Annotated in this window: 51 protein-coding genes, 1 tRNA gene and 2 pseudogenes (1 of these 54 only partly in view); 25 read left to right on the forward strand and 29 right to left on the reverse strand. The window is 69.9% G+C overall.

Translation table 11 applies throughout. From position 1 onward, the window contains the following. Positions 1–357: 357 nt before the first annotated feature. The 17 genes and pseudogenes from ACFW5B_RS04750 to ACFW5B_RS04830 all read right to left on the reverse strand — a co-directional run bounded on the left by ACFW5B_RS04750 (position 358) and on the right by ACFW5B_RS04830 (position 23,945). Complete coding sequence (locus ACFW5B_RS04750; RefSeq protein WP_386433275.1) at positions 358–1,209, reverse strand: immunity 49 family protein; 852 nt, start codon at positions 1,207–1,209, stop codon at positions 358–360. Between the two features lie 36 nt (positions 1,210–1,245). Next, the gene (locus ACFW5B_RS04755) at positions 1,246–2,118 is read right to left on the reverse strand and encodes an immunity 49 family protein (protein WP_386433278.1); all 873 of its coding nucleotides are present in this window, start codon (positions 2,116–2,118) and stop codon (positions 1,246–1,248) included. Further along, a complete protein-coding gene (locus ACFW5B_RS04760; protein WP_386433281.1) occupies positions 2,115–4,844 on the reverse strand; it encodes a hypothetical protein in 2,730 nt (909 codons plus the stop codon). The genes ACFW5B_RS04755 and ACFW5B_RS04760 overlap by 4 nt, the downstream gene beginning before the upstream one ends. 268 nt (positions 4,845–5,112) lie before the next feature. Next, the gene (locus ACFW5B_RS04765) at positions 5,113–6,087 is read right to left on the reverse strand and encodes a hypothetical protein (RefSeq protein WP_386433284.1); all 975 of its coding nucleotides are present in this window, start codon (positions 6,085–6,087) and stop codon (positions 5,113–5,115) included. After that, the gene (locus ACFW5B_RS04770; protein ID WP_386433287.1) at positions 6,084–8,687 is read right to left on the reverse strand and encodes a hypothetical protein; all 2,604 of its coding nucleotides are present in this window, start codon (positions 8,685–8,687) and stop codon (positions 6,084–6,086) included. The genes ACFW5B_RS04765 and ACFW5B_RS04770 overlap by 4 nt, the downstream gene beginning before the upstream one ends. Then, on the reverse strand, positions 8,684–9,139 hold the full coding sequence (locus ACFW5B_RS04775; RefSeq protein WP_386433290.1) for a DUF6507 family protein: 456 nt from the start codon (positions 9,137–9,139) through the stop codon (positions 8,684–8,686). The genes ACFW5B_RS04770 and ACFW5B_RS04775 overlap by 4 nt, the downstream gene beginning before the upstream one ends. 100 nt (positions 9,140–9,239) lie before the next feature. Continuing rightward, positions 9,240–9,551, reverse strand: coding sequence for a pore-forming ESAT-6 family protein (locus ACFW5B_RS04780; protein ID WP_386433293.1), 312 nt, complete (start codon positions 9,549–9,551; stop codon positions 9,240–9,242). A 50-nt stretch (positions 9,552–9,601) separates the two neighbouring features. Beyond that, a complete protein-coding gene (locus ACFW5B_RS04785) occupies positions 9,602–9,934 on the reverse strand; it encodes a hypothetical protein (protein WP_386433932.1) in 333 nt (110 codons plus the stop codon). Positions 9,935–10,091: 157 nt separating this feature from the next. Beyond that, positions 10,092–11,519 (reverse strand): DUF6177 family protein, encoded by a 1,428-nt coding sequence (locus tag ACFW5B_RS04790; RefSeq protein ID WP_386433934.1) that lies wholly within the window; start codon positions 11,517–11,519, stop codon positions 10,092–10,094. A gap of 82 nt (positions 11,520–11,601) precedes the next feature. After that, a complete protein-coding gene (gene eccCa, locus ACFW5B_RS04795) occupies positions 11,602–15,576 on the reverse strand; it encodes a type VII secretion protein EccCa (protein WP_386433296.1) in 3,975 nt (1,324 codons plus the stop codon). Positions 15,577–15,613: 37 nt separating this feature from the next. Further along, a complete protein-coding gene (locus ACFW5B_RS04800; protein WP_386433299.1) occupies positions 15,614–16,855 on the reverse strand; it encodes a MinD/ParA family protein in 1,242 nt (413 codons plus the stop codon). Positions 16,856–16,915: 60 nt separating this feature from the next. Next, positions 16,916–18,229 carry a type VII secretion integral membrane protein EccD gene (gene eccD, locus ACFW5B_RS04805; RefSeq protein ID WP_386433302.1) on the reverse strand — a complete coding sequence of 438 codons (1,314 nt, stop codon included), beginning with the start codon at positions 18,227–18,229 and terminating at the stop codon, positions 16,916–16,918. A gap of 234 nt (positions 18,230–18,463) precedes the next feature. Next, on the reverse strand, positions 18,464–18,730 hold the full coding sequence (locus ACFW5B_RS04810) for a hypothetical protein (RefSeq protein WP_274734547.1): 267 nt from the start codon (positions 18,728–18,730) through the stop codon (positions 18,464–18,466). A gap of 335 nt (positions 18,731–19,065) precedes the next feature. Next, positions 19,066–20,037: pseudogene (locus tag ACFW5B_RS04815) on the reverse strand (sensor histidine kinase); the annotation flags it as partial. 138 nt (positions 20,038–20,175) lie between these two features. Further along, a pseudogene (locus ACFW5B_RS04820) lies at positions 20,176–21,699 on the reverse strand (AAA family ATPase); the annotation flags it as partial. 301 nt (positions 21,700–22,000) lie between these two features. Continuing rightward, entirely contained in the window at positions 22,001–22,285 is a 285-nt protein-coding gene (locus ACFW5B_RS04825; protein WP_274734545.1) for a CU044_2847 family protein, read from the reverse strand. Positions 22,286–23,087: 802 nt separating this feature from the next. Further along, a complete protein-coding gene (locus ACFW5B_RS04830) occupies positions 23,088–23,945 on the reverse strand; it encodes a 3-hydroxybutyryl-CoA dehydrogenase (RefSeq protein WP_386433937.1) in 858 nt (285 codons plus the stop codon). Positions 23,946–24,103: 158 nt separating this feature from the next. Between ACFW5B_RS04830 and ACFW5B_RS04835 the strand changes: the two genes are divergently transcribed. Next, positions 24,104–25,333: a glycoside hydrolase family 10 protein gene (locus tag ACFW5B_RS04835; protein ID WP_386433305.1), complete on the forward strand. Its 1,230-nt coding sequence runs from the start codon at positions 24,104–24,106 to the stop codon at positions 25,331–25,333. A gap of 66 nt (positions 25,334–25,399) precedes the next feature. Here ACFW5B_RS04835 and ACFW5B_RS04840 read toward each other — a convergent pair whose 3' ends face one another. Both ACFW5B_RS04840 and ACFW5B_RS04845 read right to left on the reverse strand, forming a co-directional pair. Continuing rightward, a complete protein-coding gene (locus ACFW5B_RS04840; protein WP_386433308.1) occupies positions 25,400–25,609 on the reverse strand; it encodes a DUF1918 domain-containing protein in 210 nt (69 codons plus the stop codon). A gap of 198 nt (positions 25,610–25,807) precedes the next feature. Further along, entirely contained in the window at positions 25,808–26,818 is a 1,011-nt protein-coding gene (locus ACFW5B_RS04845) for a DMT family transporter (RefSeq protein WP_386433311.1), read from the reverse strand. Here ACFW5B_RS04845 and ACFW5B_RS04850 point away from each other — a divergent pair. From ACFW5B_RS04850 to ACFW5B_RS04870, 5 genes are all read left to right on the forward strand, one after another. Then, complete coding sequence (locus ACFW5B_RS04850; RefSeq protein WP_386433314.1) at positions 26,817–28,322, forward strand: PLP-dependent aminotransferase family protein; 1,506 nt, start codon at positions 26,817–26,819, stop codon at positions 28,320–28,322. The two genes, ACFW5B_RS04845 and ACFW5B_RS04850, sit on opposite strands and share 2 nt — an antisense overlap. A gap of 165 nt (positions 28,323–28,487) precedes the next feature. After that, a complete protein-coding gene (locus ACFW5B_RS04855; protein WP_386433317.1) occupies positions 28,488–28,940 on the forward strand; it encodes a GNAT family N-acetyltransferase in 453 nt (150 codons plus the stop codon). A 44-nt stretch (positions 28,941–28,984) separates the two neighbouring features. Continuing rightward, positions 28,985–29,554 (forward strand): histidine phosphatase family protein, encoded by a 570-nt coding sequence (locus ACFW5B_RS04860; protein ID WP_386433320.1) that lies wholly within the window; start codon positions 28,985–28,987, stop codon positions 29,552–29,554. Between the two features lie 177 nt (positions 29,555–29,731). Next, complete coding sequence (locus ACFW5B_RS04865; RefSeq protein ID WP_386433940.1) at positions 29,732–30,439, forward strand: hypothetical protein; 708 nt, start codon at positions 29,732–29,734, stop codon at positions 30,437–30,439. Positions 30,440–30,444: 5 nt separating this feature from the next. Then, the gene (locus tag ACFW5B_RS04870) at positions 30,445–30,810 is read left to right on the forward strand and encodes a DUF4333 domain-containing protein (RefSeq protein ID WP_386433323.1); all 366 of its coding nucleotides are present in this window, start codon (positions 30,445–30,447) and stop codon (positions 30,808–30,810) included. Between the two features lie 32 nt (positions 30,811–30,842). On the opposite strand, the gene ACFW5B_RS04875 is transcribed toward ACFW5B_RS04870, so the two are convergent. From ACFW5B_RS04875 to ACFW5B_RS04885, 3 genes are all read right to left on the reverse strand, one after another. Continuing rightward, positions 30,843–31,295 carry a YybH family protein gene (locus tag ACFW5B_RS04875; RefSeq protein WP_386433326.1) on the reverse strand — a complete coding sequence of 151 codons (453 nt, stop codon included), beginning with the start codon at positions 31,293–31,295 and terminating at the stop codon, positions 30,843–30,845. Positions 31,296–31,437: 142 nt separating this feature from the next. After that, entirely contained in the window at positions 31,438–32,190 is a 753-nt protein-coding gene (locus ACFW5B_RS04880) for a response regulator transcription factor (RefSeq protein WP_386433329.1), read from the reverse strand. 86 nt (positions 32,191–32,276) lie between these two features. Then, the gene (locus tag ACFW5B_RS04885) at positions 32,277–33,365 is read right to left on the reverse strand and encodes a class I SAM-dependent methyltransferase (RefSeq protein ID WP_386433331.1); all 1,089 of its coding nucleotides are present in this window, start codon (positions 33,363–33,365) and stop codon (positions 32,277–32,279) included. Positions 33,366–33,485: 120 nt separating this feature from the next. Between ACFW5B_RS04885 and ACFW5B_RS04890 the strand changes: the two genes are divergently transcribed. The 7 genes from ACFW5B_RS04890 to ACFW5B_RS04920 all read left to right on the forward strand — a co-directional run bounded on the left by ACFW5B_RS04890 (position 33,486) and on the right by ACFW5B_RS04920 (position 40,165). Then, positions 33,486–33,677, forward strand: coding sequence for a DUF1059 domain-containing protein (locus ACFW5B_RS04890; protein ID WP_386433334.1), 192 nt, complete (start codon positions 33,486–33,488; stop codon positions 33,675–33,677). A 136-nt stretch (positions 33,678–33,813) separates the two neighbouring features. Continuing rightward, the gene (gene argC, locus ACFW5B_RS04895; RefSeq protein WP_386433337.1) at positions 33,814–34,842 is read left to right on the forward strand and encodes an N-acetyl-gamma-glutamyl-phosphate reductase; all 1,029 of its coding nucleotides are present in this window, start codon (positions 33,814–33,816) and stop codon (positions 34,840–34,842) included. Positions 34,843–34,906: 64 nt separating this feature from the next. Continuing rightward, positions 34,907–36,085: a bifunctional glutamate N-acetyltransferase/amino-acid acetyltransferase ArgJ gene (gene argJ, locus ACFW5B_RS04900; RefSeq protein WP_386433340.1), complete on the forward strand. Its 1,179-nt coding sequence runs from the start codon at positions 34,907–34,909 to the stop codon at positions 36,083–36,085. After that, on the forward strand, positions 36,082–36,999 hold the full coding sequence (gene argB, locus ACFW5B_RS04905) for an acetylglutamate kinase (RefSeq protein WP_386433343.1): 918 nt from the start codon (positions 36,082–36,084) through the stop codon (positions 36,997–36,999). Before argJ ends, argB begins: the two co-directional genes overlap by 4 nt. Next, positions 36,996–38,231, forward strand: coding sequence for an acetylornithine transaminase (locus ACFW5B_RS04910; protein ID WP_386433346.1), 1,236 nt, complete (start codon positions 36,996–36,998; stop codon positions 38,229–38,231). The genes argB and ACFW5B_RS04910 overlap by 4 nt, the downstream gene beginning before the upstream one ends. A gap of 8 nt (positions 38,232–38,239) precedes the next feature. Next, complete coding sequence (locus tag ACFW5B_RS04915; protein WP_159747778.1) at positions 38,240–38,782, forward strand: arginine repressor; 543 nt, start codon at positions 38,240–38,242, stop codon at positions 38,780–38,782. A 261-nt stretch (positions 38,783–39,043) separates the two neighbouring features. Further along, entirely contained in the window at positions 39,044–40,165 is a 1,122-nt protein-coding gene (locus ACFW5B_RS04920; protein WP_386433349.1) for a mechanosensitive ion channel family protein, read from the forward strand. A 77-nt stretch (positions 40,166–40,242) separates the two neighbouring features. On the opposite strand, the gene ACFW5B_RS04925 is transcribed toward ACFW5B_RS04920, so the two are convergent. Next, the gene (locus ACFW5B_RS04925) at positions 40,243–40,434 is read right to left on the reverse strand and encodes a hypothetical protein (RefSeq protein ID WP_386433352.1); all 192 of its coding nucleotides are present in this window, start codon (positions 40,432–40,434) and stop codon (positions 40,243–40,245) included. Next, a complete protein-coding gene (locus tag ACFW5B_RS04930; RefSeq protein ID WP_386433354.1) occupies positions 40,431–40,847 on the reverse strand; it encodes an ATP-binding protein in 417 nt (138 codons plus the stop codon). Before ACFW5B_RS04930 ends, ACFW5B_RS04925 begins: the two co-directional genes overlap by 4 nt. 235 nt (positions 40,848–41,082) lie before the next feature. Here ACFW5B_RS04930 and ACFW5B_RS04935 point away from each other — a divergent pair, with 235 nt between their 5' ends. From ACFW5B_RS04935 to ACFW5B_RS04945, 3 genes are all read left to right on the forward strand, one after another. After that, positions 41,083–42,345 carry an XRE family transcriptional regulator gene (locus ACFW5B_RS04935; protein WP_386433357.1) on the forward strand — a complete coding sequence of 421 codons (1,263 nt, stop codon included), beginning with the start codon at positions 41,083–41,085 and terminating at the stop codon, positions 42,343–42,345. Further along, the gene (locus ACFW5B_RS04940) at positions 42,345–42,869 is read left to right on the forward strand and encodes a GNAT family N-acetyltransferase (protein ID WP_386433360.1); all 525 of its coding nucleotides are present in this window, start codon (positions 42,345–42,347) and stop codon (positions 42,867–42,869) included. The genes ACFW5B_RS04935 and ACFW5B_RS04940 overlap by 1 nt, the downstream gene beginning before the upstream one ends. 80 nt (positions 42,870–42,949) lie before the next feature. Then, complete coding sequence (locus tag ACFW5B_RS04945) at positions 42,950–43,432, forward strand: SAM-dependent methyltransferase (RefSeq protein ID WP_386433363.1); 483 nt, start codon at positions 42,950–42,952, stop codon at positions 43,430–43,432. Positions 43,433–43,521: 89 nt separating this feature from the next. Here ACFW5B_RS04945 and ACFW5B_RS04950 read toward each other — a convergent pair. Further along, positions 43,522–43,595: transfer RNA gene (locus ACFW5B_RS04950), tRNA-Pro, on the reverse strand. A gap of 144 nt (positions 43,596–43,739) precedes the next feature. On the opposite strand from ACFW5B_RS04950, the gene ACFW5B_RS04955 reads away from it, so the two are divergent. The 6 genes from ACFW5B_RS04955 to ACFW5B_RS04980 all read left to right on the forward strand — a co-directional run bounded on the left by ACFW5B_RS04955 (position 43,740) and on the right by ACFW5B_RS04980 (position 51,457). Next, positions 43,740–44,117 (forward strand): DUF488 domain-containing protein, encoded by a 378-nt coding sequence (locus ACFW5B_RS04955; RefSeq protein ID WP_386433366.1) that lies wholly within the window; start codon positions 43,740–43,742, stop codon positions 44,115–44,117. A 117-nt stretch (positions 44,118–44,234) separates the two neighbouring features. After that, positions 44,235–45,428, forward strand: a complete 1,194-nt coding sequence (locus tag ACFW5B_RS04960) for an argininosuccinate synthase (protein ID WP_386433369.1) — start codon at positions 44,235–44,237, stop codon at positions 45,426–45,428. 89 nt (positions 45,429–45,517) lie between these two features. Next, positions 45,518–46,960 carry an argininosuccinate lyase gene (argH, locus tag ACFW5B_RS04965; RefSeq protein WP_386433372.1) on the forward strand — a complete coding sequence of 481 codons (1,443 nt, stop codon included), beginning with the start codon at positions 45,518–45,520 and terminating at the stop codon, positions 46,958–46,960. Between the two features lie 117 nt (positions 46,961–47,077). Beyond that, positions 47,078–47,629, forward strand: a complete 552-nt coding sequence (locus ACFW5B_RS04970; protein ID WP_386433375.1) for a TetR/AcrR family transcriptional regulator — start codon at positions 47,078–47,080, stop codon at positions 47,627–47,629. After that, on the forward strand, positions 47,626–49,263 hold the full coding sequence (locus tag ACFW5B_RS04975) for an MFS transporter (RefSeq protein ID WP_386433378.1): 1,638 nt from the start codon (positions 47,626–47,628) through the stop codon (positions 49,261–49,263). Before ACFW5B_RS04970 ends, ACFW5B_RS04975 begins: the two co-directional genes overlap by 4 nt. 223 nt (positions 49,264–49,486) lie before the next feature. Beyond that, complete coding sequence (locus ACFW5B_RS04980) at positions 49,487–51,457, forward strand: bifunctional metallophosphatase/5'-nucleotidase (protein WP_386433381.1); 1,971 nt, start codon at positions 49,487–49,489, stop codon at positions 51,455–51,457. 77 nt (positions 51,458–51,534) lie between these two features. Here the strand turns inward: ACFW5B_RS04980 and ACFW5B_RS04985 are convergent, their stop codons facing one another. Further along, positions 51,535–52,203 carry a lysophospholipid acyltransferase family protein gene (locus tag ACFW5B_RS04985; RefSeq protein ID WP_386433384.1) on the reverse strand — a complete coding sequence of 223 codons (669 nt, stop codon included), beginning with the start codon at positions 52,201–52,203 and terminating at the stop codon, positions 51,535–51,537. A 315-nt stretch (positions 52,204–52,518) separates the two neighbouring features. Here ACFW5B_RS04985 and ACFW5B_RS04990 point away from each other — a divergent pair, with 315 nt between their 5' ends. Next, a complete protein-coding gene (locus ACFW5B_RS04990; RefSeq protein ID WP_386433387.1) occupies positions 52,519–53,655 on the forward strand; it encodes a glycerophosphodiester phosphodiesterase in 1,137 nt (378 codons plus the stop codon). A 188-nt stretch (positions 53,656–53,843) separates the two neighbouring features. Further along, entirely contained in the window at positions 53,844–54,485 is a 642-nt protein-coding gene (locus tag ACFW5B_RS04995) for a GNAT family N-acetyltransferase (protein ID WP_386433390.1), read from the forward strand. Positions 54,486–54,585: 100 nt separating this feature from the next. Here ACFW5B_RS04995 and ACFW5B_RS05000 read toward each other — a convergent pair whose 3' ends face one another. From ACFW5B_RS05000 to ACFW5B_RS05010, 3 genes are all read right to left on the reverse strand, one after another. Continuing rightward, a complete protein-coding gene (locus ACFW5B_RS05000; RefSeq protein WP_386433393.1) occupies positions 54,586–55,317 on the reverse strand; it encodes an IPT/TIG domain-containing protein in 732 nt (243 codons plus the stop codon). 131 nt (positions 55,318–55,448) lie between these two features. Further along, on the reverse strand, positions 55,449–55,913 hold the full coding sequence (locus ACFW5B_RS05005) for a hypothetical protein (protein WP_386433396.1): 465 nt from the start codon (positions 55,911–55,913) through the stop codon (positions 55,449–55,451). After that, positions 55,906–56,274 carry a hypothetical protein gene (locus ACFW5B_RS05010; protein ID WP_386433399.1) on the reverse strand — a complete coding sequence of 123 codons (369 nt, stop codon included), beginning with the start codon at positions 56,272–56,274 and terminating at the stop codon, positions 55,906–55,908. Before ACFW5B_RS05010 ends, ACFW5B_RS05005 begins: the two co-directional genes overlap by 8 nt. A 117-nt stretch (positions 56,275–56,391) precedes the next feature. On the opposite strand from ACFW5B_RS05010, the gene ACFW5B_RS05015 reads away from it, so the two are divergent. Beyond that, positions 56,392–57,006 carry the 5' portion of an HAD family hydrolase gene (locus ACFW5B_RS05015; protein ID WP_386433402.1) on the forward strand. Its footprint extends 30 nt past the window's final position, so only the first 615 of its 645 coding nucleotides appear in the window; it begins with the start codon at positions 56,392–56,394; its stop codon lies off the right edge, out of view.

A 57,006-nucleotide genomic window follows, 5' to 3' on the forward strand; every position in this document is an offset into this window, starting at 1 on the left:
GGCCGACTGACCCCCATCGAATTCGAGACCGTCATGACCACGCCGGCCCTCCAGGCCGCGTGACCGCACCTGTCACCCGAACCTGCATCAGCCCCTATCACGCCCTGGTGACCTCGCAGCTCGGCCAGGAAGGCGCCCGGTCACGCCAGGACCTGGTATTCATCAACGGTGCAGCAGTTGGCGCGGACAGGGCGAAACCCCACGGGCGGCGCGAGGTACGGCACCGCTCTCAGCAGATTGAGGTGTCGTCGGCCGCGCCCGAGCCAGGAGAGCTTGGTCCGCGCGCCCCTGGTGCCGGGGACGGTTGTCGATCGTGGAACGCCTCGGGAGATCGTTCCGCCGCTGACGGCTGCCTACTTACGTGGGGAACTCGCCGCACCAGTTGCGTTTGATGAGGACGGCGGGCAGGTACTCGGACTCGACCTCGATGGGGATGCCCGCGTCGTGGGCGATGCAGGCCATGGCGAGGGGGGCGAGCCCGACGAGGCCTGGGATCTGGAAGGCTCGCTCCTCCTCGCTCCAGTACTCCTTGTGCCACTGGAGGGCGTTGGCCAGCGCCCGGTTGAAGCCGTCCCGGTCCTTGCGGATGAAGCGGTGGAACATCTCCATCGGGGGGTACAGCAGCTTGCCCACCGTCTCAGGGTCGTCGACGGCTTCCGGGTCGGTGGCGTCGACCGCGGTCACCAGCTTCGGGACGAGGTCCTGGCCGCCGAGCCAATAGGTCTGGAGGGTATCGATCCAGGCGTAGTCGTACTCCCCGAAGCGTGAGCCGTTCTCCCGTAGCAGGCACAGGGGTACACGGCACAGGGATGTGATCCTGTCCTTCTCCCTGCACACCACCGCCAGGTAGAAGGCGCTGAGCCAGGATCCCGGGTGCACGTACCACTGCGCGCCGGTGGCCCGGAGCGTGCGGTCCTTGTGCGCAATGCGGCACTGAACTGATGCTTCGGTCGTGGTCGCGGCAGCGAACACCGCGGAGCCGACCTGCATCGCGTTCACCCAGGCATCCCACGTGGGGAAGATCGCCGCCCTCGGGTCCATCAGGCAGTGCGCCTTGGCCAGGGGGAGCGTGGTGCCCAGGGCATCGCCCAGTCTGGTGGAGCGCGCCTCCAGCCCGTCGATCAGCTTCTCTGAGCTGTTTTGGAGCACGGCGAGGCCCTCTTCCGCGTTGCCCGTGGGAAAGGGGTGGCGGGGGATGATCGAGGCCACGTGATTCTCCTGAGAATGCGCGTCGTCATGTGTGTCTCAGGTGGGGAACTTACCGAGCCAACCGCGCTGGAGCAGGTGCTTGGGCAGGTACTCCGACTCGACCTCGATCGGGAGTTCACCGTCGTAAGCGAGGCAGGCGATTGCAAGAGGGCCCAGCGCGATGCTGCCGTCAATGTCCGCTTCCCGGTCCTCGTTCAGAGTCCAGTACGTCTTGTGTAGCTTCAGCGCCTCCACCAAGGCCGGACTGAAGCCTTCCTCGTCCTTGCGTACGAAGCGGTAGAAGAGGTTAATCGGCGGATAGAGCAAGCCATCCAGCAGATCTCGCGGGGCGACCCGTGCCACTGCGGGATCCGACGACTGGAATGTGGCGGTGAGCTTCTCCACCAGCCCCGGCCGCCGCAGCCAGTACGTCTGCAGGGTGTCCACCCAGTGGTAGATGTACTCGTCGTACTGCCCCTCGGGCGCACGCAGCCGCTCCAGCGGGATCTCACAGAGCTGCGTCATCCGCCGCTGGTCACGGCAAATGACGGCCAGCCAGAACGCCGTCAGCCAATTCCCCGCATCGGCAGTTGACAGCGGGCCGACGGCCGGAAGCGATCGCACCTTCCGGTTGATGCGGCATTCGACAGACCCCTCGCTCGCCCCCGTCACGGCAAACAACGCCGAGCCCAGCTGCATCGCATTGACCGCGGCCTCCCATGTCTCCAGCGCCGCCGCTCGCGGATCGACGACACAGCGAGCGCGCAACAGCAGGAGCCCGGTGTCGAAATGGGAGTCGAGCAAGCTTGTGGCGCCGACGGAGTCCTCGAGACCGTCGATGCCCTCGGCCAAGTGTGCGCTCAGCCGCTCCGCGAACTGCTCGGCGTCAGGTCCCGCCGACAGGTGATGCCGGGAGATGTCTACGGTCACGGAGGAGTCCCCTTACTGATATCGAAGCGCCGATATTGGAGGCCAGTGTACCTTCCTGCGTTCCTCTCCCCCTTGACGACAACATATTCTAGCTTCCCGTCAGCCAGAGCCCTCTCCAGGTCTCTCGCAACTCCGAATTCGCCGCGCTTTTTCATCATGCGGATGATGTCGAAGAAATATTCCCTGCTTCCCTGGGAAACCTTTCTGCCGTCCGGGAGGGTGCGAGAACCGATATCTGTACGGGTATTACTCTTGGCCTCGATAACAACCACTCGACCGTCCTCGTGCTTCCACACCTGATCGAACTGGTCATTGCCGTTCTTTGGGCCGAGGAGGGTCTGCTTGTCGAAGTCCGGGTAGCGCTCAGCGATAAAGTGATGCTCGGCGGCCGTCTCGCCGAACTTCTCGGCTAGGTCCCCCATCTGAGTGTGGGATTCCTTATAGGCCCCCTTGGCCTCGCCCCAGAGCCCTCCCGTTTCGAGAGTGCCGTGGGCTTCGTGCGCCTTGCCGGTCTCCGCCTTCCAGCTCTCGACGAGCTTGTCCCACTGAATGGCGAAGTGGCGCTCCTGCGCAGCCTCGTGGAGAATCTTGAGTCTGGAAGCGCCCGTGACGGTATCCGCCCCTACAGGGATGTAATCGGCGTCGAGGAAATGGGGTTTGGGGGGCTCAGGAGCGTCCTTTGCACGGATCAACGGGCTGTCATCCGACAGCCTGGTCAGCTGAGGCGGAGTGAGCCCGCTCTCGTCCGTGAGTTCCAGGCTCTTCCGGTCGCCGAGGTGTTCGCCGCCTTTGTAGTAGTCCTTGAAGTACCCAGGTTCGTGGTTGGCACGATAGACCTGGATCTCCTCGATCTGCTCCTGCGTGAGCCGTCCACGCGGTCCGTAAGGGTTCGGGCCATCCAGCATGAACTCGGGACGCGGCATGGGCTGGTGCGGGGCCGGGGTGCCGCCCACCTGGTTCTCTCCGGCAGGCGTGGCCGCGTTGTCGCCAGCACGTGCCCCGTCGGCGCCTGCGTTGTCCCCGATGCTCTCCCGGGCGCGGGCAGCGTTGTCGAGGGCATCCAGGACCGAGGACTCCGGATGGCCGGAGCCGGGAATTCCGTTACTGGTGGTGGAACCACCCGCGAGGCCGTTCTCGGCCGTCGAATCGCCAGGGAGGTCGCGGCCGCCGGAGCTGGTGGACGGGTTGTCCGTGTGGCTGGTACCGCCCGCGGGATTGTTGTCGCCTGTGCGGCCGGTGCCGCCTGTCCCGTTGTCCAGGTTGTTGGTGGGCATGTGGTTGCCCGCGTTACCTCCCGGAGCGCCGTGGTTGCCGGCGTGGCCTGTGGGGGTGTTGTCGCCTGGCCTGGTGTGGCCGTGGCCTGCGTTGTCGCTGGTGCGGGCCGGGTCGGCTATGTCCGAGCCGACGCGTGTGAAGTCGTCGCCGCGTCCGCCGACGCCGGCCGGGACCCGCTGTTCCTGGTGGGCCGGGGTCTCGGTCCGTGGGTTGTCCGCGCCAGCCTTCGGGTCGGGGACACCTTCCTTCTTGGCCTGGTCGCCCTTCTGGAGGAGGCTCCCGTCCTCCCTGTAGAGGGAGCCATCGGTGCCCACGTACCTCCCCGGGCCATCTAGTGGGTTCTTCACCGTGCCCGGCGGGAGGGTGATGGTGTCTTCGGGCAGCTTGATTTTGCCGCCCGGGAGCCTGGTTGCCCCCTCCGGAACGGCGGCGTCCTTGGGGAGCTGGATCGTGCCGTCCGGCAGTTTTTGGGAGCCTTCGGGCAGGCTGTAGGCGCCGTCGGAGATATTCGGGGTCGCGAGGTGGCCGGCGTCCCTGAGGCCGGCCATTACGCCGCGGAGCTTGGACAGGCCGATGCCTGCGCCCTTGGCGACGTAGGTCATCGGGTCGAGGGCCTGGGCCACCTTGCTGCCGACGGAGATGGCTTTGGCCGCCGTGGCGGCCTTGCCCGCGCCCGCTACGGCGCTGCCGCCGCCCCGGGTGATGACGGCGCTCAGGATGTTGAAGGTGACAGCGCCTGCGGCCCGGGAGTTGTTCGATCCCCACTGGTCCCAGGCGACGAACGCTTTTCCGGTCTCAAGCATCGCGGTACGCGATTCCCGCAGCCAGGAGGGAAGCATGTGCCCGGGTGTCGCGAAATAAGGGGCGGCCAAGAAGGGCAAGCCGGTGGTGATCGTGATGCCGGTGGAGAGCTTGGCCAGACCGAGCCATGCCTCACCGGCGGCGTCTCCTCCGTGCCCGCCGAACAGGGTTTTCAGTGCCTCGACGCCGGCTCCTGCGCCGTCGACGACGAAGCCCTTGCCGAATTCCCAGGCGTGCTCCCACACCTGCCATCCGGGAATGGATTCCTCGACCGCCTCGCCCCAGGGCAGGCTCTTGGCCTGCTTGAGGTCTTCGGCGTTGTAGCCGTACCCCGTCTTGTGGGTGGCGTCGATGACGTGGAGCGCCTTGCCGTTGACGAGGCCGACGATCTTGGCGTGGCAGTTGCGTTCGGCTTCCTGGAACGCGGTCCAGACTTCGGCGATCTTGTTGCGGCGGGCCAGGTTCTCGTCGGTCAGGTCGCCGTCTTCGCTCCAGTCATCTTCGGCGGCCTCGTTGGATTGGAAGTCGGCGGCTTCCTTCTTGAGCTGCTTGAACTTCTCGATCAGAGGGGTGATCTCACGGGCGTAGGCGCCCAGCGCCTTGGCGATGACGCGCATGTCCTCGCCGAGGTCATGCGCCGTGTCCTCCACCGGTTTGGTGACGCCGAACAGCTGCTCCGCCTCGGGTGCCTTGTAGAAGGCGGCCAGCCCACCGAAGGACTTGTGAGAGCTGATTCCAGCCCCGGCGCCGTCACCCCTCGAGATCCCAGAACTATGAGCCGCATTCCCTCGGTGCGCGCATCAGAGTCGGCATGGAACTCTCCTTAAGGTTTAGCCGCGTTGGTCAGGAATGCGGCGAGGTAACCGTCTTGGGAGCGTTGCTCTGCCGGAGAGTCTCGCTGGCCGCATACCCGGCGTCTCAGTGCCGGCCGGAGTACTCCTGCAGCATGTCGAGCGAGTCGATGTCGTGCTGCTCGGACACCCCGTGGGACCCAGCCACTTCCCGGAGCGCGGCCAGAGGTGGCACCCCCGCCTGACGCGCCTTCGCGAAGTGCAGGAGCCATGGGATGCCCTCCTCAAAGGCGGCCTCGCCGGCCGCGGTCCGCGGCTCGTAGCCCGCCGCGTCTTCGGCCGTGCCGGCCCAGAGGTAGCCCATCACCCGGTCTCGGCTCAGCACCTTCACGTACCGGACGGGGCCGTCGGTCCAGCTCTCGTAGCCCTGCTCCGGATATCTGTCCGGCAGTAGCCTCATCAGCTTCTTCCAGCGCGCCGGGACTTCGAACGTCCCCCACGAGTCGTCATAGTCGGCCCCTTCTTCGGACAGGTCCTCAAAGCCCGTGGCCGTGGGGTGGGCATACCGGGTGGGATCACCGGGATCGGGCGCGCTTCCGAGAACCTTGGACATCCCCCGCAGGACCGCTTCAAGGCGTGGCGCATTCTCCGCGTGCACTGCGGGCTGCGCGCGCTCGCGTAGGTCGAGTGTCAGCCATGCGTCCGAGAACGTCGACAAGGTGACCAGGCCGCCGCCCTCACCCCACACATCCAAGCCCAACGAGAACAGCTTCTCAGCCCGGTGGCCAGCGCCGGACTCGAACCAAACCCCGGGAACATCGCTCTGTACAGACAGCAGGCGCCCTGCGACCAGCCCGACGCGGTCCACCGCAGCCGCCTGGCCAGCTAGGGAGGAGCCCTGCCAGGTGAGCAGCGGCTGCCCGACGGCATCGCGAGGAGCGAGGGAAAGCGTCGTCCGCCCCCATCCCGCGGCGATCTCCTGATGGACCATCTGTGCATGAACGGCAGTGAAAAGTTCCAGGGCGTTCGCGGCACCGCGCCGCTCGGAGACGTCCACCGTGACGTCCCAGAACCATTCGCCCACAGGCTCGGTAGTAATCACAGTATGTCCTTAGGGTCTGTCTTCGCTCCGGGAGGTATCACGAGCGAGCCGTCGTCGAGCCTGATGACGAATGTCGTCCCGGCGCCGAGGCCGTTGCCGTTGCGACCGACTCGGTGAACGTCTATGAGCGCCTGGAAGGAGCCGTTCTCCATCCACTGGGCGACGCTACCTTGGCCGTCCACAAGCATGATGCGGTGGTCGACGTCGGATTTGGCCAGCTGGCCTAGGTACTTCCCACGCATGATCTCACCCACCGGGTCGAGAGGTTCGTTCAGGCGCTTCATCTGGTACCCGTACACCTCGCCGTTCTCGGCACGTAGATGCACGTCGATATCTCCGCCAGTTGCGTTCTTCACCTCGAAGTTGATCGACTCGGCAGGCACCCCGCTCTTGCACAGGTCGTCGGCGAAGATGATCTGGTCGATGCCGGGCTCGACCATTCCGATCTTTTTTGACCCCAGACTCGATACCACCTGGGAGAAATCCCCACTGCGGTTGAACCGCCCGGAAGCAATGATGTCGGCCACCGCGTGGCCGCGCGGATTCTCGGCCAGGCGGGAGAGCGCCAGCTCGAGAACATTCGGCTTGGGACGCGTGGCACCTGGGAGTCCCTTGATCGCTTCGCGTAGACGCTGCTCCAGCTCGCCGCCGCGCTCCATAGGCAACATCGACTCGGAAGCCCCGCCGGGGGCGTGCTCAGCAGGTGTTTGCAAGCCTTCGTCGCCCAGGCCGGTCTGACCGGCTCCGCCGCCTCTCGAACCGCCGCCGTCACCGAATGAGGCGTCAGACGAGCTCGGCCCATCATGGCCGCCAGACTGTCCGTTGTGATCACTCTGGTGCGGGACCCCCTGCCTGTCGCCGGAGCTGTGTTCGGGCCCGGTTGGCGTAGTGTCCGAGGCGTGCGCCCCACCCGAGGGGGACGGTTCGGTGTGATTGTTGGTGGGCATGTGGTTGCCCGCGTTGCCGCCCGGAGCGCCGTGGTTGCCGGCGTGGCCTGTGGGGGTGTTGTCGCCTGGCCTGGTGTGGCCGTGGCCTGCGTTGTCGCTGGTGCGGGCCGGGTCGGCTATGTCCGAGCCGACGCGTGTGAAGTCGTCGCCGCGTCCGCCGACGCCGGCCGGGACCCGCTGTTCCTGGTGGGCCGGGGTCTCGGTCCGTGGGTTGTCCGCGCCAGCCTTCGGGTCGGGGACACCTTCCTTCTTGGCCTGGTCGCCCTTCTGGAGGAGGCTCCCGTCCTCCCTGTAGAGGGAGCCATCGGTGCCCACGTACCTCCCCGGGCCATCTAGTGGGTTCTTCACCGTGCCCGGCGGGAGGGTGATGGTGTCTTCGGGCAGCTTGATTTTGCCGCCCGGGAGCCTGGTTGCCCCCTCCGGAACGGCGGCGTCCTTGGGGAGCTGGATCGTGCCGTCCGGCAGTTTTTGGGAGCCTTCGGGCAGGCTGTAGGCGCCGTCGGAGATATTCGGGGTCGCGAGGTGGCCGGCGTCCCTGAGGCCGGCCATTACGCCGCGGAGCTTGGACAGGCCGATGCCTGCGCCCTTGGCGACGTAGGTCATCGGGTCGAGGGCCTGGGCCACCTTGCTGCCGACGGAGATGGCTTTGGCCGCCGTGGCGGCCTTGCCCGCGCCCGCTACGGCGCTGCCGCCGCCCCGGGTGATGACGGCGCTCAGGATGTTGAAGGTGACAGCGCCTGCGGCCCGGGAGTTGTTCGATCCCCACTGGTCCCAGGCGACGAACGCTTTTCCGGTCTCAAGCATCGCGGTACGCGATTCCCGCAGCCAGGAGGGAAGCATGTGCCCGGGTGTCGCGAAATAAGGGGCGGCCAAGAAGGGCAAGCCGGTGGTGATCGTGATGCCGGTGGAGAGCTTGGCCAGACCGAGCCATGCCTCACCGGCGGCGTCTCCTCCGTGCCCGCCGAACAGGGTTTTCAGTGCCTCGACGCCGGCTCCTGCGCCGTCGACGACGAAGCCCTTGCCGAATTCCCAGGCGTGCTCCCACACCTGCCATCCGGGAATGGATTCCTCGACCGCCTCGCCCCAGGGCAGGCTCTTGGCCTGCTTGAGGTCTTCGGCGTTGTAGCCGTACCCCGTCTTGTGGGTGGCGTCGATGACGTGGAGCGCCTTGCCGTTGACGAGGCCGACGATCTTGGCGTGGCAGTTGCGTTCGGCTTCCTGGAACGCGGTCCAGACTTCGGCGATCTTGTTGCGGCGGGCCAGGTTCTCGTCGGTCAGGTCGCCGTCTTCGCTCCAGTCATCTTCGGCGGCCTCGTTGGATTGGAAGTCGGCGGCTTCCTTCTTGAGCTGCTTGAACTTCTCGATCAGAGGGGTGATCTCACGGGCGTAGGCGCCCAGCGCCTTGGCGATGACGCGCATGTCCTCGCCGAGGTCATGCGCGGTGTCCTCCACCGATTTGGTGACGCCGAACAGCTGCTCCGCCTCGGGTGCCTTGTAGAAGGCGGCTAGCCCACCGAAGGACTTGTGGACGTCCGAGCCGGCCCTTGCGACCGTAGAGCCGCCGCGGGAGAGCGCCTTGATCTTGGTTTCGAGAACGTCCAGGTCCCCGGTGAAGACCGGTACATCGGCCGGGTCGACCGGTCCGCCGCTCACTTCTGCTTCCCCCCGAAGTCCTTGAGAGCCTCCAGCCGCACGGCGTGGGCGGCGCTTTGGGCGTTCTTGGCCGCTTCCAGGTCGCCCTGGACGTATTCATTGGTGGCTTTGGCAGCCCCTAGAACGGCGGCCTGGCAACGGTCGGCCATCGCCTTCATGTCCTTCTTGCGGCCGTTTACGTACTCGACCAGCGCGGCGGCGACCGGGCCCGTTGCCGTCTTCGGCAACAGGTCCGGGGCCACCGGTCCCACTGGCTTGTACCCCGACGCCGACATCAGCCCGTTCGGTGACGTGGTGGCCTGCGTGCCCGGCACAGCCGTACCGGCCGCCTGGGCTGCCTCCTGGATGTCGGCGAGCAGTGTGTTGAGGGCCGTGCCGAGGTCTTCGGCGTGCGTGCCGACGACCTTCAACTGGCCCTGCACTCCCTGCGGCTGAATATCCCATGACGCCATGAACGCCCCCCGTATTCCTCATCTCTTGCACCCACGCACCACGACCCGCGCGACACCGCCGCCCCCACGGAGACCAACAAGCTGGTGCGCTGGGGGTGGTTCAGCCGATGTTGTCGACTGCGGCCTTTGCGCGTGCGAGTGTCTGGTGCGCGGTGGAGTCGTTCCTCTCCAGCGTCGTCTTCAGCAGCTGGATGATGCTCCGGACCTCCTGCGAGGCACGGTTCCAGCGCTGCTCCTTGCCGTGGTACTCCTCGGCGACACCATCCGCGGCGAAATCCGCCATGGCCGCCTTGACCTGCGCATCACGCGCCGCGATCACCTGCTCCAGACGGCCGATCACCGCCTGGATGTTGCCCTGCGCCTCCGCCGATGCACCCGAGTCGTACGAACGACGGTCCATGCCAGCAGCCATCACAATCACTCCCCCTAAAGACTCTGTGTACTTCCGCAGCTACCGGGCTGTCAGCGGCCCGAGAAGCGGGCCGCGTCGAAGTTCGCCGACGCCATCTGCGTCCGGGCGTTGTCGGCCTGCTCCTGCACGCCCGAGCCGAACGCCGACTCCATACCCGACTGGCCGCCCACGATCGCGGACAGCGCGCTGTTCAGCGACGCCGTGATCTCGTCCGCGTTCGCCTTGAAGGAGTCGAACGCCGCCTTGCCCGCGCCGTTGAACTTGCCCTCCAACGGCTGCGCCGCCTGGACGAGCTGGTGGATCAACGTCCCCAGTTCCGTGCTCGATCCCTGCGACTTCGACCTCAGGGTCGAGAGCGTCTGCGCTCCCATGTCGAACTTCATCGGGCTCCCCCTGCCGGACTTGACGATCGTATGTACGGTCATGCCTATCAACCGGGACATGACCGGTGCAATTCACAATCCCGATGCTATGACGAGGGTGTGACAATGGCTCAAATGTGCCAGGAGCCGCCCCCGTCACTTGCGCAATCAGACGCTCCTACTCGCCTTTGAGATGCCGCATGAGGCGTTCGAAGTCCTGCCAGCCCGACAGGTCGGAGGGGTCGCCGGGCAGTGGGTAGTACAGCGCGGGGTGGGCCTTGGGTCCGAGGGGGACAGGCGGCTGGGACAGCGGGATCTGCCGGGCGCGGTCGTCGGGCATCTGATGGACTTCCTCCGCGCCGAGTACGAAGGCGAACGGGACGCCGGGACCCTCGAAGCGGGGCGGCACGGCCAGGTCGCGGCGGGCTTTGCGGATCTGGATGAGCATCGAGGTGAGGCGGTGGCGGGTGGCGAGCAGTTCCGCGGCCCTTGGCAGGGCGCTCACGGGAGGCTCCTCGTCGGGCCCGTAGCCGAAGGTCAGCGTGACGTATTCCTCCACGCCTGCCGTCGTGCGCTTGACGCGGATGGTGGCGAGGCCGGGCCGGTCCGGGCTGCCGACCACTACGAACCAGGTCGGCGCTGGGGCCCGCTCGTAGGCGATGTCGGTCAGCTGGCGCGGTGACCAGGGGAGGGTGGCGGGTTCTGCGGTGCCCCATCCGGCCGGGGGATTGCCGGTGAGTTCGCGCCATATCGACTCCAGCGCGCCCCCGAGTACCAGACGCTCGTCTGCTGGGTGGGTGGTGCGGAAGGTGATGGCCAGCTGGCGCTCGCCGGTGGCCATGACCTCCTGGTAGGAGGCAGCCAGCCGAGTGCGGGGGTCGTCGTCGGTTGCATCGGGCGACGTCACGGGGGCGAACATGCCGTCCTGCCAGGACAGTACGGCTCCGGTCAGCCCGTCGTAGTAGCCGTCCCGCTCGTCCCGTAGGACCCAGCGGGAGGGCCAGTTGCTGAGGCTGTCGCGCACGGCGGGGGAGAGCGTGGTACCGGGCGGGGTGACGATCTGCAGACCCAGCTCGGTGTTGGCGGCTGTCTGGTATGCGTGCGAGAGCCAGGCGGTCATGGCGACCACGGGGCGGTCCTGGATGACGACGGCGACTTTGTCGGTGAGGACGTCGACGGTGGCCTGACCGGCGGCGGGGTCGGCGGGGGTGGGTGCGACGTTTACGCCGTCGGTTTTCACCACGGTGAGGTTGCGTGCGGCTTCGGGTGGCCAGGCGGAGCCGTCAGCCAAGGTGGCCAGTCGGGCGGCGAAGGTGCCCGCGAGGAGTTCGGCGTGTTCGACGCCGGTGGTGGCGCGGGCTTCCGTCCACCAGTAGGGGACGGGCGGTGGCATGGCGCCGAGGAGCCGTTCAGCTTCTCCGGGTACCTGGACGAGCAGTGGTGCCTCGACGGAGACGAGCGGTCGGCCTTCCTCGTCGCAGAGTCGTATGACGGCGCCTTCGCCTGTTGTGTCGACGAGGTTGTCGGGGCCTCCGGAGAGCAGGCCCGCGAGCATGGTGGCCGGGTCGGGCATGCGCTGGGTGAGGGCGATGACGTCCTTGGTCATGTGGTCGGCCGGTCCTTCGTCGTTCGTGGCATGAATGCCGTGCGTCTTGTGGTCCACGTGGGCGAGAGAGCCCGCTTGCGCGTCACCTGGGGGCGTGCACGGTCTGGATCAGGCGGTTGGGCTGGCCTCTGCGGATGAAGACGCCGCGGCCCGGTGGCTGCTGGGAGGCGTAGACGCCGGGGAAGAGCTGGCCTTCGCCGCGGTCGCCCGCCATGAGCAGTGCGGAGGATCCCGACTCGCGCAGGCCCTGGACGAGGGGTTCGTAGATGCCGCGTGAGGCTCCTGCGACACGGCGCGTCAGGACGAAGTGGAGGCCGATATCGACAGCGGAGGGGATGTACGGGAGGAAGGGTGCCAGTGGTTCCTGGCCGGCGGTGGTGAGCACGTCGTAGTCGTCGACGAGGACGACGATCCGCGGCCCGCCGCCCCAGCTACCGGGCTCCAGCTCCTCGACGCGCGCGCCGTCATCGGGCAGCCGCTTGTCCAATACGTCGGCGATACCCGTGGCGAGGCCCGCGCACAGCTTGGCGTTGTACGCGTAGCCGCCGTTGAACTCCTCGGGAACCACGCCCCGCAGACTGCGTCGGGGGTCCATGACGGCGAAGACCAGCTCGTCCTCGCCGTAGCGGTCGATGAGGCCGTGGGCGATGGTCTTCAGGAGATTCGTCTTGCCGCACTCGCTGTCGCCCATGATCAGCAGGTGCTGGTCGTGCTGGAACAGGTCGAGCAGCACGGGTTCGAGGGCCGTCTGGTCCAGGCCGATCGGCACCCGCTGGGGTTCTGCGACCGGGCCCGGCAGGAGGTGGGGCTCAAGGACGTGCGGCAGCACCCGTACCGGCTGGGCGACCTCGCCGCTCCAGGTGGCGCGGATCGTCCGGGTCGCGCGCTCCAGAACCGCCCCCAGGTCCGCGGTATCAGCGAGCGAGTCCGTACGGGGAAGCGCGACCTGTGCGAAGAGCTTGCCGGTGGTCAGGACGCGGCCGGGCTCGTCGGGGGAGAGGGTCACTGTCAGCTTGCTGTCGATGCTGGACTCGCTGGGATCGTTGAGCCGTAGCTCGACGCGGGTGCCGAAGTTCGACTGGACGGCGATGCGCACGTCGTTCCAGCGGAGCATGCCCGCCACGACGTGGATGCCGTAACCGCCGCCGCGTTGCAGGATGTCGGCGACGGCGTCGTCCAGCTCTTCGAAGTCGTCGCGCAGCGCGCCGAAGCCGTCGATGACGAGCACGATTTCGGCGGAGGCCAGCTGCGGCAGCCGGCCCGCCGCGTGCAGGGCACGCAGCTGATCGACGGAGTCGATGCCATGCTCGCGGAAGAGGTCCTCCCTGGCCGCGAGCATGTTACGTACCTCGTCGACGGTGCGCGCCACCCGCTCACGGTCGACGCGGCCCGCGACACCTCCGACGTGCGGCAGGCCCGCCAGAGCGGCCAGGCCGCCGCCGACCAGGTCGAGGCCGTAGATGCCGACCTCCTGCGGGGTGTGGGTCAGCGCGAGGGAGAGGACGAGGGTGCGCAGGAGCGTGGTCTTGCCGGACTGCGGGCCGCCGATGACGGCGGCGTGACCGCCCGCCACCGTCAGGTCCAGGTACCACTGGCCCTGCCACTGCCTGGCCGGATCGTCGAGCAGACCGAGTGGTACCTCCAGTGGGCCGCGACGCCCCGTGAGCTGCGTGCCGCGCGCACCGACGTTCAGGGGGCCGGCGACCGTGTCCAGGGCGATCGCGTCGGGCAGCGGGGGCAGCCAGATGCGGCGCACCGGACCGGCGGCGTTGGCCAGCTGCTCGACCATGACGCCCAGCTCGGTCGGCCCCATCTCGCGGCGCCGCACCGCAGGCTCCTCGGTGTCCGCATCCTTCGCACCGGTCATGGTGTTGAAGGTGTCGTAGGGGAGGGCGAGGGGCCCGGTGTCCTCGTCGTCCTGGTGCTGCACGGGGCCGCGGTAGGCGCCCGAGACATAGCTCGCCTTGAAGCGGTCGTAGTGGCTGGTGTCGACCTTGAGGTAGCCGAAACCGGGCAGCGGCGGCAGGTGGAAGGCGTCTGCGGTGTCCAGAACCGTACGGGATTCGTCGGCGGAGAACGTGCGCAGGCCGAGCCGGTAGGAGAGGTAGGTGTCCAGACCCTTGAGATGGCCGCCCTCGATGCGCTGGCTGGACAGCAGCAGGTGCACGCCGATGGAGCGGCCGATACGGCCGATGGACAGAAACAGGTCGATGAAGTCCGGCTTCGCGGCGAGCAGTTCACCGAACTCGTCGATGACGACGAACAGGTGCGGCAGCGCCTCCAGATCCGACCGTCCGCCGGCGCGCAGCGCGGCGTAGTCCCCGATGTCGGCGACATTTCCCGCGTCCTTGAGGACCCGCTGACGGCGCTTGACCTCGCCGGCGAGTGAGGCGTGGACGCGTTCGACGAGGCCGGCCTGGTTCTCCAGATTGGTGATGACGCCGGCGACGTGCGGCAGGTTGGCGAACGGCGCGAAGGTCGCACCGCCCTTGTAGTCGACGAGGACCAGGGCGAGGTCCTCAGGCGGGTGGGTGGCTACCAGGGCGAGGACAATGGTGCGCAGGAGTTCCGACTTGCCCGAGCCGGTGGCGCCGACGCACAGGCCGTGCGGGCCCATGCCGAGTTCGGAGGACTCCTTCAGGTCCAACAGCACCGGCTCGTGGGAGTCGTTGATGCCGATCGGTACGCGCAGGAAGGCACGTTCGCCGCGCGGCGCCCACAGGCGCGAGAGGTCGAGCTGTGCCACGTCGTCGACGCCGAGCAGTTCGGCGAAGTCCACCGGCCCGGTCAGGGGGGCGTCGGTGAGCGATTCGGCGGACAGCCGCAGTGGCGCCAGCATCCGGGCCAGGCCCTCGGCGAACGGGATGCTGGCCTCGTCCACAGAGCCGTGGGCGAGGACCGGCTCCTGCGCGCGCAAGTCCTCGATGAGCACCTGATCGCCGTCGGCAGTGATCCGGACGCCGACCTGTCCCGGCTCCTGGACCCGCTGTTCGAGCAGGTGCAGGACGGTGACGCCCATCTCGCGCAGGCCGACCGCCTCGTCGGGACGTGGCAGGTCTACGGCGTCCTCACCATGCCCGTCGGCGACGACCAGCAGGCGGGACGTCATGGACAGGGCGTCCTTGTCGGACAGGCCGCGGCGTACCTCTGCCGCGTAGGAGGCGCGACGGCGCAGTTCTGGGCCGAGCTGCCGGGCGAGCTGGGGTGCGGAGGGGGCGATACGGCGGGCGGCGACGGGGCCGTCGTACTGCTCGGTGTCGAGCAGATGCGGCATCCATTTGGCCCACTCCCAGTCGGCGAGCCGGTCGCCGGGCGCGGCGAGCGCCATGGCCACGTCGTCGGGGGCGTGCAGGGCAGCGGCCTGGACGAGCAGGGCGCGCGCGACGCGGAGGCAGTCCTCGCGGGGGCCGATGACGCTGACGTTGCCGACGCGGTCGAGCGGGACGGTGAGCGGGAGTTCGGTGCCGGTGCGGAAACGGGCCATCAGCGCCGACGCCTCATTGAGCATGAAGCGGTCGGGCGGGGTGAGGACCGACGAACCCTGCTGGGCGATCTGCAGATCGCGTACGGGCATCTCACCGGTGCCGACACGTACGCGCAGAAAGTCGCCGTCGGCGCGACGGCGCTCCCACAGGCGAGCTGGATCGCGCACGATGTCGTAGAGGGCGGCCGGCGGCGGGTTGAGGACAACAGCCCGCTCGCGCCGCTCCCGCTCCTCGCCGGCCAGCTCCTCGCGCAGATCCTCCAGATAGGCCAGATACGCCTCGCGCTGAGTGCGCCGAGTGCGCTGCGCCTTGCCGCGCTGTGAGAAGACCAGCGCGACGGACCCGATGACGGTGACGACGAGGATGATCGCGCCGAGTCCGGCGAACTGGCTGTTGCGCACGACCGTCATCATCACCACCGACGACATGACGCCGGCGACGGGCAGCAGCGACATCGCGATGTTGCCCGCCTTCCCCTCGGGGAGGTTGGGCGGGGCCTCGATGATGCGCGCCTTGGACGCGGCCGGTGGCCGGGTGGTCCTGGCCGGGCGGTGTATCAGTCGGGTACTCATCGTCGTCCGTCATTCGCGGTCGGGCTTGGCATCTGGGTCAGTGACGCTGCTGGGAGAGGGAGAGCTGGAAGACGTCCGCGGCGAGGCGGGCTGCGGCTTCCCTGGTCGAGTGAGCCAGCAACTCGGTGTGGACTTGCCCGCCGGCTGCCAAATGCCGGTCATACGGCAGAACCTGGACGCTGACCCCAGTGGCCTTGAGTTCCCGGGTCGCTGCGTCGAGGTCGAGTCCGGAGTGCGGTACCAGCTCGGTGAGCACGACGACCGTGCCGGCGATTACATGTCGCGGCAGCCCCTGCATCCACTGGAGCACCGAGAACGTACTGGTGACGCCTTCCGGCGTGGCGGGCGTAACCAGGACACGGCCATGGGCGGCGGCCAGCGCGACCCGGGCGACTTCGGCGGGCAATGTCTCGCAGTCGATGACCATCACACCGAAGTAGCGGCGCAGCGCGACCACGGCCCGCTCGTATGCCCGGCTGTTCAGCATGACTCCGATCTGGCCCTGGCTCGCGGGCAGCAGCCAGGCGTTGTCGGGGAGCTGGACGAGATAGCCGGTGACGTCGAGCAGGGACATGTCCGGCTTGACGAGGTCCGCGATCTCGCTGGTGGTCCAGCGCAGCGCCTCGGCGCCGAGACGCAGCGGCAGCGAGCCGAGGGCCGGGTCGGCCTCCAGGAAGAGGACCGGGTCCTGCCGGTAGTGCGCATACGTGGTGCCGAGCAGCGCGGCGACGGTCGACTTGCCGGACCCGCCCCGGATGGAGGTCACGGCGATCTGTCGACCGGTCGTCACGGGCTGCTGCAGCACCGCAGCGGTGCGGGTGACCGCGGCGACCTCGCGCGCGGCAGACGAGGAAAGCGTACGACGCAGGGCACGTGCCGCACGCGCCGCGTAGGACTCGCCGTGCCGGGGCTTGCTGCGCAGCGCGTCGGCCAGGCCGTCGTCCACCACAGGCTGCGAGTCGGGACCGCTCTGGGGCTGGGGGCCCGGGGCGTACGCGGTTGGGGCCTGCTGCTCCTGCCGCTGCTCCTGGTACCCGGCCTGCTGCGGCCAGCCGCCCGGATGACCCGCGTGCCGCTCCTGCCCCTCATACGGGGAGCCGGCCTGCCGTGGCGCGCCACCGTCATGGGTGGGGTCCGGCGCCTGCGCGCCCTGCGCAGGCAGTGCGTGGCCCGGCCTAGAAGTGGGGTACGCCTGTCTGCCGGGGCCATGTGCACCCTGCTCAGCGCCGCCCCTCAAGTCCCGCAGCACATCACCCTGCCAGCCGTCTCCGCTCGGCATGCCTGTTCACCCCCCACTCTGCTGCCCCGCCCGCAGCGCCGGCACATCGACTCAAAACTGTCAGAACTGGTTGAGCAGCTGCCCGTACACACCGAACAAACCAAAGGCGAGCGGGAAGAGCCCCACCATGGCAATGGACTCGACCAGATCGCCCATACGCCGCAGCCGCACCTGAACATGCTCAGGCACCTGCACCGCCAAAACGACCAACGGAAGCACCGCAGCCACACACAACACAGCCAGCGGCCCGGCACCCCCCGCATGCTCCATCCACCATGTCACCAGGCGCACCACCAGGCAGGACGCGGCAGCGAAGAGCGCAACAACCTCAATGACCAGCGGGAACGCTCGCGCCCTCGACACCAGCACCACGACAACGAGGGCTGCCAGTGCCACGGTCCATAGGGTCGGCTTCTCGGCCAGCGTGAGCAGCCATCCCGCGGCGGCTGCCGAAATCGCAGTGACGATCGTCGAGAGGGCAAGGCCTCGGTGCGTCGCCGCCAGCGCAGTACCTACCTGGTGACGGCTGACGGAGACACCGCCCGAGCGGCGATCGTCGAGTGCGGTGAGCCCCGACGCCATCAATGCGAGCCGCGGCAGCACACCGAGCACCACCAAAGAGAAGACAGCCATCACGGCACCGAGCCGGGTCGGCTCACCCTGAACAGCCGCCACCGTCTCCCACACAAGGGCGATCGCGGTAGTGGTCACCGCACCAACGAGCCCACCCCTGCCCACCGGAGAGAAGTATCCAAGGAACACGAGTGTCACGACCAGCGCACCCGCCACGGCAGCGAGCCGCGCGGTGCCCGGCCAGCCGAACGCATCGGCAGCGGTCCACGCCGTGAGAACACCGAGCCCGCCGGCGGCGAGCAGGAGCGCGGTCGCCAGTCCCCGGTTTCCCCGTCCGATCTTGGCAACGAGCGCACCGGCCGCCAGGAGCACAGGCGATACAGCTGACAGGGCACCCACCAGGGCGCCAAGCGGGAACTCACGGCGGGCGAGCAGCGCGGCGATCACGGCGAAGACGACGGTTGCCACACCTGCGCTGGCTCGGCGCGCAGCAGGACGCCAGCGCCAAGACCGCAGATCGAGGTCGTCAGCCACCTGATCGGTGACGTCGTGCACAACGGGAGCCGGCGGCGCGGAATGCGTCGTCACCAGCCGGAGCACGGCGCCGTCGGCCACCCCGGCCGACGCCAGCGTGCTGTCGTACGGCAGGACAGAACCGTCGGCCGTAATCAACTGCCGAGCTACCGGCCGCGATGCGGGCCGATCGCCCAGCAACGGCAGCACATCCGGGATCAGTTGCCCTATCGGCGTATCGGAGAGCAGGACGACATCGGCCCGGCGTCGCTCGCCGACCAACGTCACTCGGCTCAGTTGCGCTCGGGAACTCGCTGCTCTGTTCACCACTTACCGGAACCTACCATCGCGGGGTTGACGAACTCTTTGGCCAGCCAGCCATGCCTCTGTGCCGCTGACGTCCATCCCGACACCACGTCAGAGGAGATGGAACACCTCTGCCGCCGCGCAGAGCTCATCGCGTATGTCTTTTGGTACCGCAAAACCTGTCCGAATCCGATCCGTGGAGTCCTGGGATCTTGTCTACTTCGTCGGCTGCCCGTACTGCTGCACCTGACGCTGCTGCTTCTCCTGCTCAGCCTTCTGCGTGGCCAGCGTGTGCTGAAGGAACGACCACCCCACACACCCCGCGCACAGGACAGCCGTGATCGCGATCCCCGCGAAGACCTTCCCCAGCCGCTCGTCCGCCGTACGCCGCCCACGTTGCACGCCGAACAGCAAGGCGTCCCGCAACCTGCGTCGCCGTACCGCCACCGACTCCAGCAGCTGACTGTCGTAATCCCGCGCCATTTTCCCGTCCGTCGCCTCAATTTGCCTGCGCGTCAGCCATGTTCGATGAACCTCGACCATGTGCGGTGCTTCGCCGGCAGCCGCCGCGAAGTCCTCCCACATGATGGCCCACTTCTGGGGGCCGTCGTGAGCAGGCGACTCGTCGAGCACCTCCATATGCCGTCCGTGTGGCCTGGTGGTGTGTGCGGTACTCGCCTGTGGGTCGGCGCGCAGCCGAATGCTGACACACAGTCGGTGGTCACGGCCCCGCGTCAGCACGGCTCCGAGGCAGAAGGTTCTCGGCCCCCGGCTCACCGAAGAACCATCGTTCAGCGCTTCGCTGGCGTTTGGAGTGTGGGGAGGTAGAGAGTGAAGGTGGAGCCGCGGTCGGGTTCGCTCGTGGTGTGGATCTCACCGCCCAGCAGCCGTGCCACTTCCTTGCTGATGGAAAGCCCCAGGCCGGTACCACCGTACTTGCGGCTTGTGGTGCCGTCTGCCTGCTTGAAGGCTTCGAAGATGACATCCAACTTGCTCTGATCTATGCCGATTCCGGTGTCGGCTACTGAGAAGGCGAGTATGTCGGAATCCGGGGAAGGCAAAGAACCCTGCTCCAGCATCAGTTCACGGATAGTTTCGGGGGCATCGGCCACCGCCCGTCGAATGGTCAGCTCGACGGTGCCTTCGTCGGTGAATTTGAGGGCGTTGGATAGTAGGTTGCGCAGCACCTGCAGTAGCCGTCGTTCGTCGGAGTGCAGCACTGAGGGCAGCTCCGGGGGCACACTTACGAAGAAATCTAGTCCCTTCTCGGCGGCCAGTGGCCGGAATGTCGCCTCGATATAGTCGATGAGCTGAGCTAATACGATTCGAGTCGGGAAAACATCCATTTTCCCGGCCTCGACCTGAGTGAGATCGCGAATATCATTGATGATCTGGAGTAGATCGGATCCTGCGCCATGGATGGTTTCGGCGAATTCCACCTGCTTCGGGGACAGGTGTCCTTCGGCGTTCTCGGCCAGTAGCCGGGAAAGAATCAGCAGCGAGTTGAGTGGGGTGCGCATCTCGTGGGACATGTTCGCCACGAACTCTGTCTTATGGCGCATGGCTACCGCCAGGTACTCGCTGCGCTCCTCCAGAACCTGCCGTGCCTCCTCGATGTCATGGTTGATCTCTTCGATTCGTTGGTTCTGTGCGCGAAGCTGCTCGGCTTTCTCCTCCAGTTCAGCGTTCGAAGTTTCCAGGGCGTTTTGGCGCTGCAATAGCTCTTCGGAACGTTCCCTCAGCTGTTGAGTCAGTTCAAGTGACTGAACGAGCTGTGACTCGGTTTTCTCGTGTGCTACGACCTGTCGCTGACTCTCGTCGATCAGGGTGGTCACGTTGGCTGGGATGTCTTGAACGCGCTCACTCAACCAACCCTGGGCCTCCGCCACGCGCTGTGCGGATAGGAGATCGCCTTCGGTGGCTCTTTCTTCCATCATTGTCAGCCACCTCTGAAAGTCCGCATCGGCGTCGACCCAGTTGGTGAGCCTTCGCCATTCGCGAATAAGTGCCTCATGGGCGATTTCAGCGGTACCGGGCCCATGCGACCCCAGCACGACGAGACGGTGCTCCGGGGCCGCCAGCTGCTGGGCGACATGCCAGTCATGTTGGAGGTGATCTTGATATGCCGTGGCACGTAGTGCATCCGTGGCCCCGCTGCGTGCTCTCACCATCGACAGCAGTACGCGGCGGATACGGTCCTCTTCCAGGTGGCGCGTCAACGAGGAGAAAGCTTGCTCAGCATGCCGGTTCAGCGCCCCCGTGACACCGCCCACGCGGTGGTAGCTGTCATAGGTGATGTGGTGCTGCCTTTGCTGTGGCCAAAGTTCAGTTAAGGCAAATTCCAAGAGTGGCAGGCCGCCGGGCCCCTTGCTTGCGTCGGCCGCGATCATGTCGGCCAGCCCTTCGGCGAAGGTGACTCCCGTCATCCGTGCGGGCTCAATGATCACCCGTGTCATCGCTGCCTGGTCCAGGGGCGAGACGTTGAGCTGTCGGTCTTGGAGGCGAGATCCGATGTCTGGAAGATTCAGCAATGTGGGTAGAAAATCAGACCGCAATGTGCATACGAGGCGCACGTTCGGAGTATGAGGGTGGTCCTGAGGAGGTAGAAATGATTGCAGGAAAGGTAATGCTTCTTCTATTGCTCCGTGTGTAGAGCTGAAGAGTTCTTCGAACTGGTCAGCAACAAGAATGAGTCGCTGATTTGACGCGAGAGCGGTCTTCGCCGCAACATTCCAAAACCCCTCTTCGCGTAGACGCTCCACCACGCTATCGAGATCCTTTGCGCGGTCGCGCCCGGAGCCTTCTACCTCCAGCAGTGCACGGGCGACCGCATAGGACGGAGAGGTGCCGGGACGGAAGGTGACTACTCGCCATCCTTCGGCTTGCAGTGCGGGCTTTAATCCGGCTGCGACAAGGGAAGTTTTCCCCACTCCAGAGGGCCCTGTCACCATAGCCAAAGGCTGAGATTTCACCATCTCGTGCAAGCGGGACACTTCATTTTCTCGCCCGACAAAGAGACCAGCTTCCGCGTCTTCCGGGGTGAAGGCGTGGAGGCCACGGTAGGGACAGGCGGGAAGCATGCTGCGCCCAAGTACCTGCGGCCAGGCTGCTGCGACCTCCGCTGCTGGGACTGCGTACGCATCGTTGGCAGACTCAACCCGGCTGGCCACCGCAAGCATGGCCACGACAGCATCGCCCCACTGGTCCCGGATCACGACCGGAGCGCCGCTGTAGCCGGGCTGCACCCGTAATGCCGACTCTGATTCCCTATCCAGTTGCATCATGCCGCCGCCAACGGCCCCACGGAGCAGGCAGCTGCTCCAGGCGCCGGTCGCAGCTCGCGTGGGGGTTGCGGGATATCCAAAGACGTCGGCTTCGTCGGCGCGACTTGCAGGAGCATCCAAGAGCCGTGCTGCGCCAGCGCCGGCGGGCAAAGGCTCACCCCCAACCATCACCAAGCCGGCAGTATCACGCCCAGAAACTCCATCGCCTGACGGCGGATCCCAGGCATCGACCCGGCAGTTCCGCAATGGCGCACCCTCAGCATCGCCAAGCAGTACGAATTCAACCTGGACCCGGGCATTCGCACTGGGACGGGATCTGGTGGCCTTGTCCCGGCCCAGTGCAACATTTACTACATGGGCGCACGTCACAATGGGCTTTTCGCCGACGACGTAACCGACCCCCGCAGCTTGCCCGCTCGCGCTCTGTCGGACCTTGACGATGAATCCTTCTCGCTTCACAGGCACTGCTTCAGGAAGCGTCCACCGTGCGAGCCCACTTGAGCCGAACAGCGAAATTTACCTCCGCCGTCCCCTTTGCGATGATCACTGAGGTGTCGCCGCCGATCTTGAGTCCGAACTCAACCTCGGCCTCGTCGGGACCCAATTCCCGCAAGGTATCAACCACCCGGGCGAGTGTCGGTCGGACCTGAGTCATGGCGTCGTCCAACGACACGCGCGCCCGGCTCACCACGCCAGCGTCGCCTGCTGCAAGTTCAAGGTCTGAGCCGATGAGCTCGATGTCAGTTTCGAACACCGCTGGCTCTTTGTCGCCATCGTTAAGCGGTACTGCGATAAGTCCCATACTCTCCACCCCTGTCGGGCGATGTGCTCGCGTTGTCGCCGCCACCACCTCTGATGATCAGAGTAGGCAAGACCGGTCGTGGACGTTGATGCTTTCGTCAAACGCCATCGTCGTGGCGCCCGGGGACAATGACAGGTGAGTGGAGGAGCTGCACAACAGGGCCGACGGGCCCTGAAGCTGTCTCAACCCTGAGTGGGATAGGGGGCGAGGCGAGAGGACGCAGCGGCCATGGGCTCGGTCCGGCTGTCCGCCTTGCGGCGCTCCACACTATCGACCAGGCATGAGGCCGGATCCGCTACCAACAACGCCAGCCACTGCAGCACGCCAGAGGCCGCTGAGGGCCCCTGTGTTCTCACGGACGTCCAGTCCTTGGGGAAGGCGTTGGACGGCTGCCGTAGTCCAACGCCCAGGGCCCCGGTGCAGGCTCAGCATCGTTGGTCAGACAGCTCCGAACCAGGGGCGCCAGCAGGGACTTTTCAGGGACTTTCAGCTCTGTCCCAGGGACTTTCCAGGGATTTTCCGCGGAGTAAGAGGGGAAGGGCCCGACAGCTCTGAAAGACGCAAAGTCCCAGGTCAGGGTCTGATTCTTGTCAGTCGATGACGCTCCGCCGGGCAGACCGCACCGACCGGGCAACGCTGCGTAGGTGAGAGCCCGGCTAGGGCTGTGAAAGCAGGTCGGGCGCAGCGCTGCTGCCAGCGCTGCGCCCGGTGAACTCGGCCTTGAACAGGTTCAGTTGGCGCGTCAGCGCACTTCTTAGTACGAGTAGAACCCCGACCCCGACTTCCGGCCCAGCCGGCCCGCGTCCACCATCCGCGCGAGCAGCGGGGGAGCGGCGTACAGGGGCTCCTTGTACTCGTGGTACATGGATTCGGCGACCGAGGCGACGGTGTCCAGGCCGATCAGGTCGCTCAGCTTGAGTGGGCCCATCGGGTGGGCGCAGCCGAGTTCCATCCCGTTGTCGATGTCCTCGCGGCTGGCGATGCCGGACTCGAACATCCGGATCGCGGAGAGCAGGTACGGGATCAGCAGTGCGTTGACGACGAAGCCCGAGCGGTCCTGGGCGCGGATCGCGTGCTTGCCGAGCACGTCCTGCACCAGGGCCTCGGAGCGCTTGATGGTCTCCTCGGCGGTGGTCAGCGCGGGGATCAGCTCGACGAGCTTCTGCACCGGTGCCGGGTTGAAGAAGTGGATCCCGATGACCTGGTCGGGGCGGGAGGTGGCGACCGCCAGCTTGACCAGCGGGATCGACGAGGTGTTGGAGGCCAGGATGGCGTCCGGGCGGGTGATCACCTGGTCGAGGACCTGGAAGATCTCGGTCTTGACCTGCTCGTTCTCGACCACGGCCTCGATGACGAGATCGCGGTCGGCGAACTCCCCGAGGTCGGTGGTGAAGCTGAGCCGGCCGAGCGTCGCGTCGCGCTCCGCGGCGGTGATCTTGCCGCGTTCGGCGGCCTTGCCGAGGGAGTTGGTCAAACGGGTGCGACCCAGCTCCAGAGCTTCGCCGGTGGTCTCGGCGACCATGACGTCCAGTCCGGCGCGGGCGCACACCTCGGCGATGCCTGCGCCCATCTGGCCGCAGCCGACCACTCCGACGCGTTGGATGTCGGTCACATCGTGCCTTTCGCTGATCTTCAGGACCGGCGGTACGCCGTAAGGGTCCGGCACCCGCCTCGCCCCCGACGTTACTCCGCGAGGTGCTGGGCCACGGCTGCCGGGGCGGGCATTCTGAGCCCTCAGGAGGGATGAACCGGACAACTTGGGGACTTTTGATGAGTCGGATCACACGCAGGACCTTTGCCACGGCCGCGTTGGGCGCGGCCACCTCGCTGCTGGCCACGGGGGCCGCGGCGCCCGCGAGCGGGGCGCCGCGGCGCGAACTGCGCGGTATGTGGCTGGCGACCGTAGCCAATCTCGACTGGCCCTCCAGTGCGAAGCTCGGGCCCGCCGAGCAACAGCGCGAACTGCGCGCGCACTTCGACACCGCCGTCGCCCGCCGGCTCAACACGGTGTTCTTCCAGGTGCGGCCCACCGCGGACGCCCTGTGGCCGTCACCGTACGAGCCCTGGGCGCAGTATCTGACCGGGCAGCAGGGCCGCGACCCCGGCTGGGACCCGCTCGACTTCGCGGTCCGCGAGGCGCACCGGCGCGATCTCGAACTGCACGCCTGGTTCAATCCGTACCGCGTCGCCAACCACACCGACCCCGGCCGGCTCACCGCGGACCACCCCGCCCGCCGGCACCCCGGCTGGGTCCTCCCGTACGGCGGCAAGCTCTACTACAACCCCGGACTGCCGGAGGTCCGTGCGTTCGTCCAGGACGCGATGCTCGACGCGGTGCGGCGCTACTCCGTCGACGGGGTGCACTTCGACGACTACTTCTATCCGTACCCGGTCGCCGGACAGCGCCTCGACGACGACGCGGCGTTCGAGGAGTACGGCGACGGCTTCGCGAACCGGGCCGCCTGGCGGCGGGACAACATCGACCGGCTGGTGTACGAGATGGCCGGAAAGCTCCGGGACGGGAACGAGCAGGCCGGACGCACCGTGCGGTTCGGGGTCAGCCCGTTCGCGGTCTGGCGCAATCAGAGCACCGATCCGCAGGGCTCCCGCACCAAGGCCGGGGTGGAGGCCTACGACGACCTGTACGCCGACACCCGCCGTTGGGTGCGCGAGGGCTGGCTCGACTACATCGTGCCGCAGGTCTACTGGCCCCTCGGCTCGGCGCCCGCCGACTACGCCGAACTCGTGCCCTGGTGGGCGCGGACCGTGGACGGCACGGACGTCGGCCTCTACATCGGGGAGGCCCTCTACAAGGCGGGCGCCGCCCAGCCCGCCGCCTGGAAGGACCCGGCCGAACTCTCCCGCCACCTCACCTTCGCCCGCGGCTATCCGCAGGTGGGCGGCCATGTCTACTTCTCGGCGAAGGAAGTGGCCAGGGACCGGGCCGGTGCCATGGCGCGCGTCGTGCGCGACCACTACGGCAGCGCGGCGCGTCCGTAGGTGTGAGCCGCGCGGGCGGTGGGGCCGTCCGCGCGGCCGCGGTGGCGCTCCGCGTACGGCGTCCGCTTACCGGCCGGCGTCGACGTCGGTGGTCTTGCCGTGCCGGACGACGGAGTCGGGGCCGGGCGACATGATCGCCTCGTGTCCGTCCTCGCTGCGGACACGATAGGGCGGGTCGCCGTTCGGGCCCAGTACCTCGATGATCTCGACGACCCGGTCGTGATGCCCGACGGTCCTGCCGTGCACCACCAGCCGGTCGCCCCTGCTTGCGTGCATGAGGGTCCTCCCCGCTTCGGGGCGGCCGTGCGCCCGGTTCGGCCGACAGCACGACGGCCAACGGTTGAACGGCCAACGGTTTCAACGGTTTACGGGCCTGCAGCAGCCCGGGCAGCGGTATCTGCCTTCGCGGCAAGTTTACGTCCGTACGGGGCGGCTGCACCCGGTAGGAGATGACTCGTCCCTTTCGGGGGGTGGTCAGCCACGGGCCCGCTGGGTCACCACGATGCACCCCAGGACCGCCAGCGCCGCCACCGGAGCGGCCGGCGGCAGCCGCTCGCCCAGCAGCAGCACGGACCAGACCAGGGTCAGCAGCGGCTGGGCCAGCTGAAGCTGGCTCGCCTTGTGAATGCCGATGGCGGCCATTCCGCGGTACCAGACGACCAGTCCGAGGAACTGCGAACCGAACGCCAGCCACAGCAGTCCGCTGACCGAGTGCACCGTGAGCTGCAGCGGCTCGCTGGACAGCGCCACCGCGGCGCCCGCCACCGTCACCGGCAGCGCCAGCACCAGCGCCCAGCCGATCACCTGCCAGCCCGGCATGTGGCGGGCCAGCCGGCCGCCCTCGGTGTAGCCGGCCGCGCACACCAGCAGCGCCGCGAACAGCAGCAGATCGCCGCGGCCCGGCGCCCCGCCGCTCTGCTGCACCGCGAAGCCGATGACGACGGCGGCGCCGACCAGCGAGGCGCCCCAGAAGGTACGGGACGGCCGCACCCCGGTCCGTAGGGCCGAGCAGGCGGCCGTGGTCAGCGGCAGCAGGCCGACGACGACGGCCGCGTGCGAGGTGGTGGAGGTCTGCAGGGCGAGGGTGGTGAGCAGCGGGAAGCCCAGGACGACACCGCCCGCGACCACCGCGAGGCCCAGCCAGTGGCGCCGCTCGGGGAGGCGCACCCGCAGCACCGTGAGCGCGCCGACGGCCAGTACGGCGGCGAGCACGCTGCGCAGCATCACCACGGTCCAGGGGCCCATGCCTTCCAGCGCCCAGGCGGTCCCGGGGAACGTGAGCGAGAAGGAGGCCACGCCGAGGGCGGCGAGCAGGGCGCCACGGCCGACGAGGGTGCCGCGGGCGGTGGGGGCGGCGGCAGCGGGGGCTCCCCCCGTCGGGGTGTCCGCCGTCGGGGTGTCCGCTGCCGGGGTGTCCGGGCCGGCGGTGGCCGGGGTGCGGACCGCTATCGTGGCGGTTGCGGTAGCGCTATCGTTGTCTCTCATGCAAGAGCGTAGCAGTGGGGCGGAGCTGGCGGCGATTCTGCGAAGTGAGCTGAATCGCTACTCTCCTGGAGAGAAGCTGCCGTCGAGTCGTGCACTGGTGGAGCGGTACCGGGTGAGCCCGGTGACCGTGTCCCGGGCGCTCGCCGAGCTGGCGGCGGAGGGCCTGGTCACCACCCGGCCGGGCGCCGGGGCCTTCCGGGCCGAGCCGCGCCGCGAGGCGCCCCGGCCGGTCGACACCTCCTGGCAGGAGATCACGCTGAGCGCGGAGCCGGGCGGCGACCAGGTGCCGCGCAGCGTCGACGCCTCGGGCGTGGTGGCCACGCTGAGCGTCCCGGGCCCCGGTGTCATCGAGCTCAACGGCGGTTATCTGCACTCCGACCTGCAGCCGGAGCGTGCCCTGGCTGCCGCCCTGGCGCGCGCCGGACGCCGGCCGGGTGCCTGGGGGCGGCCCCCGGTCGAAGGGGTCCCGGAGCTGCGGGCCTGGTTCGCCCGGGAGATCGCCGGGGCCGGCGGCCCGCTCGCCGCCAGCGACGTGCTGGTCACCGCCGGCGGCCAGAGCGCGCTGACCGCCGCACTGCGGGCCCTCGCCGCGCCGGGCGCCCCGGTGCTCGTCGAGTCGCCGACCTACCCGGGCATGCTGGCGGTGGCCCGCGCCTCCGGGCTGCGGCCGGTGCCCGTACCGCTCGACACCGGCGGGGTCCGTACGGATCTGCTCGCCGACGCCTTCCGCGCCAGCGGCGCCCGGCTCTTCGTCTGCCAGCCGCTGTTCCAGAACCCGACCGGCGCGGTGCTCGCCGCGGAGCGGCGGCGCGAGGTGCTGCGGGTGGCGCGGGCGGCGGGCGCCTTCGTGATCGAGGACGACTTCGCGCGGCTGCTGGTCCACGGCGACGCCCCCACGCTCCCGCCGACCCTGATCGCGGACGACCGGGACGGCACGGTCGTCCATGTCCGCTCGCTGACCAAGGCGACCTCGGCCAATCTGCGGGTGGGCGCCCTGGCGGCCCGCGGACCGGTGCTCGACCGGCTTCGCGCCATCCAGGTCGTGGACAGCTTCTTCGTGCCCCGGCCGCTCCAGGAAGCCGCCCTGGAACTCGTCGGCTCGCCCGCCTGGCCCCGCCATCTGCGGCTGATCGCGGGGGAGTTGACCGCCCGTCGGAACGCCCTGACCGCCGCGCTGCACCGCGAGCTGCCCGCGCTCGCCGGTCCGGAGCCGGGGCACGGGTCGGCGTACGGCCAGGACCCCGCGCCCGGCGGCCGCTACATCCCGCCCGGCGGCTACCACCTCTGGCTGCGGCTGCCGGACGGCACCGACGAGGCGGCGCTGACGGGGGCGGCGCTGCGCGCGGGCGTCGCGGTCGCGGCCGGCCGCCCGTACTTCGCCGCCGAGCCGCCGGCCGCCTACCTGCGGCTGAGCTTCGCGTCGGCGTCCGGCACCGGGGAGATCACCGAGGGCGTGCGCCGGCTCCGGGCGGCGTGCGAGGAGCTGGGCGTGCCGGTGCGCTGAGGGCGGGGAGGGGGCGGCGCGGGGCAGCGGGCCGAGGCGGCGAGGCGGGGGCGCGGCCTGACTGCCCCCTGCCGGGCCGCCGAGCCGCCCCGGCCGCCGGGCCTCTCCGCGGCCGCCCCGGATTCCGGTTCGACGCCACCCCCGCCCCTCTGCGAACCTCCCGGCATGACGGAACACGCCCTCGACGGCTACGAGATCTCCACGGACCCGGCCCGCCTGGACGCCGACCTGGTCCACCACTGGCTCGCCACCGACGCCTACTGGGCCGTGGACCGCCCCCGGGACCTCCATGACCGCGCCGTCGCGGGCTCGCTCAACTTCGGGCTGTACGCCTCCGGTTCGGGGCGCCAGGCCGGTTATGCCCGGGTGGTCACCGACCACGCCACGTTTGCCTGGCTCTGCGACGTCTACATCTGCCGCGACGACCGCGGCAAAGGCCTGGGCACGGCGCTGATCGAGGCCGTCGCCGACCATCTGGCGCCCTGCGGGCTGAGCCGGCTGACGCTCTCCACCAGGGACGCCCACGGGGTGTACGAAAAGGTCGGCTTCCGGGCCCTGGTGTCCCCGCAGGAGTGGATGACCCTCGGCCTGGGCGATCCGGGGCCTGTCGGGATCTGATCAACGCGGACCGCGCGGGCGGCGGCTGCTCTTACCATCGGCGCATGAGCGTTCGACTCAAGCTGCTCGCCGCGGCCCGTAACTCCTCGCTGCTCGAGACCCGGTTCGACGACGACCGTCCACTCGATGCCGCGGGATGGCACGAGGCGGAGCGGGCGGCCCCCTTCCTGTGCCAACTCGCCGCCGCCGAACTCCGCTACTGCTCGCCGTCCGCCCGCTGCCGGCAGACCGGCGAGGCCCTCGGCCTGCGCCCGCTCGCCCAGCCGGCGCTGCGCGACTGCGACATGGGGCGCTGGCGCGGCCGCACGCTGGGCGAGGTGACCGCCGCCGAACCCGCCGCCGTGGAAGCCTGGCTGGCCGATCCGCGCTCCGCACCGCACGGCGGGGAATCCCTGCTGGAGTTCATCACCCGGATCGGCCGCTGGCTGGACACCCGGCCGGCTCAGGACGCCGCCGGGCTGCTGGCGGTCGCCGAACCCGCCGTCGTCCGCGCCGCCCTGGTCTATGTGCTCCAGGCGCCGCCGCACGCGTACTGGCGGATCGATGTCCAGCCGCTCTCGGTGGTCACCCTCACCGGCCGGTCCGGGACCTGGGACCTGCTGCTGGAGGCCTGACCGGCCGCCCGGGGCACCACCCGGAAAGCCCAGCCGGCAGGTTCCGCCGTCCGGGGCGTATGCACCCGTGTGACCTGCGGAAAGACCGGGAAGGCGGGCATCTGGCGGGGCAGTTGGACCCGGGCGGCGGACACCATCGAGGTGCGCACCGCCGGGCCGGGCGCTTCTCTCGTGTCTATGCATATACGCCACATTCCTCTGTACGCCCTGGCGGCCGGCGCGCTGGCGGTGTCGGTGCTGCTCTTCGGCGACGGCGACGGTGCGGACGCCGCCACCGAGGCCACCGGGAAGGTGACCGACGCCGTCACCGGGGCCGCCCCCGCCGTGGACGGCTCCCACGCGGTGGTCGTCGAGCCCGACCCGGTGGCACCTGGCGGCGCCTTCTCCGTCCACGACGGCGGCAGCTGCGCGGGCGATTCCGCGGAGGCCACCTTCGAAGGGGCGGACATCCCCGCGGTGCAGCTGTCCTCCGGGAGCGAACGGCTGGGCGGCAGCGCGATCGTGCCGGAGGGCACCGCGCCCGGCTCGTACCGGGTCACCGTCGTCTGTGGCGGCACGTCCGGAGCCCGGCAGAGCGCCCTGGAGACGGACCGGTCCGGCACCGGGGAACACGGCGAGGCAGACGGCACGGAGCACGGCGACACCGACGGCGGGGAGCGCGGCAAGGACCACGGCGGCCGCAAGACCCTCACCGGCACCATGGTCGTCTCCGGTGACGGCGACGAGACCGAGGGGGTCGTTCCGCAGGGCGGCGCGGACACCGGTCTCGGCGGCGCGGCGGGCTCCGGACGGGCGGCCACCGCGCTCGGCGGAGTGGTGCTGCTGGCCGCGGCCGGCGGAGGTGCCCTGGTCCGCCGCCGGCGCGCCCGCGGCGACCGGAGCTGACGGCCGTGAGCGCACCTCCGCCCCGTCACCGCGCCCTCGTCCTCGGCCTCCTCACGGCCCTGGTCGCGGCGGGTGTGCTCGCGCTCGCCGCCGTCCGGCTGCGTGACCGCGAAGCCACCAGCGAGGTCGACGGCGGCACCCACACCGTGCTGCGCACCGAGATCGCCCGGACCCTCAGCGGCCAGCTCACCCTGCCGTTCCGCAACGGGCCCGACGCGGTGCACTGCTCCGGCGATCTGCGGCCGGTGCGCAACGACGAGGTGCACTGCACGGCGCACTTCCCCATCGGCCTGGAGCGCCGGCTGACCGTCGAGGTCACCCACGTCCGCCGCAACCTGGTCACCTACCGGCGGCACGCGCTGCCCCGCTGACGGTGCCGGCCGGGCACGGCAGGGGGCCCTCCCTACGGTTTGAGGTCCAGGGCCGCCAGCCCCGACCCGTCCATCAGGAACGGCACCGAGTCATGGGTGTGGGTGATCTTCCAGGTGCCGTCGGTCCTGCGGAGGCCGACGGTGGACCGGTACCACAGCTCCACCTCGAAACCGCCGGTCTTCGTGCCGCGCATCCGGTTGATGCTGTGGCCGAAGGCGACATCGCCGCCGGCCGTGATCTCCAGCTCGGTCAGCGTCACCTCGACCGGTCCCGCCCAGGTCGCGTACCAGGCCTCGACGGCCTGCCGGTCCAGCGCCTCGGGCCCCTTGTACTGCAGCGGGGGAGCGAGGCTGAACTCCACCACGTCCGGTGCGCAGGACGCCAGGAACCGGCGGGCGTCCCGCTCCTTCGTCGCCGCGGCCCGGTCGGCCAGCAGCTCCCGGATCTGTGCCTCGTCCGTCGTGCGCGCGATATCGGTGGTCATGAGGGGTCCTTCCGTCGGACGGCGCCGGGGCGCCGGGAATCCCTGTCCGTAGGGGTGGACCCCGCCGGGTGCCGGAACTCATCGGCCGGGGCGGCACGGGCCGGTGCGGACGCAGCCCCGGCCGTCGGCCCGTGGGGCCGCCCTACGAGCCGAGCGGCACCGCCGTCGTCCCGCCGCGCGTCAGCCAGGCGTTCGCCGCCTCGACCCGGCCGCTCACCCGCAGCTTGGCGTAGGCGTGCTCCAGGTGCTTGTCCACGGTGCGCGGGCTGATCGCCAGCCGGTGGGCGATCTGCTGGTTCGTCAGGCCCCGGGCGAGCAGGGCGAGTACGGCCGATTCGCGGTGGGTGACGGGGGCGGGCGCGGACGGCGGCGGGGCGAGCCGGTGGAGCACATGGCTGAGCCGGGTGCGGAGCAGGGCGGCGGCCGCCACGTCGTCGTCGGAGAAGTCGCTGCTGCTGCGGCTGATCGCCACACAGACCTTCCGCGGCCGGCCGGCGGCGTAGCCCGCGGGGAACGACATCGCGAGCTGCTGTTCGGCGCCGAACGGCCGGTAGACATCGGAGTAGACGGCGAGCGCGTGGAACTCGGCGGGGGTCTGGAGCGTGGAGCGCCGCATCGGGGTGCCGGACCCGAGGGTGGTGTGGGTGACGAGGGAGTCCGTGCCCGACTCCCGGGCGAAGGCGTCCCGGATCTCCGGGGTCAGCAGACCGGCGGGCAGGGTGAGCGGCTGGTCGGCGGAGCCGGCGCGGGGGGACCAGATGATGCTGTCCCCGGGAACGGCGCCGAGCAGCAGCGGAAGCAGTGCCGGAACCAGGGTCTCCTCGTCGACGGCATCGATCAGAAGGTCCACGACGGCGAGAATCCGTCGCAGGCCGGCCTCCGCGGCCGCGCTCATACGTCCAGCGTGCCGAGGGGGCCGGGGCCCGTCAAACGGGCCCCACCCGGCCGGCCGGGGGAAGACCGGCCGGGCGCGTCAGGCGGCTAGCGCCCGACGGCATAGACGCGGTTGACGGGGCTCTCGGCGGCGAGTCGCCAGTGGTGCAGTCCGGCCTCGTCGGCGATCTCCCGCATCGCCTCCTCACCCGCGTGGTTTCCCAGGGCCTGCGGACCGTGCTGGGCGAGCGCGGACGGCAGGCAGACGGCGACCGAGGCGGCGGTCAGCGCCCGGCCGACGGGGTTGGCGTTCTCCTCGGCGTGCTCCGAGGCGTTCGGCTCGACGACCATGCAGACCCCGCCGTCGGCCAGCGCCTCTTCGGCGTGGTGCAGCGCACCGCCCGGGTCGCCGGTGTCGTGCAGACAGTCGAAGAAGGTGATCAGGTCGAAGTCCCCGCCCGGGAAGTCCTGGGCGGTGGCGACCTCGAAGCTGACCCGGTCGCTCAGCCCCTCGTCCTCCGCGATGCCGCGGGCCGCCTCGATGGACGGGCGGTGGAAGTCGAAGCCGTGGAAGTGCGACCGCGGGAAGGCCTGCGCCATCAGCGTCGTGGAGTAGCCGTATCCGCAGCCGATGTCCGCGACCCGCGCGCCCCGCTCCAGCTTCTCCGGCACGCCGTCCAGCGCGGCCAGCCACTCGGGGACCAGGGAGGCCGCGTAGCCGGGGCGGAAGAACTTCGCGGTGCCGGCGAACAGCGCCGGGCCGTGCTCCTCCCAGCCGACGCCCTCGCCGGTGCGAAAGGCGTCCATCAGGGCGTCCTCGGTGGCGTAGAGCGCCTGCATGGCGGTGAAGAAGCCCGCGGCGTAGGTGGGGAGTTCGGGGTTCGCCAGGACCGCGGCGTGCTCGGCGGGCAGCAGGTAGGTGTCGGTGCCGGGGGCGTAGGTGACGTACTCGCCGGCGACCTGGGCGGCGAGCCACTCCCGGACATAGCGCTCGACCAGTCCGGTGCGGGCGGCGAGCTGTGCGGAGGTGAGCGGACCGGCACCGGCCATGGCCCTGTACAGACCGAGCCGGTCGCCGAGCGAGGTGCACAGACCGGCCACCGCGGCACCGCCGTCGGCGATCACTTGCTCCATGAACGCCTGCACCCGGTCCCGGTCCGGGGCCGCGCCCGAGGAGACGTCGGCGGCTGGCGCCATGGCTCTCACCTCCTGGTCCTCTCTCATCGCAGCAGTCCGGCGGTCCCGCACGCCATACGGGATTCGCCGTATACGGCCGGTGGCGGCGCCCGGCCGACACTGGAGGGGAGGAGGTGCGTCATGCGGAAGAAGGTCGACTGCCGGGACCACCCGAGCGAGATGCACTGCACCCTCGTCATCGCCGGCGAGGAGGAGGAAGTGGTCCGCGCCGCCATCGAGCACGCGGTATCCGTCCACGGCCACACCGACAGCGCGGAGCTGCGGGAACAGATCAGGGCGTCACTGAAGGACGAGGTGCCGCAGCACGCCTGAGGCGCGTGTACGGCCCCGCCGCCCCGGAGCCGGGGCGGCGGTCGTGCCGTGTCCGGAGGCCGCCGCCGGCGGAGCCTCCGGCCATTGCATAAAACTGCTGGAATCCGTATAGTCATGCCATCGAGAAGGAGGGTCCATGACGGTACGAGCAGCAGTGGCCGGTGCGAGCGGGTACGCCGGGGGTGAAGTGCTGCGCCTGCTTCTGGGGCACCCGGAGGTGGAGATCGGCGCACTGACCGGGCACTCCAACGCCGGGCAGCGCCTGGGAGCGCTCCAGCCGCATCTGACGCCGCTCGCCGACCGGGAACTCCAGCCGACCTCCGCCGAGGTCGTGGCCGGGCACGACGTCGTCTTCCTCGCACTGCCGCACGGCCAGTCCGCCGCGGTCGCCGAGGAGCTGGGCCCGGACGTGCTCGTCGTGGACTGCGGCGCCGACTTCCGGCTGAGCGACGCCACCGACTGGGAGGCGTTCTACGGCTCGGACCACGCGGGCACCTGGCCGTACGGCCTCCCGGAGCTGCCCGGGAACCGCGCCGCGCTCCAGGGGACCCGGCGCATCGCGGTCCCGGGCTGCTACCCCACCGCCGTCTCGCTCGCCCTGTTCCCCGCCTACGCGGACCGGCTCGCCGAGCCCGAGGCGGTGATCGTCGCGGCCACCGGCACCTCCGGCGCGGGCAAGGCCCTCAAGCCGCATCTGCTGGGCTCCGAGGTCATGGGCTCGATGAGTCCGTACGGCGTCGGCGGCGGCCACCGGCACACCCCCGAGATGATCCAGAACCTCAGCGCGGTGGCCGGCGAGCGCGTCGGGGTCTCCTTCACGCCGACCCTGGCCCCCATGTCCCGCGGCATCCTCGCCACCTGCTCGGCGAAGGCGAAGCCCGGTGTGGACGCCGCCGCCGTACGGGCCGCCTACGAGAAGGCGCTGGCCGACGAGCCGTTCGTACAGCTGCTGCCCGAGGGCCGGTGGCCGTCGACCGCCGCCGTGTACGGCTCCAACACCGCCCAGATCCAGGTGACCCTCGACGAGGCGGCCGGCCGGATCATCGCGATCAGCGCCATCGACAACCTCACCAAGGGCACCGCGGGCGGCGCGGTGCAGAGCATGAACATCGCCCTGGGCCTGCCCGAGGGGACGGGGCTCCCGACGACCGGGGTCGCGCCGTGACCCGGACCGGTACAGGACGGCACGGCAGGACCGGCGGGGCCGGAGAAGCGACGGAGGACGAGCAGTGAGCGTGACGGCAGCACAGGGATTCACGGCGGCGGGCATCGCCGCCGGGATCAAGGAGGGCGGCAGCCCGGACCTCGCCCTCGTGGTGAACACCGGTCCCCGGAGCGCCGCCGCCGGCGTCTTCACCGCCAACCGCGTCAAGGCGGCGCCGGTGCTCTGGTCGGAACAGGTGCTCAAGAGCGGCGAGCTGTCCGCCGTCGTCCTCAACTCCGGCGGCGCCAACGCCTGTACGGGGCCGAAGGGCTTCCAGGACACCCACGCCACCGCGGAGAAGGTCGCCGCCTCGCTGAACACCGCGGGGTACGACGAGACCGGCGGGCACAACGCGGGCATGATCGCCGTGTGCTCGACCGGCCTGATCGGCGTGCCGCTGCCGATGGACAAGCTGCTGCCCGGCGTCGACAAGGCCGTCGCCCAACTCAGCCCGCACGGCGGCGAGAAGGCCGCCATCGCCATCAAGACCACCGACAGCGTGCACAAGACCGCCGTCGTCACCCGGGACGGCTGGACGGTCGGCGGTATGGCCAAGGGCGCCGGCATGCTGGCCCCCGGCCTGGCCACCATGCTCGTCGTGCTGACCACCGACGCCGATGTGCCCTCCGCCGGCCTCGACACGGCGCTGCGGGCCGCGACCCGCACCACCTTCGACCGGGTCGACTCCGACGGCTGTATGTCGACCAACGACACGGTGCTGCTGCTGGCCTCCGGCGCCTCCGGCGTCGTACCGGCCGCCGCTGACTTCGCCGAGGCGGTGCGCGCCGTCTGCGACGACCTCGCCCGCCAGCTCATCGGCGACGCCGAGGGCGCCAGCAAGGACATCAGGATCGAGGTCGTGGGCGCGGCCAGCGAGGACGACGCCGTCGAGGTCGGGCGCTCCATCGCCCGGAACAACCTCCTCAAGTGCGCCATCCACGGCGAGGACCCCAACTGGGGCCGGGTGCTCTCCGCCATCGGCACCACCTCCGCCGTCTTCGAACCCGACCAGCTGAACGTCGCCATCAACGGCGTCTGGGTCTGCAAGAACGGCGCCGTCGGCGAGGACCGCGAGCTGGTCGACATGCGCTACCGGGAGGTCCGCATCACCGCCGACCTCGCCGCCGGCACCGAGTCCGCGGTCATCTGGGCCAACGACCTCACCGCCGACTACGTCCACGAGAACAGCGCGTACTCCTCATGAACGCACGCAAGCACACCGCACTCCCCAAGGCCCGCACGCTCATCGAGGCGCTGCCCTGGCTCACCCGTCACCACGGCAAGACCGTCGTCATCAAGTTCGGCGGCAACGCCATGGTCGACGAGGAGCTCAAGCGCGCCTTCGCCCAGGACGTGGTCTTCCTGCGGCACGCCGGACTGCGCCCCGTCGTCGTGCACGGCGGCGGCCCGCAGATCAGCGCCCAACTGGACCTGCTCGGGCTGGAGTCGGAGTTCAAGGGCGGTCTGCGGGTCACCACGCCCGAGGCGATGAACGTCGTACGGATGGTGCTGGCCGGCCAGGTGCAGCGCGAACTTGTCGGACTGCTCAACGAGCACGGCCCGCTCGCCGTCGGCATGACCGGCGAGGACGCCCACCTGATGGCCGCGACCAAGCACTACGCGCAGATCGACGGCGAGCAGGTGGACATCGGCCGGGTCGGCGAGATCACCGCCATCGACCCCGGCGCGGTCCAGGCGCTCCTGGAGGACGGCCGGATCCCGGTCATCTCCTCCATCGCCCGCAGCAGCGACGAGGAGGACGCCTCGGCGGTCTTCAACGTCAACGCCGACACCGCAGCGGCCGCCCTGGCCGCCGCGCTCGGTGCCGAGACGCTGATGGTGCTCACCGACGTCGAGGGCCTCTACGAGGACTGGCCGAACAGCGACGAGGTGATCTCCCGCCTCACCGCCACCGAACTGGAGAAGCTGCTGCCCGACCTGGCCAGCGGCATGGTCCCCAAGATGCGGGGCTGTCTGCACGCCGTGCGCAACGGCGTGCACACCGCCCGGGTCATCGACGGGCGGGTCCAGCACTCGATCCTGCTGGAGATCTTCACCGACGAAGGCATCGGCACCATGGTCGTGCCGGACGCGAACACCATCGAGGGGGCGACATGACCGACGTGGCACACACCCACGGACCGGCGACCAACGCGGGCCTCACCGGCCGTTGGCAGGGCGCCATGATGGCCAACTTCGGCACCCCGCGCGTCCCGCTGGTCCGCGGAGAGGGCGCAACCGTCTGGGACGCCGACGGCAACGCGTACCTCGACTTCCTCGGCGGCATCGCGGTCAACTCCCTCGGGCACGCCCACCCCGCGGTCGTCCGCGCGGTCTCCGACCAGGTCGCCACCCTCGGCCATGTCTCCAACTTCTTCGTCGCCGAGCCCACCGTGACCCTCGCCGAGCGGCTGCTCGCGCTGGCCGGACGCCCCGGCCGGGTCTACTTCTCCAACTCCGGCGCCGAGGCCAACGAGGCCGCCTTCAAGATCGGCCGGCTGACCGGGCGCACCCACATGGTCTCCACCGCGGGCGGCTTCCACGGCCGCACCATGGGCGCCCTCGCACTCACCGGGCAGCCCGCCAAGCAGGCCCCGTTCGCCCCGCTGCCCGGCGACGTCGACTACGTCCCGTACGGGGACGCGGACGCCCTGCGCGCCGCCGTCACCACCGACACCGCCTTCGTCATCCTGGAGCCCGTCCAGGGCGAGAACGGCGTCATCGTCCCGCCGCCCGGCTACCTTCAGGCGGCCCGCGAGATCACCGCGGCCACCGGCACCCTGCTCGTCCTCGACGAGATCCAGACCGGCATCGGCCGGACCGGACAGTGGCTGGAATCCACCGCCCAGGGCGTCGAGGCGGACCTCGTCACCCTCGCCAAGGGCCTCGGCGGCGGACTGCCGATCGGCGCGACGCTGGCCTTCGGCCCGGCCGCCGACCTGCTCACGCCCGGTTCGCACGGCTCGACGTTCAGCGGCAACCCGGTCGTCTGCGCCGCCGCCCTCGCCGTACTGGACACCATCGAGGCGGACGGCATCCTGGACAACGTCAAGCGCGTCGGCGAACGGCTGCGCGCCGGGACCGAGGCCCTGGGGCACCCCTTGGTCGATCAGGTCCGCGGTGCGGGGCTGCTCCTGGGTATCGTCTTGACGGAGTCGCTCGCGCCGCAGGTGCAGCAGGCGGCTCAGGACGCGGGCCTCCTGGTGAACGCGGTCGCGCCGGACGTCATCCGGCTCGCCCCGCCGCTGATCCTCACCGACGAGGAAGCGGAGGAGTTCCTCCGGAAGCTGCCCGGCGTCCTCACCACGGCCCGCCAAGGGGCCGACGGGGAACGACGAGCCGGAGACTGACGACAACGATGACCGAGCCGCAGGACAACGAGCTGCAGAACGGCGGCCAGGCCGTACCGCAGACCCGCACCGCCCGCCACCGCCGGATCGTGGACATCCTCAACCGGCTGCCGGTCCGCTCCCAGAGCCAGCTCGCCAAGCTGCTCGCCGACGACGGACTGTCCGTCACCCAGGCGACGCTCTCCCGCGATCTGGACGAACTGGGCGCGGTGAAGATCCGCAACACCGGTGGTGAGCTCATCTACGCGGTGCCCAGCGAGGGCGGCGACCGCAAGCCGCGGGCGCCGCTGGGCGAGTCCGCCAAGGAGGAGCGGATGCGCCGCCTCTCCGGCGAACTCCTCATCTCCGCCGAGGCCTCCGCCAACCTCGTGGTCCTGCGCACCCCGCCGGGCGCCGCCCAGTTCCTGGCCTCCGCCATCGACCAGGCCGAACTCCACGACATCCTCGGCACCATCGCCGGCGACGACACCCTGATGCTGATCAGCCGTGACCCGGCGGGCGGCCAGGCGCTCGCCGACCATCTGCTGCGGCTGGCGCAGAAGGCGCACTGACCGCTCCCCACGCGCTCCCCGGGGCATCCCGTTCCGCCCCGGAGCGCCGCGCCGCGCCCCGGGCGGCGGTGGTGCGGAGCATCCACCCGAGCCACTCTCTCCCTGCCGAACCGCATACGGCAGGATGGCAGTTCGCGCCGGGACGTCCACGGATGTCCCGGCGCCTTCACAGCCCTAGAGACAAGCAGGTGGCATGGTGACGAGACATCACATCCGGCACATAGCACGTCCGCTCCTTCCGGTTGCGGGAGGAGCCGGCCGGTGAACCGCGCGGTGACACTCCACGACCTGATCGTCGCCGGTGCCGCACTCGCCGCCGGCATCGTGGCCGGCCTGTTGATGCGGGTGGCCCTGCGATGGCTGGGCAAACACGCCCTCAAAACCCGGTGGAGCGGGGACGACATCCTCGTGGACGTGCTGCGGGCGGTGGTGCCCTGGGCGGCGGTCACCGGCGGCCTGGCGGCGGCGGCCGCGGCGCTGCCGCTGACGGAGACGGTCGGACGCACCGTCAACCGGTCGCTGATGGTGCTGCTCATCCTGGTCGGCACGCTCACCGCGGCCCGGGTGATCACCAATGTGGTGCGGTCCCTGGCACAGTCCCGGTCCGGCGTCGCCGGCTCGGCCACCATCTTCGCCAACATCACCCGCATCATCGTGCTGGCGATGGGCTTCCTGGTGGTCCTGCAGACCCTGGGTATCTCCATCGCCCCGCTCCTGACCGCGCTGGGCGTGGGCGGCCTCGCCGTCGCCCTGGCGCTGCAGGACACCCTGGCCAACCTCTTCGCGGGCGTGCACATCCTCGCCTCGAAGACCGTGCAGCCCGGTGACTACATCCGGCTCAGCAGCGGCGAGGAGGGCTATGTCGTGGACGTCAACTGGCGTAACACCGTGGTGCGTCAGCTCTCCAACAACCTGGTGATCATCCCCAACACCCAGCTGGCGGGCACCAACATGACCAACTTCACCCGCCCGGAACAGAAGTTGACGATCCTGGTGCAGGTGGGCGTTGCCTACGACAGCGACCTCGACCATGTCGAGCGCGTCACCACCGAGGTCATCGGGGACGTGATGAAGGACGTCGACGGCGGCGACCCCGACCACGAACCGGCCGTCCGCTTCCACACCTTCGCCGACTCCCGGATCGGCTTCACGGTGATCCTGGGCGTCGGCGAGTTCAGCGACCAGTACCGGATCAAGCACGAGTTCATCAAGCGCCTCCACCGGCGCTACCGGGACGAGGGCATCCGGATTCCCTCCCCGGCACGCACCGTGGCGCTTCAGAAGCCGGAAGAGATCGTGATTCCGCACCAGCGGGACCTGTCGGACCGGCGTGACGTGTCGGACCAGCGCGATCTGTCGGGGCCGGTGCCGCCGGTGCCGTAGCCCACGGTCACGAGGCCGGCCGCGAGCCCGGCCGCCCCGCGCGGGTCCTTCCTCGCCGGGGCGGCACGGCGCCGCGCTCAGCCGTCGCGCCGTTCTTCACGAGGAACCATCACTGTCAGTCGGCCTGGGGCGTGGCAGAGCCATTCGCCCGGCCCGTTGTCCGGCCGCAGTACGTAGACGCCGTCGCGCACATCGCTGACGATGCCGGTCCGGTCGGCATCCTCGTCGTGGACCAGATCACCGACCCAGGGCTTCCTCGTGCCGTTCACCGGCCGTCCTTCCTGCGCAGTTCGCTCCAGACCCGCTTGCCCCACGGGAGCGGGTCAGTGCCCCAGTCATCCGACAGCGCCGTCACGAGCACGAGGCCGCGCCCACTGACGCCCTCACTCCCTTTCCGGCGGGGTCGGGGAGGGGCCTTGGACTTGTCCACCACCCCGATCCGCACCGTCGCCGGACCGGGCCGGCTGACGACCAGTCGGATCGCCTCGCTCCGCGCGTGCTGCACGGCGTTGGTCACCAACTCGGAGACCACCAAGGCACCGTCGCCGGCCAGTTCCTCCATGCCCCAGGCCGCCAGCGCGGTCCGCACCAGGCGGCGGGCGGTGGCCACGCTCTCGGGTCTGCGCGGCAGCGTTTCGCTGTATCCGGGGTGTCCGGTGGGGCGGGATGCGGTCATGGTCATCAGGACCTCGTCGGTGGTGGGTTATGAGGTGCGGCCCGCTTCCCTGAAGCCGAGGGTGACGGCGGGCTTCTCTCCTTAGGGCCGCCGACCGTCCCGGCCGGCGACGCCCTGTACGCATCCAACGACGGGCTGTCATATGTCGTACGGAAATTCCGCTGCCGCGTGCCGTACGACGGACCGGAAATTTCGCCGCCGTACGGGACGGCGGCGCGCGCGATCTGGATACGGTGCAGGCGTGAAGGCGAACGAGAGTCTTGCCGACGCCCTCGGAGACGCGGGCTTAACCCAGGCCGAGTTGGCTGAGGCGGTGAACGACTACCTGCGGTCGCTCGGCCGGGCGGGCACCGTCAGCGACCGCACCGTGCGCCACTGGCTGACCGGAAAGACGCGGTGGCCGCACCCTCGGCAGCGGGAAGCCTTGGAAGCAATATTCGAATGTAGTGCCGAGGAGTTGGGCTTTGCTCCTCCGGCGGGCAGACGTAGCCCCCACAGGACGGAGGATCCCGTGCGTCGCAGGCACTTCCTCACCGCCGCCACCGGAACAACGGCCGCCGTCGTGCCCCTGGTCGTGGCCCGGCCGTACGCGGTCGGCACCTCCGACGTGATCCGCCTCCGTAGCGGCATGGACGCCCTGACCGTCCTGGACGCCGCCAAAGGCGGGCACGAGGCCCTGGAGCGGGCCGCCTTGGCGGGTGCCGCCGAAGCGCTGGAATTGCAGAAGCGGGCGGCGTCCCAGCGCATCCGGCAGCGGCTCTTCAGCGTGGCCGCCGAATACACGACGGCAGCCGCCTGGTCGTTGCTGGACGCACACAGCGCCCGTCAGGCCATGGGGCACCTGAACCGCGCCCTCTACCTGTCCGGGATGGCACAGGACTCCATCGCGGAACTGGATGTATGGAATCTGCACGCCATGGCCGCAGGTCAACAGCAGGACCACACACAAGCCGTGAGTGCGGCCCAGGCTGCCCTGGCGACCCGCATCACTCGGCGCGACCCGCTGTTCGCCTCGCTGGCTCATGCACGAACAGCCATCGGGCAGTCCCACCTCCAGGACCGGCGAGGCGCCCTGCGGTCACTGGGGTACGCGGAAGACGCTCTGGCCAAGGCCCCGGAGGGCGTTCCTCGGCCGGTTTGGATGGACTTCTATGGCCGTGCCGAACTGCTGGCCATCACGGCGATCGTCCGGGACCACATCGGTGACGCTGCCGGGGCCGAGGCTGCGTCACACCGTGCCCTGGCGGCCATCCCGCAGCAGTTCCGCCGGAACCGCGCTCTGGCCACGCTCCGGCTCGCACACGCGCAGCTGCACCAGCGTGACATCGACCAGGCGTGCGGCACCACGGAGAAGGTGTTCGCGCTGATGGACGGCACCCCCCTGCCGGGCCGGATGCGTTCCCTTCTCGGAGAATTCCACCGCGATTTGATCATGCTTTCGCCGGACGCCAACACCGCGCGCGAGTGGCAGGACCGCTACCGATCAGAATGGAGCCACACCTGATGACCTCCGCCCTGAAGCTGCGCCACTACAGCCACGACGACCTGCCCGAGATCCGGCAGACGCTGCTCGACGTGCACGACGACGTCTACAAGGCGGAGATGGAGGAGGAGTTCAACCAGCGCTTTCCCTGGTTCGTCGACCACTGGGGCGGACACCCCGAGTTCTCCTGCGTGATCGCGTACGACAACAACGAGGTGGTGGGCTTCGCCTACGGAGCCCCCGGACGCGAAGGCCGCGAATGGTGGCGTGAGCATCTGGACCCTGTGCCGGAGAAGAGCCGCACCTTCCACTTCTCGGAACTGATGGTGCGCGAGCGGTGGCGGAAGACGGGCACGTCCGAGCGGCTGCACCGGGCGCTGATGGGCGCCGGGGACGCGGACCTCGCGGCGCTGCTGGTGGACGTGACGCACCCCAAGGTCCAGGCCCTGTACGAGTCCTGGGGGTACCGGAAGGTGGGCGAGGACCAGCCGTTCCCGGACTCCCCGGTGTTCGCGGTGATGCTGGTGGGGCTGCCGCTTCCGTGACCCCGGGGCGTGCACGGACATACGTCCTACCGGCCGACCGCCCATCCCCTTCCCGCTCCCTCCCCGAGGAGTTCCGCCCCATGACAGAGGAATTCACGGTCGTGCCCGTCGCCCACGTGGTGGGGGGCCGTATCGAGCCCACGGACGACTACTGGGGCGGCACCCGCTCCGTCATCCGTATCGACCCGGAGCAGTTCACCGAGGAGTCGGTCGTCGGCCTGGAGGCCTTCTCCCACCTGGAGGTCGTCTTCCGCTTCCATCTGACCGACCCCACCGATCTGCCACCCGAATCCCGGCACCCCCGCGGCAACCCCGACTGGCCCGCGGGCGGCAGCTTCGCCCACCGCAACATGCGCCGGATGAACTGGCTGGGCGTCTCCCGGTGCCGTCTGGTCCGGGTGGACGGCCTGGATCTCCACGTGGAAGCCCTGGATGCCGTGGACGGCACACCGGTGCTGGACATCAAGCCGTGGTTCACCGTGATGGGCCCGCAGGGCGACGTACGCGAACCCGTCTGGCCGTCGGAGATGCTGGCCGACTACTACGCCGAGCCTCGCGAGTAGCCGGCCTGCCACAGAAAACGATCAAGGGCCTTGTCCCCGCCGAAGCGGGAACAAGGCCCTGACCTGGGCTCGAAGCCCTTACTGCACCGTCGGGACGACAGGATTTGAACCTGCGACCCCTTGACCCCCAGTCAAGTGCGCTACCAAGCTGCGCCACGTCCCGGTGCTCATGCGCCGGCCGGAGAACTCCCGGCCGGGGCGTGCAGAAGAAAAATACCCTGTCCCCGGCCCTGAATCCAAAGCGGGTGCTCGCAGGCGCCCTCCCGGGCTCACGGCGGGGCCCCGGCTGTCATGGTTCGATGGTCTTATGGGTGAAATGTCGCCGAAGAACGGTCTCCGGGTGCGCCGGGTGTACGAGGCGCCGGAGCCGGCGGACGGGGCGCGGGTGCTGGTCGACCGGCTGTGGCCGCGGGGGCTGTCAAAGGAGGACGCCCGGCTCACCGAGTGGTGCAAGGACGTGGCGCCGTCGTCGGAGCTGCGGCGCTGGTTCCACCACGAGGAACCGCGGTTCGCCGAGTTCGCCGAGCGGTATCGCGCGGAGCTGGCGCGGGAGGAGGTCCGGCCGGCGCTGGACGGGCTGCGGGAGCGGGCCGCGCAGGGGCCGCTGACCCTGCTGACGGCCACCAAGGAGGTGTCCGTGAGTCATGTGAACGTGCTGATCGAGGTGCTCCAGGAGGGCTCCTGAGGCGTCGCGCCACGCCGCCGCCCCGCCGCTGACCTGCGCATTCATCGACGCGTTGACGAAACATACGGTGGAGTGCATACTTATACCCATCAGCGAATGCACCGTAAGGAGAAACCCGTGACCGAGCGCGTCGTACTCGCCTACTCGGGCGGCCTGGACACCTCTGTCTGTATCGGCTGGATCGCCGAGGAGACGGGCGCCGAGGTCATCGCCGTTGCCGTGGACGTCGGCCAGGGCGGCGAGGACCTGGACGTCATCCGTAAGCGTGCGCTCGACTGCGGTGCGGTCGAGGCCGAGGTCGCGGACGCCAAGAACGAGTTCGCCGACGAGTACTGCCTCCCGGCGATCAAGGCCAACGCCCTGTACATGGACCGCTACCCGCTGGTCTCGGCGCTCTCCCGGCCGACCATCGTCAAGCACCTGGTGGCCGCCGCCAAGAAGCACGGCGCCACCACCGTGGCCCACGGCTGCACCGGCAAGGGCAACGACCAGGTCCGCTTCGAGGCCGGCATCTCCTCCCTCGCCCCCGACCTGAAGTGCATCGCCCCGGTCCGTGACTACGCGATGACCCGGGACAAGGCGATCGCCTTCTGCGAGGAGAAGAACCTCCCGATCGCGACCACCAAGAAGTCGCCGTACTCCATCGACCAGAACGTCTTCGGGCGGGCCGTGGAGACCGGCTTCCTGGAGGACATCTGGAACGCGCCGATCGAGGACGTGTACGAGTACACCGAGAACCCGGCCGTCCAGCGCGAGGCCGACGAGGTCGTCATCACCTTCAAGGAGGGTGTCCCGGTCGCCCTCGACGGCAAGCCCGTCACCGTGCTGCAGGCCATCCAGCAGCTCAACGAGCGGGCCGGCGCCCAGGGCATCGGCCGGATCGACATGGTCGAGGACCGGCTGGTGGGCATCAAGTCCCGCGAGGTGTACGAGGCGCCCGGCGCCATCGCGCTGATCACCGCGCACCAGGAGCTGGAGAACGTCACCGTCGAGCGCGAACTGGCCCGCTACAAGCGGCAGGTCGAGCAGCGCTGGGGCGAGCTGGTTTACGACGGCCTGTGGTTCTCGCCGCTCAAGCGGGCCCTGGAAGGCTTTATCAACGAGGCCAACCAGCAGGTCAGCGGCGACATCCGGATGACCCTGCACGGCGGCCGTGCGGTCGTCACCGGCCGGAAGTCCGACCAGTCTCTGTACGACTTCAACCTCGCGACGTACGACACCGGCGACACCTTCGACCAGTCGCTCTCCAAGGGCTTCATCGAGCTCTTCGGGATGTCGAGCAAGATCGCGGCCAAGCGCGACCTGGCCTGAGCCCGTCTCGTTACCTTCGTGAAACGACCGCCTCCCCGCCCTCGCGGCAGGGAGGTGTTCGTACACCACAGCAGCCTTGAGGAGCAGCAGTGAGCAGCAACAGCGGTGACGTCCGGCTCTGGGGCGGCCGGTTCGCCGACGGTCCGGCAGAGGCGCTGGCCCAGCTGTCGGCGTCCGTCCACTTCGACTGGCGACTGGCCCCGTACGACATCGCGGGCTCACGGGCGCACGCCCGGGTGCTGCACAAGGCGGGCCTGCTCACCGAGGACGAGCTGACCCGGATGCTCGCCGGACTCGACCAGCTGGCGGCGGATGTCGCCGACGGCTCGTTCACGGGCACCGTCGCCGACGAGGACGTGCACACCGCACTGGAGCGCGGGCTGCTGGAGCGGCTCGGCCCGGACCTCGGCGGCAAGCTGCGGGCCGGCCGGTCCCGTAACGACCAGGTCGCCACGCTCTTCCGGATGTATCTGCGGGACCACGCCCGGATCATCGGCGGGCTGATCGCCGACCTCCAGGAGGCGCTGACCGGCCTCGCCGAGACCCACCCGGACGTGGCGATGCCGGGCCGTACCCACCTCCAGCACGCCCAGCCGGTGCTCTTCGCCCACCATGTGCTGGCGCATGTGCAGTCGCTGTCCCGGGACGCGGAGCGGCTGCGGCAGTGGGACGACCGCACCGCCGTCTCCCCGTACGGCTCGGGCGCGCTGGCCGGTTCCTCGCTCGGCCTGGACCCGGAGGCGGTCGCCGCTGACCTCGGCTTCGAGCACGGCTCGGCCGGCAACTCCATCGACGGCACGGCCTCCCGTGACTTCGTCGCGGAATTCGCCTTCATCACGGCGATGATCGGGGTCAACCTCTCCCGGATCGCCGAGGAGGTCATCCTCTGGAACACGAAGGAGTTCTCCTTCGTCACGCTCCACGACGCCTTCTCGACCGGCTCGTCGATCATGCCGCAGAAGAAGAACCCGGACATCGCCGAACTGGCGCGGGGCAAGTCGGGGCGCCTCATCGGCAACCTGACCGGGCTGCTGGCCACGCTCAAGGCCCTCCCGCTCGCCTACAACCGCGACCTCCAGGAGGACAAGGAGCCGGTCTTCGACTCCTGCGACCAACTGGAGGTGCTGCTCCCGGCGTTCACCGGGATGATGGCCACCCTGACCGTTAACCGCGAGCGCATGGAGGAGCTGGCCCCGGCCGGCTTCTCGCTGGCCACCGACATCGCGGAGTGGCTGGTCAAGCAGGGTGTGCCGTTCCGGGTGGCGCACGAGGTCGCGGGCGAGTGCGTCAAGGAGTGCGAGGCGCACGGCATCGAGCTGGACCAGCTCACCGACGAGCAGTTCGCGAAGATCTCGCCGCATCTGACCCCCGAGGTCCGCGGCGTCCTCAACGTCCCCGGCGCGCTCGCCTCGCGCAGCGGCCGCGGCGGCACCGCGCCCTCCGCGGTGGCGGTCCAGCTCGCCGAGGTACGGGCCGATCTGGTCCGGCAGCAGGAGTGGGCGACGGCCAAGAAGGCCACCGAGCTGACCTAGCCCGCAGCGATCTGCGACGGCGGCCCGCACCCGGGAGAGACCGGGGGCGGGCCGCCGTCGTGTGCGTGGGGACACCTCGATGAGACGCTGATGTCTCATTCGGTTATTGTATGTCTCATGGCCGTGGACCGTGAACACGTACTGAAAGAAGCCGCCGCGCTGCTCACGCGGCGGGCCTCGACACCGATGGACGAGATCGCCCGCGCCGCGGGCATCAGCCGCGCGACCCTGCACCGGCACTTCGCCGGGCGGGACGCCCTGATCAGAGCGCTGGAGGAGCACGGCATCGCCCAGTTCGGGCAGGCGATGGACGCGGCCCGGCTGGACGAGGGGGACGCCGCCGACGCGCTGCGCCGGCTGATCGCCGCGGCCGAACCCGTCGCCGCCGTCCTGGCGTTTCTCTTCACCGAGAACCAGCTCTTCGAGGACGGCGAGATCAACGCCGGCTGGGAGGAACTCGACGCCCGCCTCGCCGCCCTCTTCCGGCGCGGCCAGGAAGAGGGCGACTTCCGCATCGACCTGGGCGCCGCCTGGCTCACCGAGGCCTTCTACGGGCTGCTCGGCGCCGGCGCCTGGGCCGTGCACGAAGGCCGGGTCGCCCGCAACGACCTCCACCATTCGATCGCCGAGCTGCTGCTCGGCGGCATCCGACGGAGCATGGAAAAATGACCGGGACCATAGCCACCGGACCGGCGCGCTCGGCCCATGTCGACGATCAGCCCCGACCGGGCCGCTGGCTCGCGCTCGCCGTCCTCGTCCTCGCCGTCCTGCTGGTCGGCGTCGACGCCACCGTCCTCGGCCTCGCCACCCCCTTCCTCAGCGAGGACCTCCAGCCCTCCGGGACCCAGCTGCTGTGGATCGGTGACATCTACTCCTTCGTGATCGCCGGACTGCTGGTCTCCATGGGCAGCCTCGGCGACCGCATCGGCCGCAAGAAACTGCTGCTGCTGGGCTCCGTCGGCTTCGGCGCGATGTCGGTGCTCGCCGCGTACGCGAGCACGCCCGAGATGATGATCCTGGCCCGTGCGCTCCAGGGCGTGGCCGGTGCGACGCTGATGCCGTCCACGCTGGCGCTGATCCGCAACCTCTTCCACGACCCCAGGGAACGCAGTCTCGCGATCGGCATCTGGGGCGCCATGGCCTCCGCCGGTATGGCCGTCGGACCCGTCCTCGGCGGATTCCTGCTGGGGCACTTCTGGTGGGGTTCGGTCTTCCTGATCAACCTGCCGGTGATGGCGCTGCTGGTGGCCGTCGGCGCCAAGGTCATCCCGGAGTCCCGCAATCCGGACCCCGGCCCCTGGGACATCCCCAGCGTCCTGCTGGCCCTGGTGGGCATCGTCGGTGTCGTCTACGCCATCAAGGAAGCGGCGGTGCACGGCTTCCGCTGGGACATCGCGCTGGCCGCCGTCATCGGGCTGCTCACCCTGTTCGTGTTCGTCCGCCGGCAGCTCACCCTCCCCTCGCCGCTGCTGAACATGAAGCTCTTCCACCACCGGGGGTTCTCCGGGGCGGTCCTGGCCGATCTGCTGACCATCCTCGGGCTGTCCGGGCTGGTCTTCTTTCTCTCCCAGTTCCTCCAGATGGTGCAGCTGCGCTCGCCGCTGAACGCCGGGCTCGTCGAACTCCCGGCCGCGGTCGGCGCGGTGGGCGCCGGTCTGGCGGCCGGCTGGGTGGCCCGGCGGCTGTCCGTACGGATCGTGGTGGCAGGCGGCCTCGCCGTGGTCGGGCTCTCCCTGGTCGGCTGCACCACGCTGCACGCCGACACCGGCACCGCCGCGCTCTGCGTCATCCTCTTCGTCGTCGGCGTCGGCGCCGGTTTCTCCTTCACCGTCACCGCCGATGTGATCCTCGGCAGCGTCCCCAAGGAGGAGGCGGGCGCCGCCTCCGCGGTCTCCGAGACGGCCTACGAACTGGGCGCCGCGCTCGGCATCGCCCTGCTCGGCTCCATCGTGACCGGCATCTACCGGGGCTTCGCCGCGCCGCCGGGGGTCCCGGGGGCCGCCACCGAAGCCGCCCGCGAATCGCTCGGCGGCGCCGTCGAGACGGCCGGCCAACTCCCCGCCGACCAGGGCGCGGCGCTGCTCAAGGCCGCACAGGACTCCTTCGTGGCGGGGATCGACGTCGCGGCCGGAGTGGGCGCGGTGGTCCTGCTGTCCGCCGCGGTGGCCGCGTGGTTCCTGCTCCGCGGCCAGGAGCTGGGGCACAGCCCGGCCCCGGCCGGCCCCGCGCCGCTCGCCACGGCCGGCGCGGAGCCGGGACACGGGTCCGGCCCGGCGGCCGGCGGCCCGGCGGAACGCCCGTAAGCCCTACGGCCGATCCGCCGGACGGCGGGCACACACCGCGCCCCAGGGCGTGTCCCGTGGATCACGGTGCCGGGCACCCGCATGATCAACGGGACACGCCCCGGGGGCGACTGTCCCCCGCCCGTTCACGCCCGGTACGCACCACCGTGACCGGCCGTCCCGAGCGGCTTGCCTGACTCTCCCGTCGTCCCCTCACGGACGGCCCGCTCAGGAGAGTGACGCAGTGCGCGACATCGGACGACGCTCCTTCTTCACCGCCGCGGGGGCCCTGGCCACCGCGAGCGCCATCGGCAGCAACGCCTACGCCACCGGCCACGCCCGCGACGCGGCCACCGCCGACGAATACGTCGACGTCCAGCTCCTCAACATCACCGATCTGCACGGCTATCTGCAGGGCGCCCCCGGTGCCCACTCGATCATCACCGGCGCGGGCGGGAAGACCTACACCGTCGGCGGCGTGGCCTATATGGCGGCCCACCTGGAGCGGCTGCGCTCCGGCCACCGCAACTCCCTCTTCTTCGCGCCCGGCGACCTCTTCTCCGGCTGGGAGTTCGACGCCGCCACCTTCGCCGACGAACCCACCATCGAGGCGCTGAACGCGATGGGCCTGGACTTTGCCTCGGCCGGCAACCACGAGTTCGACAAGTCCGCGAAGTTCCTCATGTCGCACATGGAGGACGGCGACAGCTTTCCGGTCGTCGGCCGCGACGACGCCTTCCCGGACTCCACCGGCCGCCGCTTCCGCGGCGCGCAGTTCCCCTACTACAGCGCCAACCTGGTCTGGCACGCCAACGGCGAGACCGTGCTGCCGCCGTACAACATCGAGTACGTGGACGCCGGCGGCGGCCGCCGGCTGCCGGTCGGCTTCATCCATCTCACCGCCATCGGCACCGAGTCCTTCCCCGGCTCCTACCAGCCGGGCCTGCGCACCCTCGACGAACTGGAGACCGCCAACCGCTGCGCGGCCGAGCTCAAGTCCCGCGGGGTGCGGGCGATCGTGCTCAGCATGCACGACGGCGCGGTGGCCGGCAGCGACTTCTCCAGCGGCAGCAACCCCTCCGGGCCCGCCTACGAACTGGCGCTGCGGGTCTCTCCGGACATCGACGCCATCGTCACCGGCCACTGGCACTGCGCCTTCACCATGATGCTGCCCGACCCCGACGGCGTGCCCCGGCCGTTCGTCGAGGCCGGCTGCTACGGCCAGATCATCAACGAGATCAATCTGCGCCTCGACCCGGACACCGGAGCGGTGATCCGGGAGCTGACCACCACCAGGAACCACCCCAACACCCGGGACGTGACCCCGGACCCGGACCTCAAGTCGATCGCCGGCTACTGGGCGGACTTCGGCAGCCGGCGCGCCCGCAGCCGCCTCGGCAGCCAGACCGCCTCGTTCACCCGGCGGCGCAACGCGGTGGGGGAGAGCACCATGGGCAACCTCGTCGCCGACTGGGCCCTGTGGGCGGGCCGGCAGCCGCTCGACCCGACCGCCGACCCCGCCGGCCACCCCAACACCCCCGCGGACCTCGCCGTCATCGCGGTCGCGCCGCGCGTCGGGCAGGCCGTGATCGCCGGGGACCTGATCCGGGACGAGGCGACGGACGGCACCGTCACCTTCGCGCAGGCCTGGAACTCCGTCGGCTTCGGCGACCCGATCATGACCGTCACCGTCACCGGGCGGCAGCTGCACGACGCCCTGGAGGAGCAGTGGGCACCGACCGCCGGCGGCGGCCTCGGCTTCTCACCGCTGGCCGTCTCCGCCAATGTCCGCTACACCTTCGACGCGGCGGGCGCGGTCGGCCGGCGGATCGACCCGGCCGAGGTGTTCATCGACGGCACCGCCCTCGACCTGGCCCGCAGCTACCGGCTCGCCGCCCCCTCCTACACCCTCATCAACCAGGACGGCTTCAGCGCCTTCACCGGGTTCACCGCACCGGTGCGGCACACCCGCGACTTCGAGAGCTTCGTCTCCTTCGTCCGCACCAAGAAGCAGCTGAAGCCCGCCCCGTTGAACCGGGTGGCGGTCAAGAACGCGAACGTGCCCGGCGCCCGCACCGGCACCATCACCCAGCGCCAGCAACTGCTCCAGCCCGACGGCAGCGTGGTGCCGCGGCCCGAGGCCGCGCTGCGTACGGCGCTGACCGGCGGCGCCGAGGGCCAGCGCGCCCCCGGCGGCTTCCGGGTGCCCTGCTGACCCGCCTGTCCCACGGGAGCGCACACACAACGGGCCCCATCCGGCGAACGGATGGGGCCCGGCGCGGTGCGGACGGGTCAGGCGGCCCTGGCCTTGGTGGCGTACATGTCGACGTACTCCTGGCCGGACAGCTCCATGACGTCGCTCATCACCTCGTCGGTGACGGCGCGCAGGACATAGCGGTCGCGGTCCATGCCGTCGTAACGGGAGAAGTCCAGCGGCTCACCGAAGCGCACCGTCACCGGGGCGATGTGCGGGCGGCCCTTGCCGCCGGGCTGCACCTTGTCGGTGCCGATCATCGCGAACGGGACGACGGGCGCACCGGTCATCAGCGTGAGCCGGGCGATGCCCGTACGGCCGCGGTAGAGACGGCCGTCGGGGGAGCGGGTGCCCTCGGGGTAGATGCCGAAGACGCTGCCCTCCTCCAGGACCCGGCGGCCGGTCATCAGCGCCGCGACCCCGCCGTGTCCGCCGTCCCGGTCCACCGGGATCATGCCGGCGCTGGAGAAGAACCAGGCCATCGCGCGGCCCTTGAGGCCCTTGCCGGTGACGTACTCGTCCTTGCCGATGAAGTACACCGGGCGCTTGACCACCAGGCTCAGGAACAGCGAGTCGATGAAGGTGACGTGATTGCCGGCCAGGATCACCGGCCCGGTCGCCGGAATGCGGTCCACGCCCTCGACCTTCGGGCGGTACAGGACACGCATGACGAATCCGAGAATCGCCTTCAGCACAATGCGGGACAACGGGCCCTCCGGGTCGTGGCTGGTCAACGTCAAGCAGGCGCAGAGCTCTGCAGCCAAGGACCATACTCGCGGGTCACTCCCGCGCGCACATCGGGTTCACGAGGCCGATACGCACCGTTGACGTCTGTTACCACCATCTTCCCCCCGATGTCGTCGTCCGGCTCCCCGGTGTGACCCGTCCGTGCCTACGATCGGCCGGGTTCCACGGGCCGGTGTGCAACACGCCTCACCGCACACCGGAAAACACCCGGAAGCACCCGGAAGCACCGGAAGTACCTGGAACACCAGCGAATGCCTCAGACAAGGAGCGTGCGCATGCAGAAGCGGCAGCAGCCGGGACGGCGGACGGTGCTGGGGGCCGCGGCCCTCGGCGCGGGAGCGGCGGTGTTCGGCGGAGCCGGCCAGGCGGGCGCGGCCGAGCGGACCGGGGTGCCCCGTGGCCTGCCGGTACCGCTGGTCGTAGGGCACCGTGGCGCCAGCGGCTACCGCCCCGAGCACACCTTCGGCTCCTACCAACTCGCCCTCGACATGGGCGCGGACGTCATCGAGCAGGACCTCGTCCCCACCAAGGACGGGCATCTGGTCTGCCGCCACGAGAACGACATCACCGCCACCACCGATGTCTCGGCGCACCCCGAGTTCGCGGACCGCAAGACCACCAAGACCGTGGACGGGGTGAAGCTGACCGGCTGGTTCACCGAGGACTTCACGCTCGCCGAACTCAAGACCCTGCGGGCCAAGGAACGTATACCGGGCACCCGGCAGCACAACACCCTCTACGACGGGGTGTGGCAGGTGCCGAGCTTCGAGGAGGTGCTGCGGTGGGCCGAGCGCGAGGGCCACAAGCGGGGCCGTCCCGTATGGCTGCACATCGAGACCAAGCACCCCACCTACTTCCGCAAACTGGGCCTCGGCCTGGAGGAGCGGGTGGCCAAGGCGCTGCGCGCGCACGGCCGGCACCGCCGGAACTCCCCGAACTTCCTGCAGTCCTTCGAGCCCGGCAGCATCCAGCGCCTGGGCCGGCTCGTGGACTGCCCCAAGGTCGTCCTGCTCTCCACGCTCGACTCCCGGCCCTGGGACTTCGTCGAGGCGGGTGACCCGCGCAAGGTCGCCGATCTGGTCACGCCCGAGGGCCTGAAGTGGCTGGCCGGCTTCGCCCAGGGCATCGGCCCGGACCTGACCGTGATCATCCCGCGGGACAAGGACGGCAAGCTCGGCGAGCCCACGTCCGTGGTCGAGGACGCCCACGCCGCCGGACTGGTCCTGCACCCGTACACCGTCCGCAACGAGAACAGCTTCCTGCCGGCCGACCACCGCCGCGGAACCGACCCCAACGCCTACGGCGACGCCCTCGGGGTGTTCCGGGCGTACTTCAAGACCGGTATCGACGGCCTGTTCTCCGACAATCCCGACACCGCGCTGCTGGCCGCCGCGGAGTTCCGCAAGCGCTGACCCGGCCCACGACCGCCGCGCGGCGGTCCCGGCCGTCCGGACCGGCGCCGGCTCCCCGCATTCTCATCTGAGTTGGGAATGTCACAGGCGAGCCGGGCGCCGGTCCGTTCCGCTTGCCCCAATTGCCTGCGCAGAATGCTCGCGGTGAAGATTGCCGCCGCCGTTCACCGGGGATTCCGGAAGAGGCGGTGTCAGCGACGCCAAGGCGGCGCCGGGTACCCCACGGCACCGTCCGTCAGGGCAGATCGTTCCGGGCGCACCCCTCTCACCCTCAGCGCGTCCGGGCCACGAACCGAATAGGGGAGACCACGCGCATGGGCACGAGTGTGACCATCTCTGCGGCGACCGACCAGGACGCCGAGCAGATCCTCAAACTCCAGTACCTCTGCTACCAGCAGGAAGCCGCGCTCTACGACGACTACGGCATCGAGCCGCTCACCCAGACGCTGGCGGCGCTGCGCGCCGAACTCGGCGAGGGCTGCGTCGTGGTGGCCCGGCTCGGCGAGGAGGTGGTCGGATCCGTGCGCGGCACGGTTGACGCGGACGGCACCGGGAGGATAGCCAAGCTCATCGTGCACCCGCGGATGCAGCGGCACGGCCTGGGCGGACGGCTGCTCGACGCGGTCGAGGGCCGGCTGGTGGCCGAGCGCTCGGCCACCCGCTACCAACTGGTCACCGGCCACCGCAGCGAGGGCAATCTGCGGCTCTACCGCGGTCACGGCTATCTGCCCGTGGGCACGGAGCAGCTCACGCCCCGGCTGAGCGTGATCACACTGGAGAAGGAAGCGCCCCAGCCGGCGGGGGCCGGGGAACTCGTCGCCCGGACATAGCGCCGCATATGGGCCCGCCCCGGTCGGGGCGGGCCCGCCGCCGTCCTCGTCGCCGGGCCGGACACCCGTCAGCCCCCTTACCCGCCAGGCCAGATGCTCGTCAGAGCAGATAAAGGAAGGTCCCCGGCGCCGTGGCGCTGCCGCCCGTGGTGGTGAGCGAGATGCTGACCGCGCCGGGGGACTGGCTGGGCGCGACGGCCGCGACCCTGTTGTCGGACAGGACGGCGAACGCCGCCGGTACGGCGCCGAAGGTCACGCCGGTGGTCGTCGCCAGCCCGGTGCCCGTGAGGTCGACCAGTGTGCCGCCCGCGGGCAGCCCGGTCAGCGGGCTGAAGCCGGTGACGGTCGGGGTGTCCACGAAGGCGAACGTGCCGGACGCCGTGTCCGTGCCGCCCTGCGCGACGACGACCAGGGACACCGCACCCTCCGCGTGGGCCGGGCCGACGGCGGTGAGCGCACTGTCGGACAGCACCGTCGGCACCACGGCCGTGTCCCCGAACAGCACGGACGTGGCGGTGGTCAGATTGCGTCCGGTGACGGTGACCGTGCCGCCGCCCGCCAGCGGACCGGACGACGGCGAGACGTCGAGGATCACGGGCGGGAGCACGTAATAGAAGGGCACCGGGGTGCTGGTGCCCGCCGGGGTCGTCACCGTGGCATCGACCACGCCGGCTCCCGAGGGAGCGATCACCGAGACCGAGGTGGGTGAAGTGGCTGTGATGGTGGCCGCTTTGCTCCCGAAGCGGACCGTGGTGGCTCCGGTGAGACCGGTGCCGGTGAGGGTCGCCGCGAAACCGCCGCCGGTGGAACCCTGGTTCGGACTGATCGGCATGATTCCGCTCCGTTCCCGCGCCGGCGCACCCGTGCACACCGGTCGGAATCCAGTGAGACAGGGCACCGGGGCAGGAGCGAGGAGTGGCCCAGGTCTTCACCCGGATGGCGCAGCGCGCCCATGGGGTGGCCTCAGGCCGTCGGCGCCTCCGTACGCGCCCGGCGCAGCCACATCAGTCCGGTGACGGGCAGCGCGACGGGGATGAAGAGGTAGCCCATGCCGTAGTCCGACCAGACCGTGGCGTCCGGGAACGCGGACGGGTCCAGCAGCGTCCAGGTGCCGACGCCCAGTACCCCGACCAGTTCCAGCGCGCAGCAGGCGAGCGCGGCCCGGCGGGCGCCCTCGCCGCCGCGCACCAGCGAGAAGGTGATGAACCCGTAGACCACCGCGGAGACCGCCGAGAGGCCGTACGCCAGTGGTGCCCGGTCGAACTGGGCGAGGAGCTGGTAGAGCGAGCGGGAGGCGGCCGCGACGGTGAAGATGCCGTAGAGCGCGACCAGCAGCCGGCCGGGGCCGCTGCCCAGCGAGCGCCGGGCCGGGCCGCCTTCCGTGGCGCCGCCTTCCGCGGGCCGGGTGGTCCCGGTGGACTCAGGCACTGCCGCCTCCCCAGATGTCGAACAGCCGCACTTCCAGGACGGCGAGCACCACGGCGCCCGCCGCGACCGTGGCCGAACCCCAGCGGGTGCGCTCCGAGAGCGACATGAAGCCGGTCGCCGGCACACAGGCCGCCGCCCCCAGCAGATACGAGACGAAGAGCGCGGTGCCCTTGTCCGGCGACACCCCGCGGGACAACTGAACGACGGCAACGACCAGTTGGACGATGCCGAGCAGCGACACCAGGCCCATGCCGATGAAGTGCCAGTCCTTGGTGGGCTGGTCACGGAAGGCCGCGAAGCCGCACCAGGCGGCGAGGGCGAGCGCGGTCACCGCGAGCGTGACCGTCAGCGCGTCGATCACCGGGACCTCCGGGCGGTGCGGCGGCGCGCAGTGGGGATGTGGGGCATGAGGGGATGCTAATCGGCGGCGGGAGGGCGGCGGCGTCCGGCCCCACCGTGGTCCGTACGCTCGGGAAGTATGAAGATCATCGCCGAGGCCCTCCTCTTCGACAACGACGGCACTCTCATCTCCTCCCTGGAGTCCGTGAACCGCTGCTGGACCAAGTGGGCGGGGGAGTACGGGCTGACCGCGGAGGACTTCGCCGGGGTTCCGATGCACGGCCGTCCGGCGGCGGAGATCATCGCGGATCTGCTGCCCGCGGACGTCGTACCGGAGGCGCTGGCCCGGATCGAGCACCTGGAGGTCGAGGACGCCGCGGGAACGGTGGCGCTGCCCGGCACCCTGGCCCTGCTGGCGAGCCTGCCCGCCGAGCGGTGGGCCGTGGTCACCTCGGCCGCCCGCCGGCTGGCCGAGGCCCGCCTCGAACACTCCGGGATCAGGCCGAAGAACCTGGTCAGCGCCGATGACATCAGCCGGGGCAAGCCGGACCCCGAGCCGTTCCTGCTGGCCGCCGCACGGCTGGGGGTGGACCCGGCCCGCTGTGTGGTCTTCGAGGACGCTCCGGTCGGACTGGCGGCGGGCCGCGCCGCGGGGATGACGACCGTGGCGTTGACCACAACCCACCGGGCCGAGGAGCTGGCGGCGGATGTCGTGGTCCCCGACCTCTCGGCGGTATCGGCGCAGGCCACGGCC

The organism is Streptomyces sp. NPDC058773 (assembly GCF_042746015.1).
Classification (GTDB): Bacteria; Actinomycetota; Actinomycetes; order Streptomycetales; family Streptomycetaceae; genus Streptomyces.

Excerpts from the sequence above, each read along its gene's own strand:
- ACFW5B_RS04775 (WP_386433290.1), bottom strand. The coding sequence starts at position 9,139 with ATGGCGTCATGGGATATTCAGCCGCAGGGAGTGCAGGGCCAGTTGAAG.
- ACFW5B_RS04780 (WP_386433293.1), bottom strand. The coding sequence starts at position 9,551 with ATGGCTGCTGGCATGGACCGTCGTTCGTACGACTCGGGTGCATCGGCG.
- ACFW5B_RS04785 (WP_386433932.1), bottom strand. The coding sequence starts at position 9,934 with ATGAAGTTCGACATGGGAGCGCAGACGCTCTCGACCCTGAGGTCGAAG.
- ACFW5B_RS04790 (WP_386433934.1), bottom strand. The coding sequence starts at position 11,519 with ATGACCAAGGACGTCATCGCCCTCACCCAGCGCATGCCCGACCCGGCC.
- eccCa (WP_386433296.1), bottom strand. The coding sequence starts at position 15,576 with ATGAGTACCCGACTGATACACCGCCCGGCCAGGACCACCCGGCCACCG.
- ACFW5B_RS04800 (WP_386433299.1), bottom strand. The coding sequence starts at position 16,855 with ATGCCGAGCGGAGACGGCTGGCAGGGTGATGTGCTGCGGGACTTGAGG.
- ACFW5B_RS04810 (WP_274734547.1), bottom strand. The coding sequence starts at position 18,730 with ATGGCGCGGGATTACGACAGTCAGCTGCTGGAGTCGGTGGCGGTACGG.
- ACFW5B_RS04835 (WP_386433305.1), top strand. The coding sequence starts at position 24,104 with ATGAGTCGGATCACACGCAGGACCTTTGCCACGGCCGCGTTGGGCGCG.
- ACFW5B_RS04840 (WP_386433308.1), bottom strand. The coding sequence starts at position 25,609 with ATGCACGCAAGCAGGGGCGACCGGCTGGTGGTGCACGGCAGGACCGTC.
- ACFW5B_RS04850 (WP_386433314.1), top strand. The coding sequence starts at position 26,817 with ATGCAAGAGCGTAGCAGTGGGGCGGAGCTGGCGGCGATTCTGCGAAGT.
- ACFW5B_RS04845 (WP_386433311.1), bottom strand. The coding sequence starts at position 26,818 with ATGAGAGACAACGATAGCGCTACCGCAACCGCCACGATAGCGGTCCGC.
- ACFW5B_RS04855 (WP_386433317.1), top strand. The coding sequence starts at position 28,488 with ATGACGGAACACGCCCTCGACGGCTACGAGATCTCCACGGACCCGGCC.
- ACFW5B_RS04860 (WP_386433320.1), top strand. The coding sequence starts at position 28,985 with ATGAGCGTTCGACTCAAGCTGCTCGCCGCGGCCCGTAACTCCTCGCTG.
- ACFW5B_RS04865 (WP_386433940.1), top strand. The coding sequence starts at position 29,732 with ATGCATATACGCCACATTCCTCTGTACGCCCTGGCGGCCGGCGCGCTG.
- ACFW5B_RS04875 (WP_386433326.1), bottom strand. The coding sequence starts at position 31,295 with ATGACCACCGATATCGCGCGCACGACGGACGAGGCACAGATCCGGGAG.
- ACFW5B_RS04880 (WP_386433329.1), bottom strand. The coding sequence starts at position 32,190 with ATGAGCGCGGCCGCGGAGGCCGGCCTGCGACGGATTCTCGCCGTCGTG.
- ACFW5B_RS04885 (WP_386433331.1), bottom strand. The coding sequence starts at position 33,365 with ATGGCGCCAGCCGCCGACGTCTCCTCGGGCGCGGCCCCGGACCGGGAC.
- ACFW5B_RS04890 (WP_386433334.1), top strand. The coding sequence starts at position 33,486 with ATGCGGAAGAAGGTCGACTGCCGGGACCACCCGAGCGAGATGCACTGC.
- argC (WP_386433337.1), top strand. The coding sequence starts at position 33,814 with ATGACGGTACGAGCAGCAGTGGCCGGTGCGAGCGGGTACGCCGGGGGT.
- argB (WP_386433343.1), top strand. The coding sequence starts at position 36,082 with ATGAACGCACGCAAGCACACCGCACTCCCCAAGGCCCGCACGCTCATC.
- ACFW5B_RS04910 (WP_386433346.1), top strand. The coding sequence starts at position 36,996 with ATGACCGACGTGGCACACACCCACGGACCGGCGACCAACGCGGGCCTC.
- ACFW5B_RS04915 (WP_159747778.1), top strand. The coding sequence starts at position 38,240 with ATGACCGAGCCGCAGGACAACGAGCTGCAGAACGGCGGCCAGGCCGTA.
- ACFW5B_RS04930 (WP_386433354.1), bottom strand. The coding sequence starts at position 40,847 with ATGACCATGACCGCATCCCGCCCCACCGGACACCCCGGATACAGCGAA.
- ACFW5B_RS04940 (WP_386433360.1), top strand. The coding sequence starts at position 42,345 with ATGACCTCCGCCCTGAAGCTGCGCCACTACAGCCACGACGACCTGCCC.
- ACFW5B_RS04945 (WP_386433363.1), top strand. The coding sequence starts at position 42,950 with ATGACAGAGGAATTCACGGTCGTGCCCGTCGCCCACGTGGTGGGGGGC.
- ACFW5B_RS04955 (WP_386433366.1), top strand. The coding sequence starts at position 43,740 with ATGGGTGAAATGTCGCCGAAGAACGGTCTCCGGGTGCGCCGGGTGTAC.
- ACFW5B_RS04970 (WP_386433375.1), top strand. The coding sequence starts at position 47,078 with ATGGCCGTGGACCGTGAACACGTACTGAAAGAAGCCGCCGCGCTGCTC.
- ACFW5B_RS04975 (WP_386433378.1), top strand. The coding sequence starts at position 47,626 with ATGACCGGGACCATAGCCACCGGACCGGCGCGCTCGGCCCATGTCGAC.
- ACFW5B_RS04990 (WP_386433387.1), top strand. The coding sequence starts at position 52,519 with ATGCAGAAGCGGCAGCAGCCGGGACGGCGGACGGTGCTGGGGGCCGCG.
- ACFW5B_RS05000 (WP_386433393.1), bottom strand. The coding sequence starts at position 55,317 with ATGCCGATCAGTCCGAACCAGGGTTCCACCGGCGGCGGTTTCGCGGCG.